The following is a 57,311-nucleotide window of genomic DNA, read 5'->3' as shown; positions in this document are numbered from 1 at the left end:
CATCGAGGAGATCGGCCAGTACCACCCGAAGAACGACCCCTCGGTCATCGAGATCGACTCCGAGCGCGTCCAGTACTGGCTCGGCGTCGGCGCCCAGCCGACCGAGGCCGTCGTCGCCCTGCTCAAGCGCACCGGTGACTGGCAGAAGTTCACTGGTGACACCTCGGCCTCTGGTGTGACCCCGCAGGCTGAGCGTTCCAACAAGGATGACCTGTTCAACGCCGCTCTGGCCGAGGCTGATGAGGCCCCGCGCGAGGCCATCACTAAGAAGGCTGAGGAGCCCGCTGCCGAGGATGCTGCTGAGTCGGCCGCCGAGGAGAAGTCCGACGAGAAGGCTGAGGCCTGATCGTGCTCGCCGACGCCCTGGAACACCTCGTTTCCGGCATCGTCGCCAATCCCGACGATGTCCGGGTTCGGGAGAAGGACCTGCGACGCGGCCGGATGCTCGAGGTGCGTGTCAACCCCTCCGACATCGGCAAGGTCATCGGTCGTCAGGGCCGTACGGCCTCCTCGCTGCGCACGGTCATCGATGCCCTGGCCGGTGATGAGCAGATCAGGATCGACTTCGTCGACGTCGATCGCCGTGGTTCGGGACGCCGTTCCGAGCACCGTGGCCGTCGTCACTGAGCCGCCAATTCTCTGATACGCCAATCAATTGGCAATATGGGCCGTGGTCCCGCTTAGGTGGGGCTGCGGCCCATTTGTCGTGTTCGACACTTTTGTCCAGCCGCAGACGCGGCAGCACCCATGAGCTTCAGGAGTCACAGTGGAACAGCAGGCAACAGTGGAGGTTGTCGTCGGTCGGGTGGGACGTGCCCATGGTCTGCGGGGAGACGTCGTCATCGAGGTTCGTACCGACGAGCCCGACGAGAGGTTCGACGTTGGTGCGACAGTTTGCATCGAAGGCACGCGGCGGGAGTTGACAGTTGCCAGATCACGATGGGCCAAGGGCAGCCTGATCGCCGCCTTCAAGGAGGTCGCCGATCGGAATGGCGCCGAGGAGCTGCGAGGTTCGGTGTTGGTGGCTGACGTCGAGGCCGATGAGAAGCCAGCTGATCCAGAAGAGTTCTGGGACCGTCAGTTGCGGGGACTAGCAGTGGTTGACGAGTCGGGTCAGGCACGGGGAACCGTCAAGGACATTCTCCACCTGCCGGCCCAGGATGTGCTCGCCATCGATGTCGACGGCGACGAACATCTGGTGCCGTTCGTTCGCCAGCTCGTTCCCACCGTTGACGTCGCTGCCGGTCAGATCGTTGTCGCCAGTATCCCTGGACTTCTTGACGACGATGCCGAGGAGGCGAGGTAACGATGAGGCTGGACTATCTGTCGATCTTCCCCGGATACTTCGACGTTCTCGACATCTCCCTGTTAGGAAAGGCTGTCGACAATGGTTTGGTCGAGGTCCACGCCCATGACCTGCGCGACTGGACCCACGATCGTCATCGCACTGTCGATGACACCCCGTGCGGCGGTGGCGCCGGCATGGTCATGAAGCCTGATCCCTGGGGCGAGGCCTTCGACGGGATCATTGGTATTGAACCCGATCCGTCGGTCCACGTGATCTTCCCGACTCCCTCCGGAATTCCGTTCACACAGTCCGCTGCCCAGGAGCTGTCGACGGTTGAGCGGGTCGTCTTCTGTTGCGGACGCTACGAGGGCATCGATCACCGGGTCATCGACTACGCGCGAACCATGTGGACCGTCCATGAACTGAGTCTGGGCGACTACGTCCTCAACGGGGGAGAGGTCGCTGCCCTGGCCATCACCGAAGCTGTCGTCCGTCTGATCCCCGGATTCATGGGTAACCCGGAGTCCCTCGCGGAGGAGTCGTTCTCGCCGGGACAGGAACGACTGTTGGAGTACCCGCTGTTCACTCGACCAGTGTCATGGCGAGGGATGGATGTCCCTGAGGTCCTCATGAGTGGGCACCACGGCCGTATCGCCGAATGGAGACGAGAGGAGTCGTTGTTGCTCACTCGTGATCGTCGTCCGGACTTGACTGATTAAGACTCAGGGAGACAACGTATTCGAAGTCGCCAATACCCTAAATTCGAACCAAAAATGTTGCGTTAATATTGACTAAAACACGTACTCAGAGTGCAGTTGTAAGGAGATTTTGAAAACACTGGGGGTCGTGCGGCAAAGGGGCTGTTGATTGGATAGTCTTTGCTCCGTGGCGACTACAACACTTACTACTCATCAGAGAGCAGTGCGATCAACTGTCGCGGCGAAGGCCCTCATGGCCGTCACCGGCATCATCTTGGTCCTCTTCCTGCTCATGCACATGTTCGGCAACTTGAAGTTGCTCGGTAGCAACGAGGAGTTCAACGACTACGCCAGCTACCTCCGTACGATTCTCAACCCGATCCTTCCGGGTGAGTCGTTCCTGTGGATCTTCCGAATCTTCATGTTGCTGGCGATTGTGCTGCACATTTGGTCGGCGATCCGCGTCACGAAGCAGCGTCGCATCGGTACTGGTGGCGCTGGTCGTTACTCCGTGAAGAAGAACCTCTCCCCGGAGAACACCTACGCGGCCCGCACGATGTACTGGGGCGGTTGGATCATCTTCGCGTTCCTCATCCTTCACCTGCTGCAGTTCACCATCAGCCCTGATCTGTTCAACAACCCGCCGACCGACGCGGCTGGGCGTGCAGGCATGGTGCTCACAGCCTTCAGTCACTGGTGGTTCGTGCTCATCTACCTCATCGCCATCATCGCGGTGTGCATGCACGTTTCCCATGGTTTCTGGAGCGCCTTCGCGACCCTCGGTGTCAACGTCTCTGGTACCGCTCGCGCTGTGCTGCGCGTGTGCTCCTGGATCGTCGCCATCGTGATCCTCGTGGGCTTCATGGTTCCTCCCTTCCTGATCCTGTTCGGGGTGATCTCCTGATGACTGCAACAGCTACGTCAAACAACAACGCCGCTCTGGCCGACCAGTACTGGACGACCGGCGACGAGATTCATGACACGAAGGCCAACCACGACCTTCCGATCGAGAAGATCTGGACTGATCGTCAGTTCACCTCTCGTCTGGTCAACCCGGCCAACCGCCGCAAGATGACCGTCATCATCGTCGGCACCGGCCTGGCCGGTGGCTCCGCTGCTGCCACCCTTGGTGAGGCTGGTTACCGCGTCGAGAACTTCTGTTACCAGGACTCTCCGCGTCGTGCCCATTCCATCGCCGCTCAGGGTGGCATCAACGCTGCGAAGAACTACAAGAACGACGGTGACTCCATCTACCGCCTGTTCTACGACACCGTGAAGGGCGGCGACTACCGCTCCCGCGAGACGAACGTCTACCGTCTGGCCGCGGTCAGCGCGAACATCATCGACCAGTGCGTCGCCCAGGGTGTTCCGTTCGCCCGTGAGTACGGTGGCCTGCTCGACAACCGTTCCTTCGGTGGCGTCCAGGTGCAGCGCACCTTCTACGCTCGTGGACAGACGGGTCAGCAGCTGCTGATCGGCGCCTACCAGGCCCTCGAGCGTCAGGTCCATGCCGGAACCGTCCACATGCACACCCGTCACGAGATGGTCGAGCTCATCGTTGCCGATGGTCGTGCCCGCGGCATCGTGACCCGTGACATGGTCACCGGCAAGATCGAGGAGTGGTTCGGCGACGCCGTCGTCCTGGCCACCGGTGGTTACGGCAACGTCTTCTTCCTGTCGACGAACGCCATGGGCTGCAACGTCACCGCTTCGTGGCGTGCCCATCGCAAGGGTGCCTACTTCGGCAACCCGTGCTACACGCAGATCCACCCGACCTGCATCCCGGTGCACGGCGAGAACCAGTCGAAGCTGACCCTGATGTCGGAGTCGCTGCGCAATGACGGTCGTATCTGGGTGCCGAAGCGCGCGGAGGACTGCGAGAAGGATCCGCGTGACATCCCCGAAGAAGATCGCGACTACTACTTGGAGCGCATCTACCCGTCCTTCGGCAACCTGGTTCCTCGTGACATCGCCTCCCGTCAGGCCAAGTACCGCTGTGACGAGGGTCGCGGCGTTGGCCCGAAGGTCCGTGAGGTCGATGCCGACGGCACCGAGCACATGCGCTCCCGTGGTGTCTACCTCGACTTCTCCGAGGCCATTGAGCGCATGGGCAAGGATGCTGTCGAGAAGAAGTACGGCAACCTCTTCGACATGTATCAGCGGATCACCGATGAGAACCCGTACGAGGTTCCGATGCGGATCTACCCCGCTGTGCACTACACCATGGGTGGCCTGTGGGTCGACTACGACCTGCAGTCGACCATCCCGGGCCTGTTCGTCTGTGGCGAGGCCAACTTCTCCGATCACGGTGCCAACCGACTCGGGGCTTCGGCCCTGATGCAGGGTCTGGCTGATGGTTACTGGGTGCTGCCCAACACCATCACCGACTACCTGGCTGACTCCCCGAAGTTCGGCAAGGTGGACGAGAAGCACCCGGCCGCCGTCGAGGCCCGTCAGGCCGTCGAGAGCCGCATCAACAAGCTCTTGACGATCAACGGAACCCGCACCGTCGACTCGATCCACAAGGAACTCGGCCACATCATGTGGGAGTACTGCGGCATGGAGCGCAACGAGGCCGGCCTCGTCAAGGCCATCGGTCTCATCCGCAACTTGCGCAACGAGTTCTGGACCAACGTCAAGGTCACCGGTGTCAACGAGGAGCTCAACCAGACCCTCGAGCGTGCCGGACGTCTCGTTGACTTCCTGGAGCTCGGTGAGCTGATGTGCATCGATGCTCTGCATCGTCGCGAGTCCTGTGGCGGTCACTTCCGCGCCGAGTCTCAGACCGAGGAGGGCGAGGCCCTGCGTCACGACGATCAGTACCAGTACGTCGCTGCCTGGGAGTGGACCGGTGAGGGCCACAAGCCGACCCTGCACAAGGAGCCGCTGGTCTACAAGTCCATCCAGGTCAAGCAGAGGAGCTACAAGTGAAGATCAACCTGCGAATCTGGCGCCAGCGCAACACCCAGGATCAGGGCCGTCTCGTCGAGTACACCCTGGACGGTGTCTCCGGTGACATGTCCTTCCTCGAGATGCTGGACATGCTCAACGAGAACCTCACCGCTCAAGGTGAGGAGCCCGTGGCCTTCGACTCGGACTGCCGCGAGGGCATCTGTGGCCAGTGTGGCGTCGTCATCAACGGCGTGCCGCACGGTGGCATGGGCGTCGCCCAGCCGGTGCGTACCACCACCTGTCAGCTGCACATGCGCTCCTTCGCTGATGGCTCGACCATCACGATTGAGCCCTGGAAGTCCGGTGCCTTCCCAATCCTGCGGGACCTCATCGTGGACCGCTCGGCCCTCGACCGCGTCATCCAGGCTGGCGGCTACATCTCCGTGAACACCGGTGCTGCCCCGGATGCCCATGCTGTCCAGGTCAACAAGAAGCGCTCTGACCGCTCCTTCGATGCCGCTACCTGCATCGGCTGTGGTGCTTGTGTGGCTGCCTGCCCGAACGGCTCCTCGATGTTGTTCACCTCGGCGAAGATCACCCACCTTGCCATGCTTCCGCAGGGACAGCCGGAGCGGATGCGTCGTGTCAAGGCCATGGCTGCCCAGAACGACGCCGAGGGATTCGGTGGCTGCACCAACATTGGTGAGTGCGCCTCGGTGTGCCCGAAGGGCATCCCGCTGGAGTCCATCAGCCAGCTCAACCGCGACCTCATCGCCTCGCTGTTCAAGCATGACGGCAAGGATGACTGAGTTCTGACCTATGTGGTCGACCACACGGGCCCCGACACCATCTGGTGCCGGGGCCCCGTCGGTTCCATGGAGCTGACGGGGCCAGCCTCGTGGTATGCAATTTGGTGTCAGCCCTTTGAGTGTGGAAAAATATCCTGCTGTTGTCCGTGTCCGGCTCCTGCCACAGGGGGATCGTCCGGAGTGCGGGGACCACATCTTTTGAACACGAGCACCAGGTGACCTGTGGCACCGGCGAGGAAACACCATGAGCAACATCATCGACGAGATCGACAAGGCCTCGATGCGCGACGACATTCCCGAGTTCCGCCCTGGCGACTCGGTGAAGGTCCACGTAAAGGTCGTCGAGGGCAGCCGCACCCGTGTGCAGGTCTTCGCCGGAACCGTCATCTCGCGTACCGGTGGTGGCGTCCAGGAGTCCTTCACCGTCCGCAAGCTGAGCTTCGGAACGGGTGTCGAGCGTACCTTCCCACTGCACTCCCCGATCATTGAGAAGATCGAGGTTGATCGCCACGGTGCCGTCCGTCGCGCCAAGCTGTACTACCTGCGCGGTCTGCGCGGCAAGGCTGCGAAGATCAAGGAGAAGGGCGCAGCTCGCTGACGTCGTCCTCACAGTAACGGGGTTTCGCTTGTGCGGGGCCCCGTTTTCGTGTGTCTTATGAGGTCCGGGTCGATCGACGCTCGACGAGGTGACCAGAGTGTGTTCTGGACGTTGGTTACACTGCAGGTTGGCACCTGCCGGGACGTTCCCGGGAGGTAAGAGGGAGAGGTATCGCCGTGGCGTATGACTACGAGGCGCGAAGGACTGCCGATGGCGACACCGATGGCCCGCAGGCTGCAGGAACGACTGGGTCGCAACGACCGAGCGGATGGCAGCGGTTCCGATCCGGAATGATGGAAATCGTCCTCATCATCGTCGGAGCTCTCGTCATCTCGGCAATCCTGCGAGCTTTCGTGGGACAGATGTTCGTCATTCCCTCCAGATCCATGCAGAACACCCTGCAGGTTGGTGATCGCGTGGTGGCCGTCAAGGCAGCGGACTTCCATCGTGGTGACGTCGTCGTGTTCAAGGACACCGAGCACTGGCTTCCCGCAGCCCAAGATCGTCGCTCTGTCGCGGGCAAAGTGCTGGAGTTCGTGGGTCTGCTGCCCAACACGAGCTCCAACTACCTCATCAAACGCGTTATCGGAATGCCCGGCGACACCGTTGCCTGCTGCAACGTCAAGGGTCAGGTGACCGTCAACGGGAAAGCCCTTGACGAGCGTTCCTACCTGTACTCGGAGAACGGTCAGATGGTCGAGCCGTCGACGATGAAGTTCCGGGTCACCGTTCCCAAGGACCGGATGTTCGTGATGGGGGATCACCGCAATGCGTCGGGAGATTCTCGCTACCACATCCAGGACCTCGATCCTGACGGGTACACGGGTGCTCCCGGGTTCGTTCCTCTCGACAACGTCGTCGGGCCTGCAAAGGCCATTCTCATGCCTCTCAACCGTATTGACGGGCTGGGGACCCCTGACACATTCAAGGGCATTCCCGACCGGTCTGGCTCAGCCCCTGACAAAGCGCGCATCTGCGTCGGCGACGAGTGCTCGCCCCGATGACGACGCCATGGCCGTGACGGTGCGCGTCGGGCCTGGTCCGATGGGCCATGAAAGGGCCCTGACGAGAGCAGGTCTGGGTCCGGTCGCCGGGTGTGACGAGGCCGGCAGGGGAGCCTGTGCCGGGCCTTTGGTGGCCGCTGCCGTGATCCTCGATGATCGCAGGTCATCACGGATCGAGGGGCTCGCCGATTCCAAGACCTTGTCTGTCGTCAAACGAGAGCGGCTGTTCGACATCATCATGGACAAAGCGTTGGCCGTGTCATGGGTCCGTGTGGAGGCCGACGAGTGCGACCGGTTGGGTATGCAAGAAGCCGACATCAGCGGGCTGAGACGCGCCGTCGCACGGTTGGATGTCGAGCCAGGGTACGTGCTGTCAGACGGGTTCCCCGTGGATGGACTGACCGTTCCGGGCCTGGGAATGTGGAAGGCCGACGCAGTGTGCGCCTGCGTGGCAGCGGCGTCGATCGTGGCGAAAGTGGCCAGGGACCGCATCATGATTGCCATGGACGAGGAGATTCCTGGTTATGACTTCGCGGTGCACAAGGGATATTCGACGGCCTTGCACCAACGACGGCTGGAGGAGCTGGGGCCGTCACCCCAGCATCGGATGAGCTACGGCAATGTGCAACGAGCGGCTAGGCTGCATTCATCATGAGTGCCGAGGATCTGGAACAGTACGAGAACCGCATGGAGCTTGAGCTCTACCGCGAGTACAAGGACGTCGTCGGCATCTTCAAATATGCCGTGGAGACCGAGAGACGGTTCTACCTGTGCAACGTCGTTGACCTCAAGGTACGTACCGAGGGCGGTGACGTCTACTACGAGGTGTCCATGGCGGACGCTTGGGTGTGGGACATGTATCGGCCGTCCAGGTTCGTCAAGAGCGCCAAGATCCTCACCTTCCGCGATGTGTCGATCGAGGAGATCGTGCATCCCGACTTCGATGAGGTTCCCTCCACGTAAGTGGCTGCATCGTCTGGGGACAACTCGTGGTGTTCATGGCAGGCCAGATTGGTCTGTGGATAACTGAATGATCAGCATTCCTGCGACGACAACTGTTGTCGGAGGTGGTGCATGATGACACCCAAGCCGTTGTCGGCAGAACTGACGACCCCTCGCGGAGCAGCCTTGCGTGGGCGTCGTGGCGGCAGACCCGCGTTCGGTGCGTGGGGCGAGGACATTGCCGCCCAGTACGTGGATTCCCTCGGGTGGACGATCGTCGCCCGAAACTGGGCGTGCCAAGTGGGGGAGATCGACCTCATTGCGCAAGATGACCGGACGATCGTCTTCATCGAGGTCAAGACGCGGTCCGGCACTGGATTCGGTGATCCCCTGGAATCCATCACGACGACGAAGATCCGTAAGCTTCACGAGCTCGCGTTGGCCTGGTTGGTCGACCAGGAGAAAGGAATGCACTCGGTACGGATCGACGCCATCGGGGTCATGGTGCGCCCCGGCGAACAGCCGACGATTACGCATGTGCGGGGCATCCAGTGACCGGGGCGAGCGCATGGTCGGTTGCCCTGATGGGGTTGGAAGGCTGCTTGGTCGAGGTGGAGACGGCCATATCGTCGGGGCTGCCGCGTACGGTACTCGTCGGCCTTCCGGACATGGCCCTGCACGAGGCTCGGGATCGGTGTCGGGCTGCGGTTGGTGCCACCGGCATGTCCTGGCCGAGCAACGTCCTGACGATCAACCTCACCCCGGCCGGCCTGCCGAAGGCCGGGACTCACTTCGATCTCGCCATTGCCGCTGCGACCCTGGCTGCGGACGGAAAGATCCCGCAGACCCTGCTCGGGTCGACGGTTCTCATGGGGGAACTGGGGCTAGACGGGCGGGTACGACCAGTGCGTGGGGTACTTCCGGCATTGTTGGCGGCTCGCGAGGCCGGGTTCGAGTGTGCCGTGGTGCCGTCCGGCCAGTATGCCGAGGCCCGGTTGGTGCAGGGGGTGACGATCTGGCCGGTCGGTCATCTCCGTGAGGTCGTCGAGGTTCTGCACGGCCGTCCGGTACTGGCGACTGAGGAACCCGTGACTGACGCCGCCGATGCTGATCCAGGTCTGGTAGATCTGGCAGAGGTGATCGGCCAACATGAAGCACGCCGCGCCCTCGAAGTGGCGGCAGCCGGACGTCACCACATCCTCCTTCGCGGCGCACCTGGCTGTGGGAAGTCGATGCTGGCACGACGGCTGCCCGGGATCCTTCCCGGCCTGGATCACCGGGACGCCCTCGAGGTGACGGCTCTGCACTCCTTGGCAGGCCGGGGGAGCGGGCGTCTCATGACCAGGCCGCCGTTGGCACAGCCACACCATTCCGTGTCGATGGCTGCCATGGTCGGCGGAGGAGCACGGATTGCCCAGCCAGGTGCCATCTCCCTGGCGCACCGCGGCGTTCTCTTTCTCGACGAGGCCCCGGAATTTGCCCCCAAGGTCCTCGATTCGCTGCGTGGGCCTTTGGAGACGGGGGAGATCATCATCGGCCGTTCTCAGGCCCACACGACGTTCCCAGCTCGGTTTCAGCTCGTTATGGCACTCAACCCGTGCCCGTGTGGGATGGCTGACGACCCGTCCGGGCGGTGTACCTGCACTCCACAACAGGTCCAACGATATTCGGGTCGGCTCTCCGGCCCGATCCTCGACCGAGTCGACGTGACGGTACGCATGCGCCCGCTGACCTCGGCGCACCTGCTTGACGCCTCAACGTTGCCCGCAGGGGAGTCCAGCGCCGTCGTGCACGACCGGGTGGCAGAAGCCCGGCTGAGGGCTGCGCGTCGCTGGGAAGGGAGGCCATGGAAATGCAATGCCGAGGTGCCGGGGAAGGTGCTTCGCCAGAAGCTCCCGGCCAATGATGCCACTCGCATCATCGAAGACGCCCTGACGACCGGTCGGCTGACAGCCCGAGGCGTGGATAAGGTGCTGCGAATCGCATGGACCGTGGCCGATTTGGAGGGCAAGGACGAGGTGGACAAGGCATGTGTTGCTGAGGCCATGGGGATGAGACGAGGACGATTGCTATGACATGGGACAACGAGAGGGTGGCGCGAGCTGCCCTGACAACAGTTGTCCAGCCTGGGGACAGCGTCACGGCGCGGCGATTGCTGGACATGACGGCCGAAGAGATCTGGCACCGCCTGCTGACCGATGTGGACGAGAGATGGTACGAGCGAGCCAGAGGGACGGATGTCGACCAGGTGATGGCCCGGTCGGAGAAAGCCATGATGAGGTTCCTCATCCCCGGAGATGAGGAGTGGCCCGTTGGGCTCGATGACCTCTCGTGGGTGGGGAAGTCAGGAATGGGTGGGGTTCCCATCGGGTTGTGGGTTCTTGGCCCGACACGCGTCAATGAGGCGTCTGAGCGGTCGGTTGCCATCGTCGGCTGCCGAGCTGCGACGAGCTATGGCCAGGATGTCGCGATGGAGATGGCCCACCATCTTGCTCAGGGACACAGCGACGGGACCGGTCGTCAGGTCATAGTCTCCGGTGGCGCATTCGGGATCGACGTCGCTGCACATCGAGGCGCCTTGTGCGTCGACGAGACGACGATCGGAGTCCTGGCATGTGGGCTTGACGTCTTGTACCCGAGGGGAAATGCCGCGGTGCTGGAACGCATTGCCGAAACGGGCGCCCTGGTCTCGGAAATGCCACCAGGCCGGCATCCAACGCGTCCGGGGTTCTTGGCCAGAAATCGTCTCATTGCTGCGCTGACGACAGGGACCGTCATTGTCGAGGCAGGGTGGCGATCGGGAGCGATCAACACCGTCTCATGGGCGAATGCTCTGGGCCGGGCAGTCATGGCTGTCCCCGGTCCCGTGACCTCGAGCAGGTCAACCGGTACGAACAAGCTCATCCGTGACGGTGAGGCGATCTTGGTGCGCGATGCCGAGGATGTCCGCGGGATCGTCGGAGAACTTGCTCCTGAACCCGAAAGACCGGAAGGTCGCAGTCTTCCCACGGATGTCCTGGATGCCACGGAACTGGCCGTGCACGAGGCGCTCCCGGCTCATGGATCTTGTGGGATGGACGAGTTGTCTGCGTCGGCGGGAGTGTCTGTGGCTCAGTGCTCAGCCGCATTGACGGTACTCGAGCAGCTGGGCATGGCGGCATGTTGCCTGGATGGTACGTGGTCGGTCACATTGGCCGGCAACCGGAGGTGATGGCACCATGACGGATTTCCATGTCCAACAGGAAACGCTTGATGGTTCGGCCGCCAAGGTAACCCCCGAGCTTGCGATCACTACGCAGGATCCGGTGACAAGGGATGACGATCGGCAATGGATTCGTGGCACAGGCGTTGCCGACCGCTCGGGAGGCCTGTGGACGCCCGATGAGGGTGGCTAAGTCGCGATAGCTGATGGTCTGGGCGTAGGGAATCGTGAGTAGCCCGTTGATGACGGCTCGTTGGAAGGCTGTCGCTCCTGATAGGTCGAGGGGGAGACTGAAAGCAGTTCGGGAGCCGGAGAGGTACTCGCTGAACTGGTGGGCGGCGTCGTCGAGGATTCCCTCGCAGATGTGGTGTTGCTCGGACGATTCGCGGACGGTCGATGGCGCTGGTGCCTCGCCGAACGTGACCTGGGCCAGTCCTTGCGGGGTCGCGGCGAGCGTCAACACCCCGATGGAGTTGTCGAAATAACGCCGCGCCGTGATCGTCATGAGGACATGGTAAAGGGCCGGGCACTTCATGTGCCCGGCCCGTCAGTTGTCAGTCCTTCAGCTTGTCGGTAGCAGCCTGGACGTCGTGCTTGAGGTCAGTCGCCTTGTCCTTGGCGTCATCCACCTTCTGGTCCACCTTGCCGCTGGCCTTCTGATCGGCGCCCTCGCCCTGGAGATCGGCGTTGTCAGTCACATCTCCGATCTTCTCCTTGGCAGCACCGACGAGCTCGTCGCTCTTGCTCTTGATCTTGTCGCTGAGGCCCACGAGTGGCTCCTTTCGTCAGTCCCAGGACCGCTGATCAGTCCGGGGCGTATTTGTATTTTATCGGGTGACCCAAGTCTGACCAGTGGTTCGTGTTGCACGGGTGATCTGGGCTCACGAACACGGTTGTTCATGATCCAGAACAGGGCGGAGAGGTGCCTGAGAACTGAAGCATGCGAACTGGTGTGAGTTCGTGTCGCATGCCGGTACAATGAGGGCTGCGTCTCCCGCGATGTGTGGGAGACGCAGCCCTCATCAGAAAGTAGGCCGGATCAAGTTCACTTGTTGTGGGCGTCAATCCAGTCGACAGCAGTCTTGATGACCTGGTCCTTGGTGGGCTCGTTGAAGATCTCGTGCATGAGGCCATGCCACTGGATGATCTTCTTGTCCTTCGAATTAATGGCGTTGTACCAGTTCACGTCGAAGTAGCTCGGCACGAGGCCATCGTTCTCACCGTGCATGATGAGGGTGGGGGAGTCGAACTCATGGGCATTCATGATGTTGTAGACCTCGCCGACACCGAGCTGCTCGACCAGACCGAGACGCATGTAGTGGTTGTACAGCGGGTCACGTTGCCAGTGGTCGATGCGGACATCGGGATCGGAGCACAGACCGTAAGCCGGGTAGCCAGGGAGGATGACGCCGGCAGAGAGCGGACCAGATGGCATCCGGATGCTCTTGGGATCCTTGACGGCAGCCTTGGCGAGCTGGCCGTTGAACGCCGTCAGGTGAGACATCGGGAGAATCTGGCTGATCTGTGGGAGGGCATGGCGGGCGAAGAAGTTGAGATTGTCGGGGGTCACGGTGGTGACGCCCTCGGTGTTCGGCCCGTCAACGCTGGCGAACGTACCGCCACCGGAGGAGACGATGCCGTCGACAGTGCCCGGGTACATGATTCCGTAGGACTGAACGGCGATGCCGCCCATCGAGTGGCCGAGGAGGAAGACCTTCTGGTCGGCGTTCTCCTCGTGTGCGGTCTGGACGACTTGGTGAATGTCGGACTCGATGTTCCACCAGTCATCGAACTGGCCACGCGGAATGGCGTTGTTGACGTACGGGGCGGCGCTACGGCCGTGACCACGATTGTCGAAACGGTAGACGCTGTAGCCGGCCTTGGTGAGGCTCTTGGTCAGGTACTCGTAGTTGGAGGAATTCTCCATGAGACCGTGGACCAGAACGACGGCGCCCTTGGCGTTGGGGACGATGTCCTTGCGGTAGAAGAGCTTGGTCCCAAGCTTGTCAGTAGTCTTGAAGTAGCCGGTCTCCTTCTTCACCTGGTCGGTCGCCGGGGCGGCGGCAGGCTGAGAACCACCTTCAGGAGCAGCCATGGCTGGGGTCGCAATGGTGACGCCAGTCACTGCCATGGTGCCGGCAATCGTCAGTGCGCTGAGTTTGCGTGGGAATGACATTAAGATGCTCCTTTGCGTCGTGCGTGCCCGTCTCACCCTTGAGCGACGGCCACCTCGGATGTACAGGACAATATGAGCCGAGGGTTCGTGATGGTGGTCTGAACGGCAGAGTTGGTCTTTCGTGCACAGGCGGAAACTCGGCTGAAGGAATCTGTCCACATCCACGAAAGGTGGACTGAAGTGAACCTTTCATATGTATTCACGGCGAAAAATATCACAGATGGCGATGCGAGGGCCGGTTGCTCCTCAAGGGGGGCGGGCACGCGAATGGGGTGAAAAATGAACCCCGCCTGACTCGTTCAGTCAGACGGGGCTTGTTGTGTCCGAGAGAGGACTTGAACCTCCACAGCCTTAATCGGCCACTAGCACCTCAAGCTAGCGCGTCTACCAATTCCGCCACCCGGACTCGGGTCTCCGGTTCTTCGCTCATGCGTCGTACCGGACAGTCACGGGACTTTAGTAGAAGTTCGCGCCACGATGCAAATCGGCGTCCATCGAGTGTCCCTGATGACGGTGGAAACCCCGGTCGGTGACACAATCGCTGCATGTCAGATCTCTTCAGCATGCCTCTCGAAGACCTTGTCGACGGGCCGAACAGTCCGCAGACCGAGGTGGTCGACATCTGCTCGCGCATGATTCAGATCGACTCGCAGAACTTTGGTCCACAAGACGCTCGTGGCGAGGTCGACATGTGTCGCTACGTCTCCGAGCTCCTGGAAGAGATCGGGGTGGACGTCTCGATCTACGAATCCGAGCCCAGCCGAGCCACCCTGGTCGCTGAGTGGGCACCCGAAGGCACCGACATGAGTCGTCCCGCCTTGTTGCTTCACGGCCACAGCGACACCGTGCCCTTCGAAGCCGAGGACTGGGCCCATCACCCGTTGTCCGGCGAGGTTCACGACAACTGCATGTGGGGCAGGGGAGCCATCGACATGAAAGGTTTCCTCGCGATGGTGCTCTCAGCCATCCGAGCCCGTCATCGTCGCGGTGAGGTGCCGTCGCGTCCGATTCGCTTCATTATGTTCGCTGACGAGGAGGCATCCGGCACGCTCGGATCCACCTGGCTGGGTGCCAACCATCCGGAGATCTTCGACGGCGTCACCGAGGCCATCAGCGAGGTGGGTGGGTTCTCCCTGACGACCCCTGGGGGCAAGCGGGTCTACGTCGTCCAGTCGGCCGAGAAGGGCCTGTGGTGGTTCCGAATGAGTGCCACCGGCAGAGCCGGCCATGGCTCCATGCGCAACCCGGACAACGCGGTCAGCCACTTGTTGGAAGCCCTGTCGCGCATTGATTCCCATCAGTGGCCCGACCTGGGCCACCCCGTGCAGGAGGAGTTCCTCGCCAAGGTTTCCGAGATGTGGGGTCTGACGATCGACCGGGATGACCTTGAGTCGTGCCTCGCACCGATTGGGCCGCTGTCCCGCATGGTTGCCGCGTGCTGCTCCCACAACGTCACCACGACGGTGCTGTCGGCCGGGTACAAGGTCAACGTCGTGCCGACTCGGGCCAGCGCCGAGATTGACGCCCGCTTCATTCCCGGGTCTGAGGAGGAGATGATCTCGACGATCAAGTCCTTGGCTGGTCCCGGGATCGATTTCGAGACGATCTCCCTCAAACCTGCTGCGGCAGCACCCTTCGAAGGGTCAGCTGTCGACGCCATCCGGCATGCCATTGACGCCGAGGATCCGGGAGCGGTCGTGCTGCCCTACCTCAACTCGGCAGGAACCGACGCCAAGGGGTTTGCCGTCCTCCCGGACGGCCGTCGCATCAACTGCTACGGCTGCACCCCATTGCGGCTTCCTGCTGACTTCGACTTCATCAGTCTGTTCCACGGTGTCGACGAGAGAGTCCCGGTGGGCTCCCTCGTCTTCGGCGCCAAAGTCGTCGATCACATCCTGCAGGAGGCCTGACGATGAGTCAGAAACCAAGCCAGCGCGGCACCGCAACCCTCATTCTCGACGGCCAGGAGTACTCCCTCCCCGTCCTCATCGGCACCACCGGCGACAGGGTCATCGACATCTCGGATCTTCGTCAGATGACCGGCGACGTGACGACTTTCGACCCTGCATTCGCCAACACCGCCTCGTGCCGGTCGGCCATCTCCTGGATCGACGGTGAGGAGGGAGTGCTCACCTATCGGGGTCTGCCAATCGAGACCTTTGCCGAGGAGAAGGTCTCCTTCGTGGAGACGGCATGGTTGCTCATTTTCGGCGAGCTGCCGACTGAGGCGCAGCGTGACGACTTCCGGAACCGGTTGACCGAGTACTCTGCTTTGCACCGGTCGATGGATCTGCACTTCAATGCCTTCCCTCCCAACGGCCACCCCATGGCGATCATGTCGTCGATGATCAATGCGATGAGTACCCATGACCGCCCGCGCATCACTGATGAGGAATCCTTCACCGATGCCGCCGCCAAGCTGATGTCCAAGGTGAGGACAATCGCGGCAGCCTCGTACAAGGCGTCGATCGGGGAGCCGGCGATCTACCCGCGCTACGACCTCAAGTACGTCGAGAACTTCATGCACATGATGTTCTCCCTGCCGTACCGCGACTACGAGCCTGACCCGATTGCCGCGAGGGCCCTCAACCTCTTCTTCGTCCTCCACGCCGAACATGGCCAGAACTGTTCGACATCGACGGTGCGGATGGTGGGGTCATCCGGTGCCAACCTCTTCACCTCGTGTTCGGCAGGGGTGTGTGCACTGTGGGGGGACCGTCACGGTGGTGCCAACGTCAACGCGGTACGGGCTCTGCAGCGTATCCATGACTCGGGACTCTCCTCGCGCCAGTACCTGGCAAAGGCCAAGGACTCGGGGGAGAGGATTTCTGGCTTCGGGCACCGCGTCTACCGCAACTGGGATCCCAGGGCGAAGATTCTCCGCGGTGTTGTCGGTCCGTTGCTGGATACCATGCACAAGCCGGACCCACTGCTCGACGTCGCCATGGAACTCGAGGAGGCCGTCCTGGCTGACGACTACTTCGTCGAGCGCAGGCTCTACCCGAACGTGGACTTCTACTCCGGAATCGTACTGAGGGCCCTGGGGATTCCGCTCAACATGTTCACCGCCATGTTCGCCATTGGCCGTATGGCCGGCTGGATTGCGCACTGGAAGGAGGTCGCCGAGGACCCAATGACGAGGATCTCCAGGCCGCGTGAGCTCTACGACGGTCCGGTCTCCACGCCGTGGGTTCCTCGTAGTGAGCGCTGAGATCAGGCGCGGTGCGACGACCCCTCAGGACTCTTCGGGACGGGCCAGGTTCGGCCCGCCCGTGATGTCGTCGAGGGCCGAGGTGATCTCCGGGGGCAGCACGACGTCGTCGACGCCGAGCAGTTCCTCGAGCTGTGTCGTCGTTCGTGGCCCGACGAGGGCTGATGACACCACGGGGGCGTCACGCACCCATGCCAGAGCCATCTGTGCAGTTGTCGCTCCCAGTCCGTCGGCCGCCTTCGAGATGGCATTGACGACAGCTTGGGACTTGGGCGTCAGATAGGGCTGCACGAACCAGGAGAGACGGTCAGAACCGCCACGAGAATCCTTGGGCGTACCGTTGCGGTAACGACCAGCCAGCACGCCACGTCCCAAGGATGACCACGCCAACAGTCCCATGCCGTGATGTTGGGCAGAGGGAACGACCTCGATTTCGGCGCGACGAGCCAACAGGGAGTACTCGACCTGATTGCTCACCAGCGGAGTTCGCGTTCCGGTCGTCTGCTGCCATGTGGCCGCCGTTGCCGCCTGCCAGCCGACGAAGTTGGACACGCCGACATAGCGGGCCATACCTGAATGCACAGCATGGTCGAGGGCGGCGCAGGTCTCCTCGACGGGGGCATCTCCCCAGGCATGCACCTGCCACAGGTCGACGTGGTCGGTGTGGAGGCGACGCAGAGATCCCTCCAGGTCGCGCAACAGAGCGGTTCTAGAGGTGTCGACAACCCGTTTCTTCCCCTCGACGACGAACCCAGCCTTCGTGGCGATGACGAGGTCATCTCGGCTGATGTCAGTGTGAATGAGCTTCCCGATGAGCTGTTCGGCGAAGCCACCACCGTATGCGGGGGCGGTATCGACCAGGTTTCCGCCGGCATCGACGAAGCGGCGCACCATGGAGCGAGCCTCACGAGCGTCGGTCTGGCCGCCCCAGGTCAGGGAACCCAGACCAATGGCAGACACCTTGAGGCCGCTGGCCCCGACGGTTCTTAAGCGCATGTGTGCGTCCTCCTCGTTCAGATCACCCTAACGGAGCACCCTCAAGCCGGCCTTGAGGCAAGGTGCCAGGACTGGGGCGCAATACAGTGACGCCATGGCGCGACTTTTGCTCATTCGACACGGGCGTACTGAGGCCAATGCGAAGGGAATCCTCGCTGGTCGTTCGAACCATCCCCTCGACGAGGTCGGTACCCGAGACGCGAAGGCCCTGGCATCTCAACTGACAGATGTGGAACCTGACCTCGTCGTCACCTCCCCCGTTACCCGAGCACGGCAAACAGCCGCAATCATCACCGAAGGCGCGGGGTGGACCTGCCCGATACGCGTGAACGACGCCATCGCCGAGTGCGATTACGGAGCGTGGGCGGGACAATCCTTGTCGAGTCTCAGCAGCGAGCCGGAATGGCACACGGTAGTCGACAATCCGCCCGCGGCTGCCTTCCCAGGCGGTGAAACCATGACTGACATGTTCCTGCGAACGGCTCAGGCAGCCCGCAGAATCGCTGACGAGGTGCGGGATGGCGAGGCGGTCGTGGTCAGTCACGGCGACCCGTTGCGCGCCATCGTCGCCGACCTGGTGGGCCTGCCACATCGGCTCTTCCAATCCTTGGTCATCAGCCCGGCCAGCATGACGGTACTCGTCCAGGACGGCACGACGTGGCGTCTCCAAACCCTCAATTGGCGCCCTGACAAACCTCTGGGTGCAGGATCGAGCGCGGGCCGCCATCTCGGCGGTGACACCCAGTGAGACGGTGCCCAGCCTGTGCGCATCGGAGTGGGCCGAGTGGCTAGGGTGGAGATATGACTCGTCGCACCTTCCGATTCGAACGGCCCGATCGGGTCGTGGTCGGCACCGTTGGTCGCCCGGGTGCACGGGTCTTCCACCTTCAGGTTCGGGAAGGCTCTCGCCTGGTGACGGTGCAATGCGAGAAGGCTCAGATCAGCCAGCTTGCCCTTCAGATGGACAGGATTCTGGACGGCTTGGCCGCCCATGCCGCCGACGTCCTTGTCCCACCGGCCATCGAGGCCCCTGATGACCTCGCCCCGCTGGACGCACCCCTTGATGGGGAATTTACGGTTGGCACCATGGCGATGGCCTTTGACGACCCGAGCAAGCGCATCGAAATCGAGATGTATGCCGTCAGCGATGACGAGTTGATGATCAACGATCCCGCGATGCTGTTGACCACACTTCCGGAAGCGGCACCAGATTCCCTCGAAATCCTCATGACGACCTCCCAGGCTCGCCAATTCGTCGCTCGGTGCAATGTCATTGTGGCGTCGGGACGCCAATACTGCCCGTACTGTGCCCAGCAAATCCTTTCGGCAGGGGGCCACCTGTGTCCCCGGTCAAATGGCTACCGCAGGCCGCTGGTGTGGTGAGTTCGACGAACCCCTGGGACCTGCCACAAGCACCTCGACCCCGAGCTCCATGGCGGATCGATGGCGCCCTGCCCGATTCCAGTAATGGCGCTCTCCTGGTACGCGATGCGGGCGACCGGTTGTGGGTGTACAAACCGGTTGCCCGCGAGCGACGTCTCCATGATTTCCCTGCCGGGACTCTTGCCGGACGTGAGGTTGCGTCCTACCTGCTGTCCCAACTCATGGGTATTGCGCTGGTGCCGTTGACCGTCTTCATCGAGGACGGCCCACGGGGGGCCGGTTCGATGCAGCGATGGATTGACGACGACCTGGAGAATCCGTTGGTGGTGGCAGACACCATCGAACGTCTCCCGGGACACTGGCACGGATTCATGCTGGGCATCGACGAAGACGACTACGAGATCGGGCTCGCCCACTCTCCGCATCCTGCGCTGCGTGCTCTGGCCCTCTTCGACGCCGTCGCCAACAACGCCGACCGCAAGGGCGGTCACATCCTGCTCGGCCCCGATCCGGACCTGGACGGGACGGCCCATGTCTGGGCGGTGGACAATGGCCTGGCCTTTCACACTGCGCCCAAGTTGCGCACGGTGTTGTGGGGATGGGCAGGCCAACCCCTGGAACCGGTCGAGGAGATGATGCTCGACCAGGTTGTCGCTGTGCCTGATGACATCTTCGATGAGTTCATCAACATGGCCGAGGTCGAGGCGTTACGGCAACGAGCCGCAGACCTCCTCGAGTTCGGTGCATTCCCGGGGCCGAGCGGACTGCGTCCAGCCCTGCCGTGGCCACCCATGTGACGGGGTGAAGTCCACCCGGGATCATCTGCGAGAATGAGCCGACCACCCTCCTGCAGTCGGAAAGGTGTAACTGTGTCCAATGTCCTCACGTCCCTGCTCAATGCTCAACTCGATGTGGGCCTGGGCAAGCCGATTCTGTGGCGCGAGGTCATCGGGAACCTGTTTGGACTGGCATCGGCCCTCGGAGGCGCCCGTCGTCGGGTCTGGGCCTGGCCGGTCGGCATCGTCGGGAACGTCATCCTGTTCACCGTCTTCCTGGGCGGGGTGTTCCACACTCCTCAGGACCTCAACCTGTGGGGTCAGGCTGGCCGCCAGATCTTCTTCCTCGCGACCAGCGCCTATGGCTGGGTGGTGTGGGCTGCCACCCGACGCAACAATGGCGCCTCCCAGGTGGCCGTCCATCCCAGGTGGGCCACTCGTCGGGAACGCATCCTCAGCCTGACAGCCTCTCTCGCCATGCTCATCGTCTTCTACTTCGTTCTCAAGGCCCTCGGTTCTTGGGGCCCATTGTCGGACTCCTGGATCCTCACCGGATCGATCCTTGCCACGTGGGGGATGGCACGCGGCTGGAATGAGTTCTGGTTCGTGTGGATCGCCGTGGACATCGTTGGCGTCCCGTTGCTGGCGACCGCGCAGTACTACCCGAGTGCCCTGATGTATGTCTTTTACGGAGCCTTCTGCCTCTGCGGCTTCCTGACGTGGTGGCGAGCTCAGCACGCAGGAGAGACTGCGACCTGATCGGATGCCGGGCCCGGTACCGTGCATGGTCCGTCACGTGGTCCCAAGCTTGGTCATGCCACCGCAGTCGGTAGCCTGGCCACTGTGAGCAAGACATTCGAGGAACTCTTCGCTGAGCTGTCCACCAAGGCACAGACCCGCCCTGTAGGGTCGGGAACCGTCGAGGAGCTTGACCGCGGAGTGCATGCCATCGGCAAGAAGATTGTGGAGGAAGCCTCTGAGGTCTGGATGGCCGCCGAGTACGAAGGTAACGAGAGGCTGGCCGAGGAAATCAGCCAGGAGATTTATCACTTGCAGGTCATGATGATCAAGCAGGGGCTGACCCTCGACGACGTCTACGAGCATCTGTGAATTCCCCCGGTCGGGTTGTGCCTGGCCAGCATCGTCACTTCCCCGATTTCTCAATCTCCCGAGGAGAGTTCATGTCAGACCTGCTGCGCGTAGCAGTACCGAACAAGGGTGCCCTGTCGGAAGCCACGTCCTCCCTGTTGACTGAGGCCGGTTACCGTCAACGTTCCGATCGTAAGGACCTCACCTTGGTCGACGAGGCCAACGGGGTGGAGTTTTTCTACCTGCGGCCGCGTGACATTGCGGTGTATGTCGGTGAGGGAACCCTCGACATCGGTATCACCGGCCGCGACCTGCTGCTGGATTCCGGTTCGGATGCTGCTGAGATCAAGGGTCTCGGTTTTGGTCACTCTAGGTTCCGTTTCGCGGCACCCAAGAGTCCTGAGAACACCGTGGAGGGGCTGGCCGGTAAGCGCATCGCGACGTCATACCCGGGCCTGCTCGGATCCTTCCTGACCACGCGCGGTATCGACGCTCACCTCATCCACCTGGACGGTGCCGTGGAGTCCTCGATCCGACTCGGGGTGGCTGACGCCATCGCTGATGTCGTCGAGACCGGAACCACCCTGCGCAAGGCTGGTCTTGAGGTCTTCGGAGACGTCATCCTGGAGTCCGAAGCGGTGCTCATCCAGCGGCGGGACTTCACCGGTAGCACGACCTTCGACCACTTCATGCGACGCATTGATGGTGTCCAGGTGGCCCGTGGCTACGTCATGGTTGACTACGACGTGCCGGCCGAGGCTCTCAGCGCCGTCACCGAGCTGACCCCTGGCCTGGAAGCCCCCACCGTCTCGCCGCTGGCGAAGAATGGCTGGTATGCCGTGCGCGCCATGGTTCCCCGTGGGGCCGTGCAGGGGCTCATGGACGAACTGTGGGACGCCGGTGCCCGTGCCATCCTGTCGACGGAGTTGTCCGCCTGCCGGCTGTGATCGCCACGATGACTTTCCACCGTCACTGAAAAATGCCGTGGGCACCGATCCGATGATCGGTGCCCACGGCATTGCTGTGTGTCTCGGGGAATGATCACTCGATCCCGCGCTTGCGCAGGATGGCCTCGAGCTCGGCGTCCTCGTCCTTCTCGGCGGCCGAGATCTTGGGGGCCGCCTTGTTGGAGCTGGAAGCTGGCTTGGAGGAGCTGGAAGGCGAGGTCGGAACCGGGGCATCGGCGGTTCGACCACGCGTCACCGGGGTCGTTCTCCGGGACGTATTCTGAGTGGATGCGGATTCCGGGGATGCATCCTTCGTTCGGGCCTGCTTGCGCGCGGCGTGGCCCTGACGACGCTGACGTCCGGTCTCGCGGTCAACCGGGGACATGAAACCGGCGACGAACCAGGTCACCAGGCCAATGGCAATGACGATGACGCCGATCCAGATGGTCGTCGTCATGACAGTACCGGCGAACCAGTCCACGACGAGGTGGATTGCTCGGACCAGCAGACGCATCAGTCCGGTCAGGACCAGTCCGGTCGGAATGAGGGCCAGACCCAATCCGCGCAGCAGGGCTCGGGAGGAGCGGCGCGAGAGCCACCCTGACAGGGCCCACAACAGCGGAAGGACAACCAGAAGGATGGTGACGACGGCAACGACGGTCGTTTCGCTCATACCTCAACTGTTCCACACGGTGGTGACATTTGTGCGTCGTGGCTATAGGCATGGTCGGCAGGCAAGAGTGTCATGGCGGTCAGCTAGTGTTCGGCAGGTGTCTGCTCCACTATCTCCTCCCAGCGGCGGCGACAGGGGAGACGCCGAGCCCCGGGTGCGCGCTGCCCTCGCTGCCTGCTTGGCCGACGATCCCGACACGTATCGCAACGCCTACCTCGAGGCGGTCTCCACCTTGTGCGCGGGAGTTCGTCTCTTCATGCCAGTCATGGCGGACGAGGCCGGTGAGATCGGCGCGGTCAAACTCACCAACGAGCAGGGGAGTACTGCCCTGCTGGCCTTCACCGGTATCGACTCCCTGACGGCATGGGACTCCCGAGCTCGACCGGTTCCCGGTCTATTACCGGATCTGGCCGCCACGGTCACCGAGGTCCAGGCTGGTGCCCTTCTCATCGACGCCGCGGGTCCGGCTCCACTCGTCCTGGGGCCAGATGTCCTCGGCCCGATCGAGCACGGCGGAAAACTCGTGAAGTTCGCGGACGGCTGGGGTTGGGTGCGCAGGGAGGACCTCTCCTGACGCAGGGTCCTGGTGTCTGGAGTTGCTTCGGAGGATGGTTCCTTCCCCCCGATTTGGGGTGTCGACGTCTGATGCCGTAACATCTCCAGAGCGATCAGTACAGAGCTGGTCACGTGGAAGAGGGGGCCTGACCTCCCCACCTGGGCGGATTCCGTTCGCCGGGTTGTCAACAACGAGCCTCAGGGTGCCATCCCAGGGGTTTGTTGGGGTGTTTCATGCACCCGTACGAGTCAGGCCTTCGCATGTCCGCGAGGGCCTTTTCTTGTACCCGGATCGCGGAGGCGTAGACACGTCCCCATAGTGAACAGACATCCGGGAGGACCCCATCAGTACTGAACCCCGCATCAACGAGCGGATCCGCGTTCCCGAGGTGCGCCTGGTCGGCCCCAATGGCGAACAGGTCGGAATCGTCAGGGTCGAGCAGGCCCTGCAGCTCGCCCGCGAGCAGGACCTCGACTTGGTTGAGGTGGCTCCGCAAGCCCGGCCCCCTGTCGTCAAGCTCATGGACTACGGCAAGTTCAAGTACGAGGCGGCCCAGAAGGCCCGGGAGTCGCGACGCAACCAGGCAAACTCCATCATCAAGGAGATGAAGCTTCGTCCCAAGATTGACGACCATGACTACGAGACCAAGAAGGGCCATGTTCTGCGGTTCCTCAAGGCCGGTGACAAGGTCAAGATCACGATCATGTTCCGTGGCCGTGAACAGTCCCGTCCGGAGCTCGGCGTCAACCTGCTGCGTCGTCTTGCTGACGATCTGACCGAGTACGCGACCGTCGAATCCCCTCCCAAGCAGGAGGGCCGCAACATGCTCATGATCCTTGCCCCGACTCGTAAGAAGAACGAGGCCAAGGCGGATCAGAAGGCTGAGCGTGACCGTCGAGCCGCTGAGCGCGCCGAGGCTGCTGAGGCCGACAAGGCTTACGAGGCTGCTCAGCGAGCTGCTGCCGGCACCGCCAAGAAAAAGAAGAAGAAGGGTCCCGCCGACAACATGGACCCCGACATCGACCTCTGAGCACTGCTCAGAACCAGGCGATCCGGTCTTCACCGGTGAGCCAGCCCGGGACCTTCCCCTCCGGTTCGCGGGACGACACACATGAACGAATGGAGCCATCCATGCCCAAGATGAAGAGCCACTCCGGGACGAAAAAGCGTTTCAAGGTGACCGGCTCGGGCAAGGTCACCGCTCGCAAGGCTGGCAAGCGCCACCTGAACGAGCACAAGTCTTCGCGCGTCACTCGCCGTCTGACCGGCGAGACCGTGCTGCCCAAGGGCGAGGCCGCCAAGGTCAAGAAGCTGCTCGCTGGCCACCCCGGCCGCTGACGACAGTCGACGTCGCCACTGACGACGTCCCCAAGACCACTGGGCGGCACACGCCCCGAACCAATCCGGGACTGACCCGGGAGATCCAAGGAGAATCACCATGGCACGCGTGAAGCGTTCTGTGAATGCCAAGAAGAAGCGTCGCGAGGTCCTCGACCAGGCCTCCGGTTACCGCGGGCAGCGTTCCCGCCTGTACCGCAAGGCCAAGGAGCAGACCCTCCACTCGGCCACCTACTCGTTCCGCGATCGTCGCGCCAAGAAGGGCGACTTCCGCTCGCTGTGGATCCAGCGCATCAATGCTGCCTCCCGTGCCCAGGGCATGACCTACAACCGTTTCATCAACGGTCTGAAGAACGCCGGCATCGAGGTCGACCGCAAGATGCTCGCCGAGCTGGCCGTCTCCGACATCGACGCCTTCAACAGCCTCGTCGAGGTCGCCAAGGCCAGCCAGCAGCAGAACGCTGCTGCCTGACGTGGGTATGAGTGACGGGCCGAACGACGACCATTCGAGGTGGGATCGCATCTCGAAGGGGTCGCTGCGTTCGGCCCGTCGTCTTTCATCGCGGCGCGGACGTGAGGAGTCCGGGCTCTTTCTCGTCGAGGGTGCTCAGGCGGTGCGCGAGGCACTGGCGTGGCCTGGCAAGGTGAATCTGCTGGCCACTTCGGATCCGGTGCGTGATGCCGAGCACGTCGGAGCCGCAGAACGTCGTGGGATCAGGGTGGCGTTACTGACTGACGAGGACGTCAGTGCCTTGTCCGACACTGTCACCAGTCAGGGGGTCTTCGCCGTCTGCCGACAGGTCACCCGCCACGAGTTGCCTGACGATGACGTGCACCTGGCCGTCATCTGTGCCCAGGTCCGTGACCCCGGTAACGCCGGAACGGTCATCCGCTGCGCCGATGCCTTTGGTGCCGATTGCGTGATCCTGACGCGCGGGTCGGTGGACCCGCACAACCCCAAGACGGTTCGGTCCTCGGTGGGATCGATCTTCCACCTGCCAGTCCTCGTCGGAGTCGACCTCGCCGATGCGGTGGAGTGGGCTCACAGGCACCAGATGACGGTGCTTGCCGCGGACGGGGGAGGTCACGGCCTCGACGCCGTTGCCCGGTCCGGACGTCTCAAGAGGCCCATCGCGTGGCTGATGGGCAACGAGGCGTGGGGACTTCCGGAGGCAGACCGAGCCCTGGCGGACGAGGTTGTCGGGGTTCCGATGTGGGGATCGGCTGAGTCCCTCAACCTCTCCACCGCCGCCGCCGTGGTGTTGTATGCCACGGCCAGTGAGCAGCGCGCCTGATTACCGTGAAGCGGCCATGATTCAGTACTGCTGGGCGGCCACCAACCATTGACGGCGTCGACACCACTAGACTTGTGGTGATCGACGCCAGTCGCACACTCGCGCCCCGGAGACGGGCGCTTTTCCAACGTCAACCCATCAGGGGGAAGGCCCATGAGTGGCCCCAACACGAATTATGACCCGGTCCAGGTGAGCACCCTGGACGCCGACCAGGTCGACGCCCGGGTGGCCGAGGCCCTGGAAGCGATCGCCGGGGCGTCCACCACTGCCGAGCTCAAGCAGGTGCGCATCGCCCACACCGGTGACAAGTCTCCGCTGGCTTTGGCCAACCGCGAGATTGGAGCTCTGCCTCCGGCTGCCCGCAAGGACGCCGGAAAGCGGATCGGTCAGGCGCGTGGCCGCGTCAACCAGGCTCTCAAGGCTCGTCAGGAGGAGCTTGCCGAGGCCGAGCTGGAGGCTCGTCTCGCCGCCGAGACGACCGATGTCACCTTGCCGGTCGTCACCTCACCTCAAGGCGCTCCACACCCGATCACTGCCCTCATTGACGACGTCTGTGACGTCTTCACCGCCATGGGCTGGGAGATCGCGGAGGGCCCGGAGGCCGAGTCCGAGTGGTTCAACTTCGACGCATTGAACCTTGACACCGACCATCCCGCTCGCGCCCTGCAGGACACCCTGTGGCTCGATCCGGTCAGCGATGGCAAGTGCATGCGCACCGCCACCAGCCCGGTGCAGATTCACACCTTGCTCAAGCAGCAGCCTCCGGTGCGCATCATCAGCCCAGGAAAGGTGTTCCGCGCTGATGAGTACGACGCCACCCACCTTCCGGTGTTCCACCAGGTTGAGGGCTTGTGCGTCGACAAGGGCATCACCATGGGCCATCTCAAGGGCACTGTCGACGCCTTCGCCCGCGCTATGTTCGGCGACGTGCGTACCCGTTTCCGCCCGCACTACTTCCCGTTCACCGAGCCCAGCGCCGAGGTCGACCTGGAGTGCTTCGTCTGTCACGGGGCCTCGGTCGGCAATCCCGACCGTCCGTGCCGTACGTGCCGCTCCGAGGGATGGATCGAGTGGGGCGGCTGCGGCATCGTCAACCCGCGCGTGCTCATCGCCTGCGGAATCGACACCGACGTCTACTCCGGGTTCGCCTTCGGAATGGGCATTGACCGCACGGTGATGTTCCGCAACAACGCCCCTGACCTGCGCGATTTCGTCGAGGGCGACGTCCGATTCAGCCGCTCACTCAGGGGAGGAGCACGATGAAGGTTCCCATGTCATGGCTGCAGGCCATGGTCAACCTACCTGACGGCACCACCACCGAGCAGGTGGCCCAGGCCCTCACCGATCACACCGCGACCGTCGAGAAGGTCGAGGTCGTCGGTGGCGAGCTGACCGGCCCGATCGTCATCGGTCACATCCTGTCCTCGATCCCCGAGCCGCAGAAGAACGGCAAGACCATCAACTGGTGCCGGGTCGACGTCGGTCCGCGGTACAACGCTGAGGGACATCCCAAGAACGTTGAGGATGGCGTCGAAGGACGCGGCATCATCTGTGGTGCTCCCAACGCCGTCGAGGGCGCCTGGGTGGTCGTCTCCCTGCCCGGAGCGGTGCTTCCCGGCGGATTCGCCATCAGTGCCCGCAAGACCTACGGCCACATGTCCGACGGCATGCTCTGCGCTGCCGACGAGTTGGGTATCGGCGTTGATCACTCCGGCATCATCACCCTGCCTCCGTCGGTTGAGGGACACCAGCTTGTTCCCGGCGAGGATGCCCTGCCGATTCTCGGTGTGCCCGAGGAGGTCCTCGACGTCGACGTCACTCCCGACATTGGCTACTGCATGTCGGTGCGTGGCATCGCCCGCGAGGTGGCCCATGCCATGTCGGTGCACTTCCCCGATCCCTATGACGAGCAGCCGATCAGCCCGGTTGAAGGGCCTGTGGCGGTCGACATTCAGTCGAATGCGTGCAGCCAGTTCGTCGCCCTGCCGGTGACCGGTCTGGATCCGCACGCACCGACCCCGCGGTTCATCGCCGATCGCATTACCCGTGCGGGAATGCGTCCGATCAGCCTGGCGGTCGACGTCACCAATTACGTCATGCTGGAGTCCGGTCAGCCGCTGCACGCCTATGACGCCGACAAGGTGAGCGGAACGATCGTGGTTCGCAAGGCGAACGAGGGAGAACACTTGGTCACCCTCGACGGCACTGAGCGCACCCTTGATCCTGACGACCTGGTCATCGCCGATGACTCGGGAGCCATCGGTCTGGCCGGTGTCATGGGTGGTGCCGCCACCGAGATGACTTCTGAGTCCACCTCGATCATCCTCGAGGGTGCTCACTTCGATCCCATGACGGTGGCTCGGGCCTACCGACGTCACAAGCTGGGTTCGGAGGCCTCCCGTCGCTTCGAGCGCGGAGTCGACCCGGTGTGCGCCCACACTGCCGCCGTTCGCGCCGCCGAGCTGCTGGCTCAGTACGGTGGAGCCACCATCGGTGAGCCGACGGTCGTCGGCGAGGTGCCGCAAATGCCGCACCAGACCATCAGCGCCGAGTTGCCGGGCCGTATCCTGGGCACGAAGGTGTCCACCGAGGAAGTTATCGAGATCCTCACCCGTTCGGGTGTCAAGGTTACCGCCCTGGGCGATTCCCTCAGCCTCGTCCCGCCGACCTGGCGTCCTGACCTGGTCGACGCATACGACTACGTCGAGGAGATCGGCCGCAAGATCGGTTTCGACCGCATTGAGCTGGCTCTCCCGCCAAGCCTGGGCGCCGCCGGTCTGACCAAGGCCCAGCAGGCCCGTCGTCGCGTGCTGCGTTCGGTCGTCGAGGCCGGATTCGTCGAGCTCATCACCTTGCCGTTCATGGGCGACAAGGATCTCGAAACCCTCGGGATCAGTGCCTATGACCCTCGTTATGCGACGGTGAAGCTGGCCAATCCGCTTGACGACACTCACCCCTATCTGCGCACCAGCCTGTTGCCGGGGCTCTTCCATGCTGTGACCACGAACATGTCGCGTTCCCAGGAGGATCTTGCGGTCTTCGAGAGTGGCACCGTCTTCCGTGCTGTTACCCCGGCTGCGGCTCCCCGTCCTGGTGTCGACGAGCGTCCCTCCGACGAGGTTCTCGCTGAAATCGACGCCGCTCTGCCAGCCCAGCCGCGCATGCTGGCCGCGGTCATCTGCGGAAATTGGCTGCCTGATCGCTGGGACGGCGAGCCCGTCAAGGCGGATTGGCGTCATGCGGTGCTGGTGGCTCAGAAGGCCGCTGACGCCGTCGGCGTCACGTTGGAGCGTACGGCGGACCGGCAGGCTCCGTGGCATCCCGGCCGGTGCGCCGCTCTCATCGTGGGCGGCAAGGTCATCGGTCACGCGGGCGAGCTGCACCCGACCGTGGCGTCGAGTGCTGGTCTGCCGCAGCGAACCTGTGCCGTTGAGTTCAACCTTGACGCCTTGGTGGCCGCTGCACCTCGTGGTGGCCAGGTCAAGGCGATCTCGAGCTTCCCGGTGGCCAAGGAGGACGTCGCTCTTGTCGTTGATGAGTCCGTCCCTAGCGAGGACGTCCTGCAGGCCCTCATCGAAGGTGCTGGACCGTTGCTGGAGGCGGCCGAGCTGTTCGACGTCTACGAGGGCGAGCAGGTCGGTGAGGGACACAAGTCCCTGGCCTTCAACCTTCGTCTGCGCGCTGTTGACCGGACTCTCACCGATGCCGAGGCTGCCGAGGCTCGCGACGCTGCGGTAGCCCGCGCCGAGGAGGCGTGTGGAGCCCAGCTGAGGTCCTGATATCTATTCGATACCTGCCATGGGGGGCCGACATGACGTCGGCCCCCCATGCTGTGTTCAGGCGTGTGCTGAGATCTGGATGGGTGTGGCTCAGGCGTTTGCCGGAACCTCACTGCCAACGCCACGGTGACGGATCGGAACCGCGTTGATGGGCAGGTCAGCTGACTGGTACGAATCGACGGTGGTGTGAACCATGGGCTGTCCGTCGGCCCCCTCAGGGACGAAGCCGCCATCCTGAATCATCTGCAGGTCGGCAGCGCCGGCAGCGCCCTCACTGGTGAGGTAGTCGCCCAGGAAGATGGAGTTGACGACCTCGAGGGCCAGTGGCTGCATGGTACGGATGTGCTGCTCGCGTCCGGCGGCAGCACGCACCTCGGAGTCCGGATGGACGAAGCGGACCATGGCCAGACGCTTGAGGCACCACTGCGGGGTGATGTGCTGGGCGCCACCGGCGAGCGGAGTTCCCTCGAAGGGCAGCAGGAAATTGACGGGCACCGAGTCGACGCCGTGCTCACGCAGGTCGAAGATGACGTCGACGAATTCCTCGTCGGTCTCGCCCATGCCAGCGATGACGCCCGAGCAGGGGGAGAGGCCGTTGCGCTTGAGGACCTCGACGGTGTCCATGCGGTCCTCGTAGGAGTGGGTGGTGCAGATCTCGTCGTAGTGGGAGCGAGCGGTGTTTGCGTTGTGGTTGTAGGCGTCGGCGCCGGCCTCCTTGATGGAGGCGGCCTTCTCGTCGTCCACGAAGCCCAGACAGACGCAGACCTCGACGTCGGGATGGTCTGCCTTGAGGGAGCGCACCATGCCGTTGACGCGCTCGACGTCTCGCGTGGAGGGGCCATGTCCGGAGGCCACCATGCAGACGCGACGGGCCCCGCCGGCGATACCAGCCTCGACGGCCTCGTGCACCTTCTCGGGGTCGGCCCAGGAGTACTTCATGATCTCGGCACGAGACCCCAGGCGCTGCGAGCAGTATGAGCAGTCCTCGGGGCACAGTCCCGACTTGAGGTTGACCAGGTAATTGAGGCGCACCCGGTTGTCGAAGAAGTGGCGACGAATCTTTCCGGCAGCGGCGATGATCGACATGAGTTCTTCATCACTGCTGCGAAGGATCTCGAGAGCCTCCTCGCGGGTGATCGACTCCCCTCTCAGGCCGCGCTCGGTCATGTCGGCTAGATTCAGCAATGTTCTGGTCCTTCCGAGACTGGAGACGTCCTGAACACCGTTCAGGATTGAACGGGGTTCAATGTAGTCCATGAGGTTCGGTCGACGTGGGCCACCCCCGACAAAAAGTGTCATCGAGTTCGAGGAGTCACCGTGAGCCTGACCAAGGCGGACGTCGTCCGGGCGGGAGTTGAGATCCTCGACACCTACGGGCTCGGTGACCTCTCCATGCGCCGGTTGGCTGAACGGCTTGGCGTCAAGGCTGGCGCTCTGTACTGGCACGTCGCGAACAAGCAGAGCCTGTTGGCAGCGGTGAGTGACGAGATCCTGTCAGTTGGGGGAGGGCCTACGTCGGTTCCGGCTGCAGAGTCAGACTTGGCTGATGGGGTTGACGAGTGGGCGAGGTGCTTCCGAAAGACCTTGCTGGCTCACCGCGACGGGGCGGAACTGGTTGCCTCCACGATCTCGGTGGGGCTGGGGGAGGTCGATCCCACCGTGATGTTGCGCCAGTTCCTGGCGGCTCACGGCTTCGGTGCTGATCGTGCCGGGGGAGTTTCGCGGGCCATCGTGCATCTCGTTCTGGGCCACACCATGGAGGAGCAGACCCGCACCCAGTTGCACGACCTGGGCGTCATGGGGGAGACCGATCTCGCCCGGCAAGAGGCGGATTTCGACCTCGCGCTGGCAATCTTCATTGCGGGTATGGAGAGCGTCCTCTGAGTCGTGGTTGGACTCGGGCCGCTGTATTGATGCATACTTATGTGGTCTGTCGAAAATTTAGCAGTCGGTCCAATGGTGCGTGATCTAAGGAGGTTCCATGGGCGAGGGGCACTTGGCGCCGACCTCACGCGCAGCGCGGCACGCCCGCATCCGCGCCTTGATTCAGGAGGGAAGGATTTCCTCCCAAGCTGAGTTGGGCGAGATTCTGGCCTCGGAAGGCTTCGTCGCCTCTCAAGGTACCCTTTCCCGTGACCTTGTCGAGATCGGAGCCGTCCGAGGGCGTGATCATGTCGGAAACCCGTGTTATTCAATTCCTGAGGGAGAGCACCCCTCGGATGTGACCACGGGCTCGCCGGCATGGATCAAGCTGGCACGAATGACCAAGGAGCTGTGCACCGGGGTGCAAAACAATGAGTACCTCGTGGTGCTCAAGACCCCGCCGGGTGCTGCCCAGTACTACGGATCTGCCATCGACAAGGCGGGCCTGGACATCATCCTGGGAACGATTGCCGGGGACGACACCATCGCTCTGATGTGCGCCACCGGGGTCGACGCCGGAGAGCTCGCGGGCGCCTTCTCACAGATGGCCGTCAGTGGTGTTCCCGCCGAGATACTCTCGCGCCCGGTGCAAGCCTGAGCGAACGTGGGGGCAGTGCAGAGAGCTGTGTCGGTAGACTGACGTCCGGTCGACTCCACGTGGGGTCGCAGACGAGAGGAATATGACGTGTCGGATCTGTTGGACGACCTGGAGTGGAGAGGGCTGGTAGCCGATTCCACCGACCGCGAGGCATTGGAGGCCCACCTCGCCCAAGGACCCGTCACCTTCTATGTGGGTTTCGACCCAACTGCCAAGAGCCTTCACATTGGTCACCTCGTTCAGTTGATGCTGGTGCGGGCCCTGCAGGAACGCGGTCACAAGCCGTTGCTTCTCGTTGGTGGGGCGACTGGTCTCATCGGTGATCCGAAGATGACGGGTGAGCGTCAGATGAACGACCATGCGGTCGTCGCCGAGTGGGTCGAGTCCATCAAGGAGCAGGTGAGCAAGTACGTTGACACCGAGGGCCCGAACGCCGCTCGGATCGTCAACAACTACGACTGGACGGTCGAGTACACCGCGTTGGACTTCCTGCGTGACGTCGGCAAGTACTTCTCCATCAACCGGATGCTTGCCCGCGACGTCGTGGCCCGACGTCTCGAGAGCGGCATCTCGTACACCGAGTTCAGCTACGTCCTGCTTCAGGCGCTCGACTTCTACGAGCTGCACAGGCGCTATGGCTGCACCTTGCAGACCGGTGCTCAGGATCAATGGGGGAACATCACAGCGGGTGCAGAATTCATCCGCAGGACGACCGGTGACGTCGTGCACGGTCTGGTGACCCCGCTGTTGACCAAGGCTGATGGCACCAAGTACGGCAAGACTGAGTCCGGAACGGTCTGGGTCGATCCGGAATTGACGAGCGCCTACGCCTTCCACCAGTTCTTCCTCAATGCAGAGGACGCGAAGGTCATCGAGTACCTCAAGATCTTCAGCCCGCGCTCCCGTGAGGAGATCGAGGAGCTGGCTCGCAAGACCGAGGAGGAGCCGTGGCGTCGTGCTGCTCAGCACTGCTTGGCCGACGACCTCACTGATCTTGTCCATGGTGTGGAGCAGCGCAAGGCTGCGCAGGCTGCTGCTCAGGCCATCTTCGGACGCGGTGAGTTGCGTGACCTCGACGAGAAAACGGTGGTTTCCCTGGCTGACGAGCTGGGTGCTGCCCATCATGAGGGTGGCGAGTACCCGACAATCGTTGACGCCATGGTTGCGGCTGGAATCGTCGACACCAAGTCTGCCGGCAAGCGGGCCGTGACAGAGGGCGGCGCATACCTCAACAACGTCAAGGTGACTGATCCGGATCAGCGTCTGAGTGACGATGACTTCCTATGTGGTCGAGTGGCGTTGGTGCGTCGAGGCAAGAAGACGGTGGGTGCGTTGACCCGCTGAGCACCTCCATGTCGGATCCGTCCGGGGATCACCGTGTCTGCGGTGGTCCCCGGACGGTTGTATTTACCCACCAAACGCAACCGTGACGCGGCCGGACGGTGGGGCGGTTCGAGTCCTGAATCAGCCCGACTTGCGTTGAGGGTGTGGTTGTGGCAGTGTTATCTCTCGGCCCGGCGCCCGGTGGGTGTGGGCTGGTGGAAGTGCTGATGGTCCTGTTGTGGGATTGTTGGTGACACGATTTGACGATTGTTTGAAGAGTGTTTAGGCTTCTGCGGGTTCCCTTGTTGGAGGGGGCTGGGAATGACTGGATGGTTTTCTTGATGGTGATTTCCCTGGTGAATTCCTGGATTTGACATTCAGGGTTGATCCGGTAAAGTTGGTCGGGTCGCTGCTTTTCGGGGTGGTGGCACGGTTTGGCTGGTTTTGCTGGCTGATCTTGATACCGCGGGTTTTGCGGGGTTGGGGTTGGTGTGGTAGGGTCGGTCGGGTCGCCTCGGGGTGGTCCTGCTTGTTGGTGGGGTTGTTCTGGTGGGTGTGATGCTTGAGAACTCAACAGTGTGTCTTTGATAGTCAATGATTTTTTGATGCATCTATCGATGTGTCGGATTTGTTTATGAATTCCTTTGTGATTCTGGACATGGACTGATTTTTTTGGTCAGTGTTTGGGGTTAGTGTTTTGGATTCTCTTGTGACACCGTTGCCTGCATTGTGTGTGTGGGTGGGTGATATTTTTTCATTGGAGAGTTTGATCCTGGCTCAGGACGAACGCTGGCGGCGTGCTTAACACATGCAAGTCGAACGGAAAGGCCCCTTTGGGGGTACTCGAGTGGCGAACGGGTGAGTAACACGTGAGTAACCTGCCCTTGACTTCGGGATAACTTCAGGAAACTGGGGCTAATACCGGATAGGAATCCTTGCTGCATGGTGGGGGTTGGAAAGCTTCGGCGGTTTTGGATGGACTCGCGGCTTATCAGCTTGTTGGTGGGGTAGTGGCTTACCAAGGCTTTGACGGGTAGCCGGCCTGAGAGGGCGACCGGCCACATTGGGACTGAGATACGGCCCAGACTCCTACGGGAGGCAGCAGTGGGGAATATTGCACAATGGGCGGAAGCCTGATGCAGCAACGCCGCGTGCGGGATGACGGCCTTCGGGTTGTAAACCGCTTTCAGCAGGGGCGAAGCTTTTGTGACGGTACCTGCAGAAGAAGCACCGGCTAACTACGTGCCAGCAGCCGCGGTGATACGTAGGGTGCGAGCGTTGTCCGGATTTATTGGGCGTAAAGAGCTCGTAGGTGGTTGATTGCGTCGGAAGTGAAAACTTGGGGCTTAACCCTGAGCGTGCTTTCGATACGGGTTGACTTGAGGAAGGTAGGGGAGAATGGAATTCCTGGTGGAGCGGTGGAATGCGCAGATATCAGGAGGAACACCAGTGGCGAAGGCGGTTCTCTGGACCTTTCCTGACGCTGAGGAGCGAAAGCGTGGGGAGCGAACAGGCTTAGATACCCTGGTAGTCCACGCTGTAAACGGTGGGTACTAGGTGTGGGGTCCATTCCACGGATTCCGTGCCGTAGCTAACGCATTAAGTACCCCGCCTGGGGAGTACGGCCGCAAGGCTAAAACTCAAAGGAATTGACGGGGCCCCGCACAAGCGGCGGAGCATGCGGATTAATTCGATGCAACGCGAAGAACCTTACCTGGGTTTGACATGGACTGGGAGTGCTCAGAGATGGGTACGCCTCCTTGTGGGGCTGGTTCACAGGTGGTGCATGGCTGTCGTCAGCTCGTGTCGTGAGATGTTGGGTTAAGTCCCGCAACGAGCGCAACCCTCGTTCACTGTTGCCAGCACGTTATGGTGGGGACTCAGTGGAGACCGCCGGGGTCAACTCGGAGGAAGGTGGGGATGACGTCAAGTCATCATGCCCCTTATGTCCAGGGCTTCACGCATGCTACAATGGCCGGTACAAAGAGTTGCGAGCCTGTGAGGGTGAGCGAATCTCGGAAAGCCGGTCTCAGTTCGGATTGGGGTCTGCAACTCGACCCTATGAAGTCGGAGTCGCTAGTAATCGCAGATCAGCAACGCTGCGGTGAATACGTTCCCGGGGCTTGTACACACCGCCCGTCAAGTCATGAAAGTCGGTAACACCCGAAGCCGGTGGCCTAACCTGTGTGGGGGAGCCGTCGAAGGTGGGACTGGTAATTAGGACTAAGTCGTAACAAGGTAGCCGTACCGGAAGGTGCGGCTGGATCACCTCCTTTCTAAGGAGCACTTCATTGTAAGGACTCATCATTGCTGTGTGGCTCGTCGTGAGTCGTTGGTGGATGGGTTAGCTTCTTGTGGAACATTGGCGTGTTCATCTTGTGGTGGACGGTCTGAGGCATGCTGTTGGGGTTCTGGGGTATCACACGTGTGTGTGGTGGCCTGGTGCGGTGATGCTGCGTCTGCTGTGTGGTGGGTGTGGTGTTGATTCGTGTGGTGGTTGAGAACTGTATAGTGGATGCGAGCATCTTAATTTTTTGTGTCTTGTGTTGTTGTGCAAGTTGTTAAGTGCGATCGGTGGATGCCTTGGCACCAAGAGCCGATGAAGGACGTTGTAACCTGCGATAAGCCCTGGGGAGTTGGTAAACGAGCTGTGATCCGGGGGTGTCCGAATGGGGAAACCTGGAATGTCCGGAGTAGTGTCCGGTGACCCTGCCCTGAATGTATAGGGGTGTGGGAGGTAACGCGGGGAAGTGAAACATCTTAGTACCCGTAGGAAGAGAAAACAACCGTGATTCCGTGAGTAGTGGCGAGCGAAAGTGGATGAGGCTAAACCGTGTGTGTGTTCAAGCCGGCAGGTGTTGCATGTGCGGGGTTGTGGGGGCCTTTGGGTTCTGCTGCCGCAGGATTGGCCAGTGATAAATGTTGCGTGAAGGTGAAGCGTCTGGGAAGGCGTACCGGAGTGGGTGAGAGTCCCGTAACTGTAAGCGTGGCACTGGTGAGGGTTACCCCAAGTAGCGTGGAACTCGTGGAATTTCGCGTGAATCTGGCGGGACCACCCGTCAAGCCTAAATACTCCTTGGTGACCGATAGTGGATCAGTACCGTGAGGGAATGGTGAAAAGTACCCCGGGAGGGGAGTGAAATAGTACCTGAAACCGGTCGCATACAAGCCGTCAGAGCCTTGTGGGGTGATGGCGTGCCTTTTGAAGAATGAGCCTGCGAGTTAGTGATGCGTGGCGAGGTTAACCTGTGTGGGGGAGTCGTAGCGAAAGCGAGTCCGATAAGGGCGTGAGTCGCGTGTTCTAGACCCGAAGCGGTGTGATCTATCCATGGCCAGGATGAAGCGTCGGTAAGACGTCGTGGAGGTCCGAACCCACTTCAGTTGAAAATGGAGGGGATGAGCTGTGGATAGGGGTGAAAGGCCAATCAAACACCGTGATAGCTGGTTCTCCCCGAAATGCATTTAGGTGCAGCGTTGCGTGGTTCTTGTCGGAGGTAGAGCACTGGATGGTCTAGGGGGCCTATCAGCTTACCGAAATCAGCCAAACTCCGAATGCCGGCAAGTGGAGCGTAGCAGTGAGACGGCGGGGGATAAGCTTCGTCGTCGAGAGGGAAACAGCCCAGATCATCAGCTAAGGCCCCTAAGTGGTAACTCAGTGGAAAAGGATGTGGAGTTGCGCAGACAGCCAGGAGGTTGGCTTGGAAGCAGCCATCCTTGAAAGAGTGCGTAATAGCTCACTGGTCAAGTGATTCCGCGCCGACAATGTAGCGGGGCTTAAGTTATCCGCCGAAGCTGTGGCAAGCCCGTGAGGGTTTGGGTAGGGGAGCGTCCTGTGCGAGGTGAAGCTGCCGGGTGACCGTGTGGTGGATTGTGCGGGAGTGAGAATGCAGGCATGAGTAGCGAATGACGGGTGGAAAACCCGTCCGCCGATTATCCAAGGGTTCCAGGGTCAAGTTAATCTGCCCTGGGTGAGTCGGGACCTAAGGCGAGGCCGACAGGCGTAGTCGATGGATAACCAGTTGATATTCTGGTACCGGCTTGTCACCGTCCGTGTCGAGGTGTGTGATGCTAAGCGTGCGAGCCTGCCTCCGCGACATCGTTGATGTGGTGGTGGTGTGGTGAGTGTGTGAACCGATCATGTAGTAGGCAAGCTGCGGAGGGACGCAGGGAGGTAGCTCATCCCCGGCGATGGTTGTCCGGGGCTAAATGTGTGGACCGTCTGGTAGGTAAATCCGCCAGGGTTGTGGTTGAGGCATGATGGCGAGCCCACAGGAAGTGGGTGAGTGAGTGATCCTGTACTGTCGAGAAAATCTTCGTGAGCGAGGTGGCTGGTCCGCCCGTACCCTAAACCGACACTGGTGGATAGGTAGAGTATACCGAGGCGATCGAGATCATCATGGTGAAGGAACTCGGCAAAATGCCCCCGTAACTTCGGGATAAGGGGGACCTGAACCGTCAAGGCTTTTACAGTTGGTAGCGGTGAGGGGCGCAGAGACCAGGGGGAAACGACTGTTTACCAAAAACACAGGTCCGTGCGAAGTCGTAAGACGATGTATACGGACTGACTCCTGCCCGGTGCTGGAAGGTTAAGGGGAACTGTTAGCGTTGGCGAAGCGGTGAACTTAAGCCCCAGTAAACGGCGGTGGTAACTATAACCATCCTAAGGTAGCGAAATTCCTTGTCGGGTAAGTTCCGACCTGCACGAATGGAGTAACGATTTCCCTACTGTCTCCACCATGAACTCGGTGAAATTGCATTACGAGTAAAGATGCTCGTTACGCGCAGCAGGACGGAAAGACCCCGGGACCTTTACTATAGTTTGGTATTGGTGATTGGGACGACTTGTGTAGGATAGGTGGGAGACTGTGAAACGGCCACGCCAGTGGTTGTGGAGTCATTGTTGAAATACCACTCTGGTCGTTCTGGTTATCTAACTTTGGGCCGTGATCCGGTTCAGGGACAGTGCCTGATGGGTAGTTTGACTGGGGCGGTCGCCTCCTAAAAGGTAACGGAGGCGCCCAAAGGTTCCCTCATCCTGGTTGGTAATCAGGTGTTGAGTGTAAGTGCACAAGGGGGCTTGACTGTGAGACTGACAGGTCGAGCAGGGACGAAAGTCGGGACTAGTGATCTGACGGTGGCTTGTGGACGCGCCGTCACTCAACGGATAAAAGGTACCCCGGGGATAACAGGCTGATCTTGCCCGAGCGCTCATAGCGACGGCATGGTTTGGCACCTCGATGTCGGCTCGTCGCATCCTGGGGCTGGAGTCGGTCCCAAGGGTTGGGCTGTTCGCCCATTAAAGCGGCACGCGAGCTGGGTTCAGAACGTCGTGAGACAGTTCGGTCCCTATCCGCTGCGCGCGGAGGAATCTTGAGAAGGGCTGTCCTTAGTACGAGAGGACCGGGACGGACTGACCTCTGGTGTGCCAGTTGTTCTGCCAAGAGCATGGCTGGTTGGCTACGTCGGGTTGTGATAACCGCTGAAAGCATCTAAGCGGGAAGCACGCTTCAAGATGAGGGTTCCTGCAGATGAATCTGGTAAGGTCTCCGGTAGACGACCGGGTTGATAGGCCAGGCGTGGACGCATCGTAAGGTGTGGAGCTGACTGGTACTAATAGACCGAGGACTTACAAACACACACTTTCACGTCCAATAAGAATTTTGATGATCGCATCCACTGTACGGCTCCCAGCCCCCACGCGGGGGGTTGCGCCAAGCCTGACTGGCCCCATAGTTTTTCCGGTGGCCTTGGCGGAAGGGAAACACCCGGTCCCATACCGAACCCGGTAGTTAAGCCTTCCAGCGCCGATGGTACTGCACGAGGGATCGTGTGGGAGAGTAGGACGCCGCCGGAATTTATTTTTCAATAGCTCCGGGCGGAACATTTTCGAGTGTTCCGCCCGGAGCTTTTCTGTATTCCTACACAACCGCCAACCTATGCCGAGCGTGCTGGCTTCCCGTATTCGGGCGTCATTGTTCAGCGTTGTTCCTCGTCATGTCTGATGGCGAAGAAAACCAAAAACGATGACCGCGCCGGCATGTTGACGCGGTCATGGGGACGAATTCGAATTCATCGACTCGGGCGCCGTCAGCGCTGAGCTTTGGCCAGAAAAAGTGGGAACTCCTTGATTTGTCCGTCGCGTTCGCGCTTGATGGTCAACGGCACTGACCACGTCATCTCGCTGAACCCTGCATGTGAACACAGTCGGTTCATTGTTTCTTCGGTGAAGCCGTCGTGGTAATAGCGTGGGTCGTCGTCACCATCGGAGTGATGGACGTGAAATGCCCGTCCCTCCTTCTCGGTGAGGTCGATGGCGATGAAGGTTCCGTTCGGTTTCAACATCTTGTGCACGGATGAAAACAATGTCGCCAGGTCCTTGACGTGGTGCAGGACCATCTGGGCGATGACGAGGTCATAGTTGCCGTCGTCCAGCTTCGTCGAAGGACATGAGTAGTCCCGATCGAGGACCTTCCATCCCCGGTCCGAGGTCCGTTCGGTGGCAACCCTGCGCATTCCCTCACTGGTGTCGGTCAAGGTGAACGTCCAGGTGGCCGGCATCACCAAATCGGCAATCTCGATGGCAAGCTGGCCCGTTCCCGCTCCGATTTCCAAGACGTCGAGGTCGGGGATTCTGTGATTGTCGCCCGGACACATCGTCTCGACGATTGCGCGGGCGACGCGCTTTGCCTGCTTGTGCCTGTGAGGATTGGTCTCCCAGTCCTTGGCGCGGTTGTCGAATTGGCTCACGTCAGTTGATCCTAGATGGCTGGTGTGCGATCTGTGAGCGCTCATCGCCGACGGTGGCGATCATGGGGTCGCTGGCTGGCCGTCAAGCACATGGTGAACCGACTTCGATTTCGGTTCGCCATGATGGCCGGGTGTGCGGGACAATAGGAGACATGGCAGATTCTTCCTCCCCCAACAACGGTCGATCCGGCGGAGACCGACGAGGTCAGGGCCGCAATGGATGGTCCGGCAAGTCGGGCGGACGGAGCGGTTGGAACTCGAAGTCGAATGGTCGTGGTGGTGACCGCCGTGACCGTCGATCCTGGTCCGATGACGGAGGTCGTCGCGGGGATCGCTGGCAAGGACGCGGGGGAGATGGAGATCGTCGTTGGAATGACGATCACAAGTCTCGTCGCGACGGTGGACGTCGTTGGGATGACGATCGTAAGCCCCGTCGTGAGGGCGACTCGGATCGTCCTTGGCGAGACGACCGTGGGGCACGGCGTGGCGGTCAAGGACGCGATGGTCGCTGGAATGACCGCGACGACCGTCGGCGCGGTGACCGTCGCTGGGAAGATCATCGCGATGACCGTCGTGACGACGACCGCCGCCGCGAGGGCGACAACCGGCGTCGTGACGGCCAGGCACGTGGCGATCGTCGCTGGGACAAGGACCGTCAGGACGGCCGCAGGGAATTCCGCAAGTCGGATCGCAAGAACTTCCGGAGCGGCCCGCGGGATGACCGTCGCAATGAACACCGTGATGACCGTCGCAACGGTCGTCCTACTGGCGATGGCACTCTTGAGGAGAAGGTGACCCAGGCCACCGACGAGCCAATGGCACCGCTGGACTTCGATGAGAAGGCTCTGCCCGCCTCGGTGCGTGCCGAGCTTCGTGGTGTTCCTGCCGACACCGCCCACATCATCGAGGGGCACCTCGTCGCGGCTGCCGAACTCCTCGATGAGGATCCTGCCCAGGCCAACGCCCATGCCCAGGCGGCGCGAAGGCGTGCTCCGCGTCTGCCCGTGCTGCGTGAGGTGGCTGCCGAAGCCGCTTACCAGGCCGGCGAGTATGCCTCGGCACTCAACGACTACCGCGCCCTGCGGCGCATGACCGGTAATGACAACTTCCTTCCCGTGATGGCCGACTGCGAGCGCGCGCTGGGGCGTCCCCAGGCTGCCCTTCGCCTCATTCGTGAGGGGCAGGAAGCCGATCTCACCCCGGCTCAGCAGGTTGAGCTGGTGCTCGTCCAGGCCGGTGCCCGTCGAGACCTCGACCAGAAGGCCGAGGCCGTCCGCCTGCTGCGCGAGGCCGTCAAGAACCTCAAGGCACCAACCGAGGCCACAGCCCGTCTGCACTACGCCTACGCCGAGACCTTGCTCGAGGAAGGCGACACCGCCGGTGCGCGGAAGTGGTTCGTGTCGGCCCAGAGTCACGATCCGGCCAATTTCCTGGACTGCCAGGACCGCATCGACATCATTGATGGCAAGGAGCCGAGCGAGGACCTTGACGACGCGGACGACATGGTTTTCATCGAGATGGACGACGACGAGGAGACGAATCAGTGAGTGACGCCCTCATTGACGGTCATGACGCGGCCCTGTTCGACCTGGACGGAGTCGTCTACCTGGGGCCCCATCCAGTACCTGCTGCCCCGGACACGATTGCGGAACTGCGTCGCCGAGGGGTCAAGGTCGGGTTCGTCACCAACAATGCGGCCCGGTCCGCGGAGGTAGTTGCCCAGCATTTGACCGACATCGGTATCCCCACGGAGGCCAGTGACGTCGTCACCTCAGCTCAGGCCATCACCGATCTTGCCGCCGAACAGCTATCTGCAGGGGCCAAGGTGCTCATCATCGGTACCGAGTCGCTGCGTGTGGAGGCGCGATCTCGCGGGCTCGTGACAGTGGAATCGGCGCAGGATGATCCGGTGGCGGTCATCCAGGGCTACGACCCCCACATTGACTGGGCGTTGCTGGAGGAAGCCGGGTTCGCCCTGCAGGCCGGAGCCAAATGGTACGCGGCCAACCCGGACATCACCCGCCCCACCGATCGGGGCATCGTACCCGGCATCGGCGCCCAGCTCCAGGTCGTCGCGACGACGTGTGACGCCAAGCCGGTCATCGCTGGCAAGCCCTACCGTCCGCTGCTGGAGGCCACCGTTTCGCGTCTCGGGTGCAAGGCACCGATCTTCGTGGGGGACCGGCTGGACACCGACATTCGTGGTGCCAACGCCATGACGATGGACTCCTTGTTCGTCTTCACCGGGGCTCACGGCGTCGCTGATCTGCTGGTTGCAACACCTGAGGACCGACCGCAGAACATCGCTGTTGACCTGTCGGGTCTGCTGGAGCCTGCGCGGACGGTTGAGATGTCGGACGCCCACGCTCGTTGTGGTGAGGCGGAGGTCTCACTGACGACTGACCGCGAGATCCGCGCTGACATGGTTCCCGGCGACGTCTCCGGACAGCTCGATGCCGTGACCGCCATGATGACTCTCGTCCACGAGTCCGGTGCGACAGTTCCCGAAAAGCCTGCGGAGTCTTTCGACAAGCTCCACTGAACAGTGTTCAATTGGTTGTGACGGTCGCCCATCTCGTGCGGCCGCACGATCTCTTCATGGGAGGAACCCAATGTCATCACGCATAGGATTCCAGGCCACCGACCTGGCACTCGTCGCCGTCTTCGCTGCCCTCATCGCGGTGCTCGCGGTCATTCCGCCGATCTTCATGGTGGGGGCAGTGCCCTTTGCCCTGCAGATGATTGCCGTCATGCTGACGCCGATGGTGCTTGGCAGCGTCCGCGGCGGATGTGCCATTGGTCTGTACATCATCGTCGGCGCCTTGGGACTTCCGGTGTTCAGTGGTGGGGCCAGTGGACTTGGCGTACTCGTCGGCCCGACGGGTGGTTTCCTGTGGGGCTGGCTGCTGGGAGCCTTCGTGGCTGGGGCCGTGGCGACGGCCGTGCTGCGGCGACGCCCGCGTAAGTCGATGCTGCCGGTCTGGCTTTTTCTCGTCGCACTGGTCGACCTGGTGTGCGTGTACCTTGGCGGCATCCTCGGGCTGATGGCCTTCGCGAAGCTCAGCCTGAATGCAGCACTGGCTGCCAATATCGCCTTCGTCGGACTCGACCTGGTCAAGGGGATCTTGGCCTGTCTCATCGCCACAGCGGTGCTGACGGCCTTCCCGCGTCTCATGCCGTGATTGAGTTCAAGGACGTCGGTGTTGACGTCGACGAGTATGACGTCGAGGGACATCACCGACGAGTGACGATCCTCAGTGGGGTGGACCTCACCCTTCCTGAGCGTCGGGTGGCTGTGGTTGGCCCCAATGGCGCCGGCAAGTCGACCCTGCTCAAACTCGTCAACGGGCTCATGGAAGCCACCAGCGGCACCGTCACCGTCGACGGGATCGATCCCAAGATCGACGGCAAGGCGGCGCGGCGACGAGTGGGGTACATCTTCACCAACCCCATGAGCCAGCTCGTCATGTCGACCCCCGTCGCTGACGTCGAGCTGTCCTTGCGCCAGCGCATCCGCAATCGCACGGAGCGTCACGACGCTGCCTTGAAGATCCTTGCCGACCAGGGACTGGAGGCCATCGCTGGCCGTAGCGTCCACGCCCTGTCCGGGGGAGAGCGTCAGTTGGTCTCCCTGGCGAGCGTCCTCGCCGTGGAGCCGTCGGTCATCCTCGCCGACGAGCCGACGACCCTGCTCGACCTGCGTAACCGAGAAATGGTCCGGCACGCCTTTGAACGCCTGGGTCAGCAGATCCTGTGTTGCACCCACGACCTGGAGCTGGCGGCCTCCTTCGATCGGGTGTTGGCCGTCGAGGACGGCAGGGTCGTCGATGACGGGGACCCTGCCAAAGTCATTGCCGGGTACCGCCGACGGATGATGACCGAGGAGCTGTCCCGATGAAGGCTGACATCTCGGCCTTCCTCGGGGGTTACCGTCCTGGTCACAGCCTGGCCCACCGGATGCCGGTGTGGTCGAAGTACCTGCTCGTGCTGGTCGTAGGCGTCTCCCCGTTCTTCGTCAAGCAGTGGTGGTTCTCCCTCGGTTGCCTGGTCGTGGCCGTCATCATTGACCTGGTCGTGGCCAGGATGCCCGTCCGCACTGCGCTGTCCATCGGAGTGCCACTGTGGATCGCGAACGTCCTCATCCTGGCCTATCACTGCTTCTTCACCACCTGGCAGCGAGGAGTGATCTATGTGGCAGGGCTGCTTGCCTGCCTCTACATCGCTCGGCTCGTCACGTGCACCACGGATCCTGGCGCTCTCATGGACGCCATCGTCTCAATGGTGCGCCCCCTGCGACCACTCGGCGCCAAACCTGAGAAGTTCGCTCTCACCTTGGCCCTGATGTGGACCACGATTCCCTACCTCATCAACTCTGTCGGACAGGTGCGGGAGGCCGCCAGGGCGAGGGGGCTGAGACACTCCAGCTGGAGGTTCCTCATCCCGATGTTCGTCGGTGCGGTGGGCCATGCCCTGGAGATGGGAGAGGCTCTCAAGGCCCGTGGGCTCGGCGACGAGTGACCTCTTCAGCACGTCGCATGCTCAGGTTGTGAAACGAAAAGCTCACAAATTGGGAACAATCTGCTGAAGCTGTGGGGGGACTGCACATCCCTGATGCATAAGTGCGTCAATCATTCGGCCAGCAGTAGCCATTCGTCGCCTGTGAGAGCCCCAGCGACGACGCCTGCTGTGTCACCTCTGGTGCGCCAGGTCACCGAGAGGTGGCAGGCTGTCCCCGTGAGACTCGACCAAGCCCTCGTCGACGCCGAGCTGGCGCGTTCACGCACCCTGGCCACCCGATTGGTGCGCGAAGGACGGGTGACTGTCAACGGAGTGGTCGTCACCAAGCCCGCGGCGAAGGTTGGCCCCTCGGACGACCTGGTGGCAGAGGAAGAGGTGTGGGTCTCCCGGGCGTCCCACAAACTCATCGGGGCACTGGACATTCTCGATGTCGAGGTGCCCGCTCGGGTGCTTGACGCCGGAGCATCCACCGGTGGGTTCACCCAGGTGGTCCTCTCGCGAGGAGCCGAGCTCGTCCATGCCGTCGACGTCGGGCGCGACCAGCTCTCCCCGGTGCTGCGCGAAGACCCGAGGGTCGTCGTCCACGAGGGACTCAACCTGCGCGATCTCACCCCGGATGACCTGGCCATCGACGACCACTTCGAACCCGTTGATCTCGTCGTGGGGGACGTCTCCTTCATCTCCCTGACCATGATCATGGAACCGATCTCGGCCGTCATGAACCCGGACGGCCTCATGTTGTTACTGGTCAAGCCACAATTCGAGGTCGGGCGCAAGGCCCTTGGTGCCCACGGGGTCGTCACCGACCCGCAGCTGCGCGCTCAAGCCGTCGCGACAGTCATCGCCAAGGCTGAAGAACTGGGTTGGTCAGTGCGCGACGAGTGCGACAGCCCCTTGCCCGGACAGGACGGAAACGTTGAGCACTTCGTCCTGCTGGAACGGTCTGGTCGGTGAAAGCGGGCCGGACAGGTCACACTGGGCCGCTACTGTGGTGACGTGAACGACACGAGCCCTTCCAGATACGTTGTCGTCGTCACCCATGCCACTCGTGACGACGCCTTTGACGCGGCCGCCGAGTTCATCGCCGAGATGGATAGCAGGAACATTGGCTGCGCCGTTCCCGACGATCAGGTGGAACCGATGACGGAGAAGCTGCCCGGAATTCGGGTCCAGGCTCTCGGAGAGTTCACCCACGAGGCTGAGGTCGTCGTCGTCTTCGGCGGTGACGGTACGATCCTGAGGGCGGCGGAGTGGTCCCTCCCTCGGCACGTCCCCATGATCGGCGTCAACCTGGGACATGTCGGATTCCTGGCCGAATTGGAACGCTCCGACATGGCTGACCTGGTCAACAAGGTCTGTTCGCGCGAATACACCGTTGAGGACCGGCTGGTCCTCAAGATCGCCGTCACCGAGCATTCCGGTCAGCATCGCTGGAATTCGTTTGCCGTCAATGAGTTGTCCTTGGAGAAAGCAGCCCGACGCCGCATGCTCGACGTGTTGGCATCCGTCGACGAATTGCCCGTGCAGCGCTGGAGTTGTGATGGGATCCTCGTCTCCACTCCGACCGGCTCCACCGCCTATGCCTTCTCCGCCGGCGGCCCGGTCATGTGGCCCGATCTCGATGCCATGCTCATGGTGCCGCTCAGTGCCCATGCCCTCTTCGCTCGTCCCCTTGTCATGAGTCCAGCAGCTCGCGTCGACCTCGACATCCAGCCAGATGGTTCGGAATCCGCGGTGCTGTGGTGCGACGGACGCCGCTCCTGCACAGTGCGACCGGGGGAGAGGATCACCGTCGTGCGTCACCCCGATCGTTTGCGCATTGCCCGCCTGGCCGCACAACCCTTCACCTCCCGTCTGGTCAAGAAATTTGAGCTTCCGGTCAGTGGGTGGCGCCAGGGGCGCGGACGTAATCATCCGGGGGAGAGCTCGTGATTCTCAGTGTCCGGATTTGCGGGCTGGGTGTCATTGACGAGACTGTCTTCGAGCCTTCTTCCGCGTTGACAGCGGTGACCGGCGAGACGGGCGCCGGCAAGACGATGGTGGTCACCGGCATCGGCCTGCTGCTGGGGGACAAGGCCGACACCGGACTGGTTCGCCATGGTCGCGACCGAGCCGTCGTCGAGGCCGTTCTCGATGTTCCTGACGCTGATCGCATCAATGACCTGGGCGGAACCGTCGAGGACGGTGAGGTCATCTGCGCCCGACACATCACGACGCGTCGTTCCCGGGCTCTGCTGGGAGGGGCCCAGGTCGCCGCGAACCAGTTGGCGGAGGTCGTCGGGGAGCAGGTGACGATCCACGGACAGTCCGAGCAGGTTCGCCTCGTGGATGCATCGCGTCAGCTCGACGTCGTGGACCGTGCCGCTGGTAAGGAACTAGCCGCGCAGTTGGAGCGTCACTCCCAGTTATGGACGCAATTTCGCACCGCTTCCCAGCGTCTTCACCGCCTCAATGAGGATCGCGCCGGGGCCGAGATGGAGCGCGAGGTGCTGTCCCGACGGGTGGGAGAGGTCGACGCCGTCGATCCACAGCCCCATGAGGACGACGACCTCATCGCGGAGATGGCGGGGCTCCAAGCAGCTCAGTCGATTCGAGAATCGCTGCGCAGGGCCGATGTCCTCCTCAACGGTCTGGAGACGTCCACCGGGCCTCAACCGGGAACGCTGGCCCTCCTGGAACAGGCAGTTCACGAGCTCGACGGCACCGGGGACGTCGATCCGGAAGCTGCCGAACTGGCTGAGCGCGCTCGCCAGATGTCGTACGACCTGACAGACCTGGCCGCATCAGTGGCCGGCCATGCCGCCCGCGCCGAGTCCGATCCGCAGCGTCTCGAAGAACTGGGGGGACGGCTGGCGGCGATTCAGCGCTTGTTGAGGGCCCGCACGACGACCCTTGACGATCTGCTGGAGACCACCGCCGCGGATCGACAGCGTCTTGCCGAACTCGATCCCGCTGCCAATGATCTCGATGCCCTGGGACGTGAGGTGGAGAAGTTGCGCTCCCAGCTGCGGGAATCGGCCGACCGCATCAGTGCTGTGCGACGCCGGACCGCCGTCCGGTTGGCTGCCGAGGTGAAGCCGGAGTTGGCGGCCCTGGCCATGCCACACGCTCGGCTGGAGTTTCGCGTCGACCCTGCTCCCATGGGGCCGCGAGGTGCCGATGCCGTGACGATCATGCTGGCGTCCAACCCAGGTGCGGATCCGGCGCCGCTGTCCAAGGCGGCCTCAGGTGGTGAGTTGTCGCGAGTGAGGCTGGCCCTCGAGGTCGTCGCGGCACAGACCCAGTCCCCACAGACCTTCGTCTTCGACGAGATCGACTCCGGTGTCGGAGGTGCGGTCGGCATCGAGATTGGGCGGCGACTGCGTCAACTGGCACGTCGTCACCAAGTCGTCGTCGTCACCCACCTGGCCCAGGTCGCCGCCTTCGCCGACACCCATGTCGTCATCACGAAGGCTTCCGACGGAGCCGTCACCAGCTCTGGTCTGAGAGAGGTCGGCGGGTCCGAGCGCGAGATCGAGTTGTCCCGGATGATGAGCGGCATGGTCGACTCGGAGTCTGGTCTGGAGCACGCTCATGACCTGCTGCACGAGGTTGCGGGACAGGACTGACAAGGCCGTCGCCGACTGTCCGCCAGCCGGGCCGCTTTGGCCGAGACCTTGGGCCATCCGTTAGGCTGGAGGTCCGTGGGCACCGACAATCACTCCAGCAAGCACGTTTTCGTCACCGGAGGAGTCGTCTCCTCCTTGGGAAAGGGGCTCACGGCCTCCTCCCTCGGGTCTCTTCTCAAGGCTCGTGGCCTCAAGGTCACGATGCAGAAGCTGGACCCCTACCTCAACGTCGATCCGGGAACGATGAACCCGTTCCAGCATGGTGAGGTCTTCGTCACCGAGGACGGTGCCGAGACCGACCTGGACATCGGCCACTACGAGCGATTCCTCAATGAGAACCTGTCTGGCCAGGCCAACGTCACCACCGGCAAGGTCTACTCCGCCGTGATCGCCAAGGAACGTCGTGGTGACTACTTGGGCGACACGGTTCAGGTCATTCCTCACATCACCAACGAGATCAAGGAACGCATGTTGGCGATGGAGGAGGGTAACCCCGACGTCGTCATCCATGAGATCGGCGGCACCGTGGGTGACATCGAGTCTCTGCCCTTCCTCGAGGCTGCCCGTCAGGTTCGGCACGAGATCGGCCGGGAGAACGTCTTTTTCCTGCACGTCTCCCTGGTTCCCTACATCAAGCCGTCCGGTGAGATGAAGACCAAGCCCACCCAGCACTCCGTGGCAGCCCTGCGGGAGGTTGGTATCCAGCCCGACGCCATCGTCTGCCGTTCCGAGCGCCCGCTGGGCAAGGGCATCAAGTCGAAGATCGCCCTCATGTGTGACGTCGAGGGCCCGGCCGTCGTGTCCTGTCCGGATGCCCCGTCGATCTACCTCATCCCCAAGGTCCTGCACCGCGAGGGCTTGGACGCCTACGTCGTGCAGAAACTCAGCCTGTTCTTCCGCGACGTCGACTGGACGACTTGGGAAGACCTGCTCGACCGAGTCCGCAAGCCGCGCAACGAGGTGACGGTGGCCCTGGTCGGCAAGTACATCGACCTGCCGGACGCCTACCTGTCGGTGACGGAGGCCCTGCGTGCCGGAGGATTTGCCAACAAGGCCAAGGCCAACGTGGTGTGGGTGGCCTCGGACTCCTGCGTGACCCCTGAGGGCGCTGCACAGCAGCTCAAGGACGCTGACGCCATCTGTGTCCCGGGCGGATTCGGCATCCGTGGGGTCGAGGGCAAGATCGGTGCCATTCGCTACGCCCGCGAGCACAAGGTGCCCTTCCTGGGCCTGTGCCTGGGCATGCAATGCGCGGTTATCGAGGTCGCCCGGGACCTGGCCGGTATCGAGAACGCTGCCTCCAGTGAGTTTGACCCACAGACCACCGACCCGGTCATCGCGACGATGGCCGAGCAGGTCGACGCCGTCTCCGGCAAGGGAGATCTGGGCGGCACTATGCGCCTGGGGGCCTACCCCGCCAAGCTCGCCAAGGATTCCCTGGTGGCCGAGCTCTATGGCACGACGACGGTCTCCGAGCGTCACCGGCACCGCTACGAGGTCAACAACGCTTACCGAGATTGCCTCGAGCAGGTAGGTCTGAGGATCAGCGGCACCTCTCCTGACGGCGGTCTGGCGGAGTTCGTGGAACTCGACCGCGAGGCTCATCCGTACTTCGTCGCCACCCAGGCCCATCCGGAGCTCAAGTCGCGCCCGACGCACGCCCACCCGCTGTTCCGTGGGCTCGTCGCCGCTGCTGTCGAGCATGCCAAGGCTACTGCCAAGGAAGCCCCCAAGGAGACAGCCAAGGACGTAGCCAAAAAGGAGGCCGACAAGTGAGCCAGGAGCGCTGGGACCGCGACAGGTGCTGGCAGGTCGTTGACCACCAGGTGAAGGCCACCGGTCGGGTGTGCAACTTCGTCGATGACGCTGTCGTCACCCCGTCCGGGGAGCACATCAATCGTCAGTACATGAGCCATCCCGGCGCGGTGGGCATCATCGCCCTCGATGACCAGGACCGCGTCGCGGTGGTGAGGCAGTACCGTCATCCGGTGCGCATGGTTCTCGTCGAGCCGCCTGCCGGTCTGCTCGACGTCGACGGCGAGGACTTCCTGGTGGCAGCTCAGCGGGAGCTGGCCGAGGAGGCCATGCTCGCTGCCGATGACTGGCGCATCCTCGTCGACATCGTCACCACCCCGGGCGGATGCCAGGAATCCTTGCGGATCTACCTGGCTCGTGGGCTTCACGAGGCGCCTCGTCCCGAAGGTTTCGTGTTGGAGGGTGAGGAAGTGTCGATGAAAGCTGGCTGGGAGCCGCTGGACGACCTCGTCGAGGCGATCTACGCCGGACAGTGCCAGTCACCGACCCTGGTGACCGGGGTCATGGCCCTTGAACTGGCTCGTCGCACTGGCCGGATCGACCAGCTGCGTCCTGCCGATTCGCCGTGGCCAATTCGTGAGCGCCCCGGTGGCATCAACGGAGCCCTTGCCGAGTGAGGTCGACCGTCGGTGAGCAGGTCGAGGACTACCTGCGTCACCTCGTCGTGGAGCGAGGGTTGTCCGACAACACGGTCCAGGCTTACCGACGCGACCTCGCGCGCTATCAGGACTTCCTCGACTCGCGCGGGATCCGATCCCTCCCGGAGGTCACCCGCGTCGACGTCGAGGAATTCCGCCGCCATCTCGACGACCTGGGACTGGCCCCGGCATCGGTCACCCGATCTGTGGTTGCGGTGCGCAATCTCCATCGGTTTGCCGCAGGTGCCGGGCAGACTCCGACAGATGTGACGGCTGGCATCTCTCCGGGAACTCGCTCTCGTCGACTTCCCAAGGCCCTGTCCATGGATCAGGTCGAGGCGCTACTGGCGGCACCTGACACGGAGACCGTGGAAGGCCTGCGCGATGTGGCGTTACTGGAATTGCTCTACGGCACAGGTGCGCGTGTCTCGGAGATCTGCGCCCTTGACGTCGACGACATTCGTCCCGTCCTGGACGATCCAGAACTCGGCTTGAGGCTTGTCGGCAAAGGAGACAAGGAACGCATCGTCCCGCTGGGGAACTATGCGGCGAAGGCGGTGAACGCATGGCTGGTGCGAGGACGTCCCTCCTGGGCCGGGGCCGGACATGGCGACCACGCCCTGCTCCTCAACACTCGTGGGCGGAGGTTGTCCCGGCAGTCAGCGTGGGCCGTCATTCGTCGCGCAGGCCAAGCCGCGGGTCTGGGTGTCGAGCACCTGTCACCGCACAGCTTGCGTCACTCCTACGCCACCCACCTGCTCGACGGTGGAGCCGATGTCCGAGTGGTGCAGGAACTCCTGGGGCATTCCTCGGTGACGACGACACAGATCTACACCCTGGTGACGGCCGACCATCTCAGGGAGGTGTACCGGTCCTCTCACCCCCGAGCCCTCTGAGGCCAGTCTCGAGGATGGGGTGAGGTTGTCAGGTTCGCCCACTATCGTTGGTGCGAGCATGGATTGTTGTCGTGACGTCGAGAGGAAGGCCACCACGTGTCCGAGACTGACCCCGAACCGCTGTTCCGTGTCCCCGGGCCGGGCCGAGAGGCCCAGGAGGCTGCCGAGAACTCCGTTGGTCCGACCGGACGCCCGCTTCCCGACCTTCCCGAGCCGACGCCGGTTCCCGACGGTCCGAAGCACGCCACCGTCATCTCGATGTGCAACCAGAAGGGTGGAGTCGGCAAGACGACGACAACCATCAACCTGGGTGCTGGACTGGCCGAATATGGCCGCAAGGTGTTGCTCGTCGACTTCGATCCGCAGGGATCCCTGTCGGTGGGGCTGGGAGTCAATCCACACACCCTGGAGAAATCGATCTACACCCTCCTGATGTCCCGGCGCGACGACGTTCATGACGTCATCCAGCCCACCGAGACCGAGGGTATGGATCTGCTACCGGCCAACATCGACCTTTCGGCGGCGGAGGTGCAGCTCGTCAGCGAGGTGGCCCGTGAGCAGACCCTCAAGCGGGTCATCGATCGTGTCCGTGGCGAGTACGACATGATCCTCATCGACTGCGCCCCGTCGCTGGGTCTGCTCACCATCAACGCCTTGACGGCTTCTGACTACGTCATCATGCCGCTGGAATGTGAGTTCTTCGCCCTGCGTGGTATCGCTCTGCTCACCGACACCATCGAGAAGGTGCAGGATCGCCTCAACCCGGATCTGGAAATCCTCGGCATCCTCGGCACGATGTTCGACCCGCGTACCCTGCATGCTCGGGAAGTCATGGAGCGCGTCGTCCAGGCCTTTGGCGAGGTCGTCTTCCACACCGTCATCAAGCGCACCATCAAGTTCCCCGAGACAACGGTGGCGGGGGAGCCGATCACCAGCTATGCCTCCTCGTCACCGGGCGCTCAGGCTTATCGTGATCTGGCCAAGGAGGTTCTGGCCCGATGCCGCGTCGAGTGAGCCTGCCGGGAGCCAACGAGCTCTTCCGGCCCACCGTCGGCAACCACGAACCGGAACGTGCGAAGGCCTCTAAGAACACGGAGACGAAAACTGCCAAGGCGTCCCCGCCGAGCGCATCGGGAGGGAAACGAGCTGGTAGCGGACGGATCCGCCACGATGAGAAGATCACCGTCTATGTCTCCACCGAGGAACTCATTGCTCTGGAGACCGCCAGGTTGGCCCTGCGATCCCAGGGAATCAACGCCGATCGTGGCCGTATCGTGCGCGCATCGGTAGCCATGGCCTTGGCCGATCTGGAGGAGAACGGCCAGGAATCCCGGCTAGCCCGTCTCCTCACCACTGACTGAACAACGCGAGGAAGAACATGAGCGACGAGCAAGGTATCCGGCTTCAGAAGGTGCTGGCCCAGGCGGGGCTGGCATCCCGCAGGGCTGCAGAAGAGATGATTGCGGCAGGACGAGTCGAGGTCAATGGTGAACTCATCATTGAGCAGGGACGACGTGTCGATCCGGAGCGCGACGAGATCCGCGTCGACGGGTCCCGTATACCTACTGCCCGACGTCACGTCTACTATGTGCTCAACAAGCCGCAGGGCGTCGTGTCCACGATGGACGATCCAGAAGGGCGCCCCTGTCTGTCAGACATCGAGGGAGTGCCACACGGCATTCGTCTGTTCCACGTCGGTCGTCTAGACACCGAGACCTCTGGACTCATACTGCTGACCAACGATGGTGAATTCTCCAACCGCATGACCCACCCGTCGTACAAGGTTCTCAAGACTTACCTGGCTGACGTCGAGGGTCGGGTCGATGACAAGGTCATTCGTCGCCTTACGAAAGGCATCACCCTGGAGGACGGTCCGGTCAAGCCCGATGCCGTGCGACTCGTGCAGGCCAACGATGAGCACTCCTTGGTCGAGGTGAGCCTTCACGAGGGCCGAAACCGCATCGTGCGCCGCATGATGGACTCGGTTGCCCACCCGGTGCGTCGGCTGTCCCGGACGGCGATCGGCCCGGTCAGACTAGGGCGTTTGGGACGTGGCGATATGCGCGAGCTCACGCGAGAGGAGCTGGGGCAGCTTCTCGACCTCGTCGAGTTGTGAGGCGCTTCAGTGGCAGGAATTGTGCTGAAGCATCCCTCGGGTAATCTCAGGCAGGTGAGTTCGAACAAGCATCGTCCGGTCAGCGCCGCGGCACTTGCCGCCGTACTGTGCGTGTCGTCACTGGCCCTCGCCTCCTGCAACAAGTCATCCTCCGACACCAAGCCGTCGCCGAGTGCCTCGGCAAGCGCCCCGGCCTCCGCCTCCGCGAGCGTGAAGGCCTCGGCTACTCCGACCAAGAAGCCGACCATGGTCACGAACCTTGATCGGATCAAGGTGTCCGGCGAGGACGGCAAGGCACCCAAGGTTGAGGGATCATGGCCGCTGGCCATCGCCAAGACCCAGTCCAAGGTGCTCAAGAAGGGCGACGGCGAGAAGGTCGACAAGAACGCCACTGTCAAGGTGAATTACCTTGGCGTCAACGGGCGTACCGGAAAGGTGTTCGACTCCTCCTACCAGCGTGGGTCAACCGTGGACTTCCCGCTGTCCCAGGTCGTCCCAGGATTTGCGAAGGGTCTCGCCGGCAAACATGAGGGCGATCGCGTCCTCATCATGATGCCGGGTTCTGACGCCTACGATTCCCAGGGTGGTGCCCCGCAGGCTGGCATCATGAAGGGTGATTCCCTCGTCTTCGTCGTCGACATCGTCGGTGTGCCGCTCACCAAGGCCAAGGGCGAGGCAGTGACCCCGGCGTCCGGCCTGCCAACCGTCAAGGAGGTTCATGGAGCCCCGGTCGTGACGATCGGCAACGCCAAGAAGCCGTCGAAGCTTGTCATCCAGCCCCTCACCAAGGGAGATGGCAAGAAGGTCACGGCCAAGGATGCGATTGACGTCAAGTACCGCACCTACGCCTGGTCCTCGAAGGAGCTCATCGAGGACGGGTTCTCCGGCGAGGCCGTCACCGGGTCCATGAACTCGGTCATCCCGGGGTGGAAGAAGGGCTTGGTGGGTCAGACGGTCGGTTCGCGCGTGATGCTCATCGTCCCGCCTGCCGATGCCTATCCGGAGGGCAACACCAATCCGCCCGTGAAGAAGGGCGAGACCTTGGTGTACGTCATCGATATTCTCTCGGCTCAGAAGGAGTCCTGAGGCACTGATTCGGCTGGTCCTGCCTGACAGGCCCGGCCGAATCAGTTGTCACAACTCGTCCACGGAGAGGACGGCGTCATTCCACCACCCCAACGGGCCATCGAGGGAAGCGGGATCCAGTGGGATGACCTCGGCCGGGGGTGAGGGCGGGGTCAGAGCCGCGGACCCGATGAGGTCATGCGGGTCGCTGACTTCTGGAAGCCCCAAGGACCGGCACAGCCACGCCATGATGCGGTTGCGGTCGATCCCCCCAGCCATGAGCCGGGTCAGTCCTGCTGCTCCCGCCGATTTGGAGAGACGCTCACCACCGGGGGCAGCGACGAGACCGGTGTGCGCATAGGTTGGGGCCTCGAAACCCAGCAGTGCGGCCAAGTGGGACTGACGCGGTGCCGATGACCACAGGTCCCGTGCCCGAACGACCTGGTCCACCCCCTGCAGTCCGTCGTCGACGACCACCGCGAGGTTGTATGCGGGGATGCCGTCGTTACGCACCAGAACGAGATCGTCGACTCGTCCTCGGCAATGTCCCCGAGCTAGGTCGGTGGCTTCGAAGGAGTCGACCTGGCTGGCCAGGCGGGTGGCGGGAGGACGTTTCGTCGCCCGTTCCTCGCGCTGTGGTGCAGTCACGGTTCGGCAGGTCCCCGGGTATGGACGCCAGTCGGCCTCGTTGGGGGCGGTGGCCGCTGCCGCGATCTCCTTGCGAGTGCAGAAGCAGGGGTAGGTGTCCAAGCCCGCGACGGCGTCGGCGTAGAGATCACGACGCTCCGACTGTCGGACCACTGGTCCGTCCCAGTCGATGCCAAGGATCTCCAGATCCCGTAACTGGGCCGCGGCGATGTTTCCGGCGGCCGCCACCCGTGCCTGATCCAGATCCTCGATGCGCACCACGAATCGCCGTCCCGAGGATCGAGCCAGCAACCAGGCCGCCAACGCGGTGCGGAGGTTCCCCAGGTGGAGGGTCGAGGTGGGGGACGGAGCGAATCGCCCCGCTGCCGCGGATGGCTGCGGAGAGGAATGGGTCGCGGCAAAATCGGTCACGAGCGGCAGTGTAGGCAAAAATTGTTGTGACGGAATGGGCATGCCCGCCCACATGGGTAGGCTGTGACGCTGGAAGGGAGGGTGCCGATGGCTGCGCAGCGTTCGGAGAGGTTGGTCAACCTCGTCATCGCTCTCCTGGTCACTGACCGTCCTCTCACTCGTGCCCAGCTGCGCGACATGATCGAGGACTACCGCAGGGTCTCCGAGGTCGCTTTCCAGCGCTCCTTCGAGCGCGACAAGGAGGAACTGCGTCGGATCGGCATCACCGTCGAGTCCGTGACCCTCGACACCTTCTTCGGCGACGAGGTCGGTTACCGCATCCCCCGTGCGGACGTCGAGCTACCTCCCGTGCAGTTCACCCAGGCCGAGGCCGACGCCCTGGCCACTGCGGCGAGGGTGTGGCGGGAGTCCGTTCTTGACGAGTCCTCCACCTCTGCGCTGGTGAAGCTGCGGGCTGCTGGTGTCGAGCCCGACACCGAGGCCGGTATTGCCACGCAGGTCGTCACGGGAGCTGACGCGCCGTCCTTCTCTGATCTGTGGCGGGCCACCATCGACCGGTCCCGGGTGAGGTTCGGGTACCGAGGTGGCAAACAGCGCACCGTCGATCCATGGCGAATGGCTCTGCGCCGGGGACGTTGGTACCTCGTTGGACGTGACGTGGACCGCGACGAGCCGCGACTGTTCCGTCTCTCGCGCATCAGTTCTGCGGTGACGACTGTGGGGGAGCCCGGTACCGTCACCAGTCCCGAACCTGAGGTCATTGAGGCCCACCTCAATCGCCTCGAACCGCCGGAGCCCGAGGAGGTCGACGTCACCATGGCCGTCGCTCCCGGTGTGCGTCTGGGAGTCATGACGACTCGTGCGGAGTGGGATGGACCCGTTCCTGAGGGGTACGAGGTCGTCACCGGCGGGTTTGGCGGATATGACGAGGCCGCCACCGCGGTGCTGCGCGCTGGTGGACGGATCATTCTGCTCGCCCCGGAGAAGGCCCGCACGGTGCTCGCCGATCGTATTCAGGCCGTCCTGCGGTTGGAGGAGGATGCCTCATGACCGCCCGTACTGACACCGCCAGACTGCTCGCGCTCATCCCGTATCTGCGTTCCCATCCCGGAGTCGCCGTCACCGAGGTCGCTAGGGTCTTCGGAGTGACCACCGACCGGGTGATCGCGGATCTCAAGATCCTGTGGATGGTCGGACTGCCCGGCGGCATGCCGGACGATCTCATCGACATCGACATGGATGCCGTCGACTCCGACGGCACCATTACGATCACCAATGCCGATGCCCTGCCACGCCCCATGCGTCTGACACCTGACGAGGCGTGGTCCCTGCTGGCCGCTCTGCAGGTCATCG

The 57,311-nt window shown here is 62.5% G+C and carries 57 protein-coding genes, 1 tRNA gene and 3 rRNA genes (2 of these 61 running past the window's edge); 52 read left to right on the top strand and 9 right to left on the bottom strand.

The window, feature by feature from the left end:
* The 14 genes from rpsP to dprA all read left to right on the top strand — a co-directional run.
* Nucleotides 1-346 carry the 3' portion of a 30S ribosomal protein S16 gene (rpsP, locus tag ACP8ML_RS07555; RefSeq protein WP_016665668.1) on the top strand. The gene continues 98 nt to the left of window position 1, outside the view, so the window shows 346 of its 444 coding nt (coding positions 99-444); its start codon lies off the left edge, out of view; it ends in the stop codon at nt 344-346.
* Between the two features lie 2 nt (nt 347-348).
* Complete coding sequence (locus ACP8ML_RS07550) at nt 349-627, top strand: RNA-binding protein (protein WP_004808588.1); 279 nt, start codon at nt 349-351, stop codon at nt 625-627.
* 139 nt (nt 628-766) lie between these two features.
* On the top strand, nt 767-1,306 hold the full coding sequence (gene rimM / locus ACP8ML_RS07545; RefSeq protein WP_117188494.1) for a ribosome maturation factor RimM: 540 nt from the start codon (nt 767-769) through the stop codon (nt 1,304-1,306).
* Between the two features lie 2 nt (nt 1,307-1,308).
* Nucleotides 1,309-2,007 carry a tRNA (guanosine(37)-N1)-methyltransferase TrmD gene (gene trmD, locus ACP8ML_RS07540; protein ID WP_016665666.1) on the top strand — a complete coding sequence of 233 codons (699 nt, stop codon included), beginning with the start codon at nt 1,309-1,311 and terminating at the stop codon, nt 2,005-2,007.
* 202 nt (nt 2,008-2,209) lie between these two features.
* Entirely contained in the window at nt 2,210-2,890 is a 681-nt protein-coding gene (locus ACP8ML_RS07535; RefSeq protein ID WP_081302734.1) for a succinate dehydrogenase cytochrome b subunit, read from the top strand.
* Nucleotides 2,890-4,917 carry a fumarate reductase/succinate dehydrogenase flavoprotein subunit gene (locus ACP8ML_RS07530; protein ID WP_004808575.1) on the top strand — a complete coding sequence of 676 codons (2,028 nt, stop codon included), beginning with the start codon at nt 2,890-2,892 and terminating at the stop codon, nt 4,915-4,917. The genes ACP8ML_RS07535 and ACP8ML_RS07530 overlap by 1 nt, the downstream gene beginning before the upstream one ends.
* Nucleotides 4,914-5,687, top strand: a complete 774-nt coding sequence (locus ACP8ML_RS07525) for a succinate dehydrogenase/fumarate reductase iron-sulfur subunit (protein WP_004808573.1) — start codon at nt 4,914-4,916, stop codon at nt 5,685-5,687. Before ACP8ML_RS07530 ends, ACP8ML_RS07525 begins: the two co-directional genes overlap by 4 nt.
* 244 nt (nt 5,688-5,931) lie before the next feature.
* The gene (gene rplS / locus ACP8ML_RS07520; protein ID WP_004808571.1) at nt 5,932-6,285 is read left to right on the top strand and encodes a 50S ribosomal protein L19; all 354 of its coding nucleotides are present in this window, start codon (nt 5,932-5,934) and stop codon (nt 6,283-6,285) included.
* Nucleotides 6,286-6,461: 176 nt separating this feature from the next.
* Nucleotides 6,462-7,289, top strand: a complete 828-nt coding sequence (gene lepB, locus ACP8ML_RS07515; RefSeq protein ID WP_065674193.1) for a signal peptidase I — start codon at nt 6,462-6,464, stop codon at nt 7,287-7,289.
* A 7-nt stretch (nt 7,290-7,296) separates the two neighbouring features.
* Nucleotides 7,297-7,944, top strand: a complete 648-nt coding sequence (locus tag ACP8ML_RS07510) for a ribonuclease HII (RefSeq protein WP_117188492.1) — start codon at nt 7,297-7,299, stop codon at nt 7,942-7,944.
* Complete coding sequence (locus ACP8ML_RS07505; protein ID WP_004808565.1) at nt 7,941-8,252, top strand: DUF2469 domain-containing protein; 312 nt, start codon at nt 7,941-7,943, stop codon at nt 8,250-8,252. Before ACP8ML_RS07510 ends, ACP8ML_RS07505 begins: the two co-directional genes overlap by 4 nt.
* A gap of 111 nt (nt 8,253-8,363) precedes the next feature.
* Entirely contained in the window at nt 8,364-8,786 is a 423-nt protein-coding gene (locus tag ACP8ML_RS07500) for a YraN family protein (RefSeq protein ID WP_016665660.1), read from the top strand.
* Nucleotides 8,783-10,306 (top strand): YifB family Mg chelatase-like AAA ATPase, encoded by a 1,524-nt coding sequence (locus ACP8ML_RS07495; protein ID WP_117188490.1) that lies wholly within the window; start codon nt 8,783-8,785, stop codon nt 10,304-10,306. The genes ACP8ML_RS07500 and ACP8ML_RS07495 overlap by 4 nt, the downstream gene beginning before the upstream one ends.
* Nucleotides 10,303-11,442: a DNA-processing protein DprA gene (dprA, locus tag ACP8ML_RS07490; protein ID WP_117188488.1), complete on the top strand. Its 1,140-nt coding sequence runs from the start codon at nt 10,303-10,305 to the stop codon at nt 11,440-11,442. The genes ACP8ML_RS07495 and dprA overlap by 4 nt, the downstream gene beginning before the upstream one ends.
* On the opposite strand, the gene ACP8ML_RS07485 is transcribed toward dprA, so the two are convergent.
* The 4 genes from ACP8ML_RS07485 to ACP8ML_RS07470 all read right to left on the bottom strand — a co-directional run bounded on the left by ACP8ML_RS07485 (nt 11,417) and on the right by ACP8ML_RS07470 (nt 14,015).
* Nucleotides 11,417-11,938: a methylated-DNA--[protein]-cysteine S-methyltransferase gene (locus tag ACP8ML_RS07485; RefSeq protein ID WP_249361179.1), complete on the bottom strand. Its 522-nt coding sequence runs from the start codon at nt 11,936-11,938 to the stop codon at nt 11,417-11,419. The genes dprA and ACP8ML_RS07485 overlap by 26 nt on opposite strands.
* A 49-nt stretch (nt 11,939-11,987) precedes the next feature.
* Nucleotides 11,988-12,203, bottom strand: coding sequence for a CsbD family protein (locus ACP8ML_RS07480; protein WP_004808547.1), 216 nt, complete (start codon nt 12,201-12,203; stop codon nt 11,988-11,990).
* A 275-nt stretch (nt 12,204-12,478) separates the two neighbouring features.
* Nucleotides 12,479-13,609, bottom strand: a complete 1,131-nt coding sequence (locus tag ACP8ML_RS07475) for an alpha/beta fold hydrolase (protein ID WP_063279752.1) — start codon at nt 13,607-13,609, stop codon at nt 12,479-12,481.
* Nucleotides 13,610-13,929: 320 nt separating this feature from the next.
* A tRNA-Leu gene (locus ACP8ML_RS07470) sits at nt 13,930-14,015 on the bottom strand.
* A 139-nt stretch (nt 14,016-14,154) separates the two neighbouring features.
* On the opposite strand from ACP8ML_RS07470, the gene ACP8ML_RS07465 reads away from it, so the two are divergent.
* Nucleotides 14,155-15,519, top strand: coding sequence for a M20/M25/M40 family metallo-hydrolase (locus tag ACP8ML_RS07465; protein ID WP_065674189.1), 1,365 nt, complete (start codon nt 14,155-14,157; stop codon nt 15,517-15,519).
* 2 nt (nt 15,520-15,521) lie between these two features.
* Nucleotides 15,522-16,820 carry a citrate synthase gene (locus ACP8ML_RS07460; RefSeq protein ID WP_117188484.1) on the top strand — a complete coding sequence of 433 codons (1,299 nt, stop codon included), beginning with the start codon at nt 15,522-15,524 and terminating at the stop codon, nt 16,818-16,820.
* Nucleotides 16,821-16,844: 24 nt separating this feature from the next.
* On the opposite strand, the gene ACP8ML_RS07455 is transcribed toward ACP8ML_RS07460, so the two are convergent.
* Nucleotides 16,845-17,816: an aldo/keto reductase gene (locus tag ACP8ML_RS07455; protein WP_016665653.1), complete on the bottom strand. Its 972-nt coding sequence runs from the start codon at nt 17,814-17,816 to the stop codon at nt 16,845-16,847.
* A 94-nt stretch (nt 17,817-17,910) separates the two neighbouring features.
* On the opposite strand from ACP8ML_RS07455, the gene ACP8ML_RS07450 reads away from it, so the two are divergent.
* From ACP8ML_RS07450 to hisG, 6 genes are all read left to right on the top strand, one after another.
* Nucleotides 17,911-18,564 (top strand): histidine phosphatase family protein, encoded by a 654-nt coding sequence (locus tag ACP8ML_RS07450; RefSeq protein WP_016665652.1) that lies wholly within the window; start codon nt 17,911-17,913, stop codon nt 18,562-18,564.
* Nucleotides 18,565-18,617: 53 nt separating this feature from the next.
* Nucleotides 18,618-19,199 carry a DUF3090 domain-containing protein gene (locus ACP8ML_RS07445; protein WP_016665651.1) on the top strand — a complete coding sequence of 194 codons (582 nt, stop codon included), beginning with the start codon at nt 18,618-18,620 and terminating at the stop codon, nt 19,197-19,199.
* A complete protein-coding gene (locus ACP8ML_RS07440) occupies nt 19,157-19,996 on the top strand; it encodes an SCO1664 family protein (protein ID WP_016665650.1) in 840 nt (279 codons plus the stop codon). Before ACP8ML_RS07445 ends, ACP8ML_RS07440 begins: the two co-directional genes overlap by 43 nt.
* Before the next feature lie 72 nt (nt 19,997-20,068).
* Nucleotides 20,069-20,734 (top strand): nicotinamide riboside transporter PnuC, encoded by a 666-nt coding sequence (gene pnuC, locus ACP8ML_RS07435; RefSeq protein WP_065674187.1) that lies wholly within the window; start codon nt 20,069-20,071, stop codon nt 20,732-20,734.
* 84 nt (nt 20,735-20,818) lie between these two features.
* Nucleotides 20,819-21,085: a phosphoribosyl-ATP diphosphatase gene (locus ACP8ML_RS07430; protein WP_065674225.1), complete on the top strand. Its 267-nt coding sequence runs from the start codon at nt 20,819-20,821 to the stop codon at nt 21,083-21,085.
* A 71-nt stretch (nt 21,086-21,156) separates the two neighbouring features.
* Nucleotides 21,157-22,011 (top strand): ATP phosphoribosyltransferase, encoded by an 855-nt coding sequence (gene hisG, locus ACP8ML_RS07425; protein WP_117188482.1) that lies wholly within the window; start codon nt 21,157-21,159, stop codon nt 22,009-22,011.
* A gap of 94 nt (nt 22,012-22,105) precedes the next feature.
* Here the strand turns inward: hisG and ACP8ML_RS07420 are convergent, their stop codons facing one another.
* Nucleotides 22,106-22,684: a hypothetical protein gene (locus ACP8ML_RS07420; RefSeq protein WP_065674185.1), complete on the bottom strand. Its 579-nt coding sequence runs from the start codon at nt 22,682-22,684 to the stop codon at nt 22,106-22,108.
* Between the two features lie 97 nt (nt 22,685-22,781).
* On the opposite strand from ACP8ML_RS07420, the gene ACP8ML_RS07415 reads away from it, so the two are divergent.
* The 7 genes from ACP8ML_RS07415 to pheT all read left to right on the top strand — a co-directional run bounded on the left by ACP8ML_RS07415 (nt 22,782) and on the right by pheT (nt 29,652).
* A complete protein-coding gene (locus tag ACP8ML_RS07415; RefSeq protein WP_117188480.1) occupies nt 22,782-23,258 on the top strand; it encodes an SseB family protein in 477 nt (158 codons plus the stop codon).
* A gap of 370 nt (nt 23,259-23,628) precedes the next feature.
* Nucleotides 23,629-24,270 carry a translation initiation factor IF-3 gene (infC, locus tag ACP8ML_RS07410; protein ID WP_004808524.1) on the top strand — a complete coding sequence of 214 codons (642 nt, stop codon included), beginning with the start codon at nt 23,629-23,631 and terminating at the stop codon, nt 24,268-24,270.
* Between the two features lie 101 nt (nt 24,271-24,371).
* Nucleotides 24,372-24,578, top strand: coding sequence for a 50S ribosomal protein L35 (rpmI, locus tag ACP8ML_RS07405; protein WP_015582520.1), 207 nt, complete (start codon nt 24,372-24,374; stop codon nt 24,576-24,578).
* A gap of 100 nt (nt 24,579-24,678) precedes the next feature.
* Entirely contained in the window at nt 24,679-25,050 is a 372-nt protein-coding gene (rplT, locus tag ACP8ML_RS07400) for a 50S ribosomal protein L20 (protein WP_004808521.1), read from the top strand.
* Nucleotide 25,051: 1 nt separating this feature from the next.
* Complete coding sequence (locus tag ACP8ML_RS07395; RefSeq protein WP_171048529.1) at nt 25,052-25,873, top strand: TrmH family RNA methyltransferase; 822 nt, start codon at nt 25,052-25,054, stop codon at nt 25,871-25,873.
* 153 nt (nt 25,874-26,026) lie between these two features.
* Complete coding sequence (gene pheS / locus ACP8ML_RS07390; RefSeq protein ID WP_065674183.1) at nt 26,027-27,136, top strand: phenylalanine--tRNA ligase subunit alpha; 1,110 nt, start codon at nt 26,027-26,029, stop codon at nt 27,134-27,136.
* A complete protein-coding gene (gene pheT / locus ACP8ML_RS07385) occupies nt 27,133-29,652 on the top strand; it encodes a phenylalanine--tRNA ligase subunit beta (protein ID WP_065674182.1) in 2,520 nt (839 codons plus the stop codon). The genes pheS and pheT overlap by 4 nt, the downstream gene beginning before the upstream one ends.
* 90 nt (nt 29,653-29,742) lie before the next feature.
* Here pheT and bioB read toward each other — a convergent pair whose 3' ends face one another.
* Nucleotides 29,743-30,909 (bottom strand): biotin synthase BioB, encoded by a 1,167-nt coding sequence (gene bioB, locus ACP8ML_RS07380; RefSeq protein ID WP_065674181.1) that lies wholly within the window; start codon nt 30,907-30,909, stop codon nt 29,743-29,745.
* Nucleotides 30,910-30,969: 60 nt separating this feature from the next.
* Between bioB and ACP8ML_RS07375 the strand changes: the two genes are divergently transcribed.
* From ACP8ML_RS07375 to rrf, 6 genes are all read left to right on the top strand, one after another.
* The gene (locus tag ACP8ML_RS07375; protein ID WP_117188477.1) at nt 30,970-31,536 is read left to right on the top strand and encodes a TetR/AcrR family transcriptional regulator C-terminal domain-containing protein; all 567 of its coding nucleotides are present in this window, start codon (nt 30,970-30,972) and stop codon (nt 31,534-31,536) included.
* 97 nt (nt 31,537-31,633) lie between these two features.
* A complete protein-coding gene (locus ACP8ML_RS07370) occupies nt 31,634-32,173 on the top strand; it encodes an arginine repressor (RefSeq protein WP_117188476.1) in 540 nt (179 codons plus the stop codon).
* Between the two features lie 87 nt (nt 32,174-32,260).
* Complete coding sequence (gene tyrS / locus ACP8ML_RS07365) at nt 32,261-33,517, top strand: tyrosine--tRNA ligase (RefSeq protein ID WP_117188475.1); 1,257 nt, start codon at nt 32,261-32,263, stop codon at nt 33,515-33,517.
* 733 nt (nt 33,518-34,250) lie between these two features.
* Nucleotides 34,251-35,772 (top strand): 16S ribosomal RNA (locus ACP8ML_RS07360).
* A 275-nt stretch (nt 35,773-36,047) separates the two neighbouring features.
* A 23S ribosomal RNA gene (locus ACP8ML_RS07355) occupies nt 36,048-39,130 on the top strand.
* A 103-nt stretch (nt 39,131-39,233) separates the two neighbouring features.
* A 5S ribosomal RNA gene (rrf, locus tag ACP8ML_RS07350) occupies nt 39,234-39,350 on the top strand.
* The 16S, 23S and 5S rRNA genes sit together here, the layout of an rRNA operon.
* Before the next feature lie 233 nt (nt 39,351-39,583).
* Here the strand turns inward: rrf and ACP8ML_RS07345 are convergent.
* Complete coding sequence (locus ACP8ML_RS07345) at nt 39,584-40,243, bottom strand: class I SAM-dependent methyltransferase (RefSeq protein WP_117189832.1); 660 nt, start codon at nt 40,241-40,243, stop codon at nt 39,584-39,586.
* A 152-nt stretch (nt 40,244-40,395) separates the two neighbouring features.
* On the opposite strand from ACP8ML_RS07345, the gene ACP8ML_RS07340 reads away from it, so the two are divergent.
* From ACP8ML_RS07340 to ACP8ML_RS07270, 15 genes are all read left to right on the top strand, one after another.
* On the top strand, nt 40,396-41,790 hold the full coding sequence (locus ACP8ML_RS07340; RefSeq protein WP_117189831.1) for a hypothetical protein: 1,395 nt from the start codon (nt 40,396-40,398) through the stop codon (nt 41,788-41,790).
* Nucleotides 41,787-42,785, top strand: a complete 999-nt coding sequence (locus ACP8ML_RS07335; protein WP_117189830.1) for an HAD-IIA family hydrolase — start codon at nt 41,787-41,789, stop codon at nt 42,783-42,785. The genes ACP8ML_RS07340 and ACP8ML_RS07335 overlap by 4 nt, the downstream gene beginning before the upstream one ends.
* Before the next feature lie 70 nt (nt 42,786-42,855).
* Entirely contained in the window at nt 42,856-43,425 is a 570-nt protein-coding gene (locus ACP8ML_RS07330) for a biotin transporter BioY (RefSeq protein ID WP_117189829.1), read from the top strand.
* The gene (locus ACP8ML_RS07325) at nt 43,422-44,141 is read left to right on the top strand and encodes an energy-coupling factor ABC transporter ATP-binding protein (RefSeq protein WP_117189828.1); all 720 of its coding nucleotides are present in this window, start codon (nt 43,422-43,424) and stop codon (nt 44,139-44,141) included. Before ACP8ML_RS07330 ends, ACP8ML_RS07325 begins: the two co-directional genes overlap by 4 nt.
* Nucleotides 44,138-44,761: an energy-coupling factor transporter transmembrane component T family protein gene (locus ACP8ML_RS07320; protein WP_117189827.1), complete on the top strand. Its 624-nt coding sequence runs from the start codon at nt 44,138-44,140 to the stop codon at nt 44,759-44,761. Before ACP8ML_RS07325 ends, ACP8ML_RS07320 begins: the two co-directional genes overlap by 4 nt.
* Before the next feature lie 216 nt (nt 44,762-44,977).
* Entirely contained in the window at nt 44,978-45,715 is a 738-nt protein-coding gene (locus ACP8ML_RS07315; protein WP_117189262.1) for a TlyA family RNA methyltransferase, read from the top strand.
* Nucleotides 45,716-45,736: 21 nt separating this feature from the next.
* The gene (locus ACP8ML_RS07310) at nt 45,737-46,693 is read left to right on the top strand and encodes an NAD kinase (protein WP_171048576.1); all 957 of its coding nucleotides are present in this window, start codon (nt 45,737-45,739) and stop codon (nt 46,691-46,693) included.
* Nucleotides 46,690-48,369, top strand: coding sequence for a DNA repair protein RecN (gene recN / locus ACP8ML_RS07305; RefSeq protein ID WP_065674024.1), 1,680 nt, complete (start codon nt 46,690-46,692; stop codon nt 48,367-48,369). Before ACP8ML_RS07310 ends, recN begins: the two co-directional genes overlap by 4 nt.
* A gap of 75 nt (nt 48,370-48,444) precedes the next feature.
* Nucleotides 48,445-50,145 carry a CTP synthase gene (gene pyrG, locus ACP8ML_RS07300; protein ID WP_117189232.1) on the top strand — a complete coding sequence of 567 codons (1,701 nt, stop codon included), beginning with the start codon at nt 48,445-48,447 and terminating at the stop codon, nt 50,143-50,145.
* Entirely contained in the window at nt 50,142-50,801 is a 660-nt protein-coding gene (locus tag ACP8ML_RS07295) for an NUDIX domain-containing protein (protein ID WP_117189230.1), read from the top strand. Before pyrG ends, ACP8ML_RS07295 begins: the two co-directional genes overlap by 4 nt.
* Nucleotides 50,798-51,718, top strand: coding sequence for a site-specific tyrosine recombinase XerD (locus ACP8ML_RS07290; RefSeq protein ID WP_065674027.1), 921 nt, complete (start codon nt 50,798-50,800; stop codon nt 51,716-51,718). The genes ACP8ML_RS07295 and ACP8ML_RS07290 overlap by 4 nt, the downstream gene beginning before the upstream one ends.
* Before the next feature lie 96 nt (nt 51,719-51,814).
* The gene (locus ACP8ML_RS07285) at nt 51,815-52,732 is read left to right on the top strand and encodes a ParA family protein (RefSeq protein ID WP_065674028.1); all 918 of its coding nucleotides are present in this window, start codon (nt 51,815-51,817) and stop codon (nt 52,730-52,732) included.
* On the top strand, nt 52,717-53,079 hold the full coding sequence (locus ACP8ML_RS07280) for a hypothetical protein (protein ID WP_065674029.1): 363 nt from the start codon (nt 52,717-52,719) through the stop codon (nt 53,077-53,079). Before ACP8ML_RS07285 ends, ACP8ML_RS07280 begins: the two co-directional genes overlap by 16 nt.
* Before the next feature lie 17 nt (nt 53,080-53,096).
* A complete protein-coding gene (locus ACP8ML_RS07275) occupies nt 53,097-53,834 on the top strand; it encodes a pseudouridine synthase (RefSeq protein WP_016667813.1) in 738 nt (245 codons plus the stop codon).
* Between the two features lie 9 nt (nt 53,835-53,843).
* The gene (locus ACP8ML_RS07270) at nt 53,844-54,920 is read left to right on the top strand and encodes an FKBP-type peptidyl-prolyl cis-trans isomerase (RefSeq protein ID WP_311734330.1); all 1,077 of its coding nucleotides are present in this window, start codon (nt 53,844-53,846) and stop codon (nt 54,918-54,920) included.
* A 48-nt stretch (nt 54,921-54,968) separates the two neighbouring features.
* On the opposite strand, the gene gluQRS is transcribed toward ACP8ML_RS07270, so the two are convergent.
* Entirely contained in the window at nt 54,969-56,000 is a 1,032-nt protein-coding gene (gluQRS, locus tag ACP8ML_RS07265) for a tRNA glutamyl-Q(34) synthetase GluQRS (RefSeq protein ID WP_117189228.1), read from the bottom strand.
* Between the two features lie 45 nt (nt 56,001-56,045).
* Here gluQRS and ACP8ML_RS07260 point away from each other — a divergent pair, with 45 nt between their 5' ends.
* Together ACP8ML_RS07260 and ACP8ML_RS07255 are read left to right on the top strand one after the other, a co-directional pair.
* The gene (locus tag ACP8ML_RS07260) at nt 56,046-57,008 is read left to right on the top strand and encodes a helix-turn-helix transcriptional regulator (protein WP_015582539.1); all 963 of its coding nucleotides are present in this window, start codon (nt 56,046-56,048) and stop codon (nt 57,006-57,008) included.
* Nucleotides 57,005-57,311, top strand: partial view of a WYL domain-containing protein gene (locus ACP8ML_RS07255; protein WP_065674031.1) — the start only. The gene runs 662 nt beyond the window's last position; 307 of the gene's 969 nt are visible here — the first part of the coding sequence; the start codon lies at nt 57,005-57,007; its stop codon lies off the right edge, out of view. Before ACP8ML_RS07260 ends, ACP8ML_RS07255 begins: the two co-directional genes overlap by 4 nt.

It is taken from the genome of Cutibacterium sp. LaCa_255 (genome assembly GCF_057458005.1).
The sequence above is the reverse complement of the archived record's forward strand: the minus strand, read 5'-3'. Positions and strand labels throughout refer to the sequence as shown.

What these genes read in the sequence shown, in the direction of transcription:
- gluQRS (WP_117189228.1), bottom strand. Translation starts at nt 56,000, where the DNA reads ATGCCCATTCCGTCACAACAATTTTTGCCTACACTGCCGCTCGTGACC.
- ACP8ML_RS07455 (WP_016665653.1), bottom strand. Translation starts at nt 17,816, where the DNA reads ATGCGCTTAAGAACCGTCGGGGCCAGCGGCCTCAAGGTGTCTGCCATT.
- ACP8ML_RS07500 (WP_016665660.1), top strand. Translation starts at nt 8,364, where the DNA reads ATGATGACACCCAAGCCGTTGTCGGCAGAACTGACGACCCCTCGCGGA.
- ACP8ML_RS07445 (WP_016665651.1), top strand. Translation starts at nt 18,618, where the DNA reads ATGACTCGTCGCACCTTCCGATTCGAACGGCCCGATCGGGTCGTGGTC.
- ACP8ML_RS07450 (WP_016665652.1), top strand. Translation starts at nt 17,911, where the DNA reads ATGGCGCGACTTTTGCTCATTCGACACGGGCGTACTGAGGCCAATGCG.
- ACP8ML_RS07260 (WP_015582539.1), top strand. Translation starts at nt 56,046, where the DNA reads ATGGCTGCGCAGCGTTCGGAGAGGTTGGTCAACCTCGTCATCGCTCTC.
- ACP8ML_RS07275 (WP_016667813.1), top strand. Translation starts at nt 53,097, where the DNA reads ATGAGCGACGAGCAAGGTATCCGGCTTCAGAAGGTGCTGGCCCAGGCG.
- ACP8ML_RS07320 (WP_117189827.1), top strand. Translation starts at nt 44,138, where the DNA reads ATGAAGGCTGACATCTCGGCCTTCCTCGGGGGTTACCGTCCTGGTCAC.
- hisG (WP_117188482.1), top strand. Translation starts at nt 21,157, where the DNA reads ATGTCAGACCTGCTGCGCGTAGCAGTACCGAACAAGGGTGCCCTGTCG.
- rpmI (WP_015582520.1), top strand. Translation starts at nt 24,372, where the DNA reads ATGCCCAAGATGAAGAGCCACTCCGGGACGAAAAAGCGTTTCAAGGTG.
- ACP8ML_RS07465 (WP_065674189.1), top strand. Translation starts at nt 14,155, where the DNA reads ATGTCAGATCTCTTCAGCATGCCTCTCGAAGACCTTGTCGACGGGCCG.
- ACP8ML_RS07485 (WP_249361179.1), bottom strand. Translation starts at nt 11,938, where the DNA reads ATGACGATCACGGCGCGGCGTTATTTCGACAACTCCATCGGGGTGTTG.
- trmD (WP_016665666.1), top strand. Translation starts at nt 1,309, where the DNA reads ATGAGGCTGGACTATCTGTCGATCTTCCCCGGATACTTCGACGTTCTC.
- ACP8ML_RS07330 (WP_117189829.1), top strand. Translation starts at nt 42,856, where the DNA reads ATGTCATCACGCATAGGATTCCAGGCCACCGACCTGGCACTCGTCGCC.
- ACP8ML_RS07420 (WP_065674185.1), bottom strand. Translation starts at nt 22,684, where the DNA reads ATGAGCGAAACGACCGTCGTTGCCGTCGTCACCATCCTTCTGGTTGTC.
- ACP8ML_RS07510 (WP_117188492.1), top strand. Translation starts at nt 7,297, where the DNA reads ATGGCCGTGACGGTGCGCGTCGGGCCTGGTCCGATGGGCCATGAAAGG.
- ACP8ML_RS07460 (WP_117188484.1), top strand. Translation starts at nt 15,522, where the DNA reads ATGAGTCAGAAACCAAGCCAGCGCGGCACCGCAACCCTCATTCTCGAC.
- pheT (WP_065674182.1), top strand. Translation starts at nt 27,133, where the DNA reads ATGAAGGTTCCCATGTCATGGCTGCAGGCCATGGTCAACCTACCTGAC.
- bioB (WP_065674181.1), bottom strand. Translation starts at nt 30,909, where the DNA reads ATGGACTACATTGAACCCCGTTCAATCCTGAACGGTGTTCAGGACGTC.
- ACP8ML_RS07475 (WP_063279752.1), bottom strand. Translation starts at nt 13,609, where the DNA reads ATGTCATTCCCACGCAAACTCAGCGCACTGACGATTGCCGGCACCATG.
- ACP8ML_RS07370 (WP_117188476.1), top strand. Translation starts at nt 31,634, where the DNA reads ATGGGCGAGGGGCACTTGGCGCCGACCTCACGCGCAGCGCGGCACGCC.
- ACP8ML_RS07340 (WP_117189831.1), top strand. Translation starts at nt 40,396, where the DNA reads ATGGCAGATTCTTCCTCCCCCAACAACGGTCGATCCGGCGGAGACCGA.
- rplT (WP_004808521.1), top strand. Translation starts at nt 24,679, where the DNA reads ATGGCACGCGTGAAGCGTTCTGTGAATGCCAAGAAGAAGCGTCGCGAG.
- ACP8ML_RS07530 (WP_004808575.1), top strand. Translation starts at nt 2,890, where the DNA reads ATGACTGCAACAGCTACGTCAAACAACAACGCCGCTCTGGCCGACCAG.
- dprA (WP_117188488.1), top strand. Translation starts at nt 10,303, where the DNA reads ATGACATGGGACAACGAGAGGGTGGCGCGAGCTGCCCTGACAACAGTT.
- ACP8ML_RS07280 (WP_065674029.1), top strand. Translation starts at nt 52,717, where the DNA reads ATGCCGCGTCGAGTGAGCCTGCCGGGAGCCAACGAGCTCTTCCGGCCC.
- pheS (WP_065674183.1), top strand. Translation starts at nt 26,027, where the DNA reads ATGAGTGGCCCCAACACGAATTATGACCCGGTCCAGGTGAGCACCCTG.
- rplS (WP_004808571.1), top strand. Translation starts at nt 5,932, where the DNA reads ATGAGCAACATCATCGACGAGATCGACAAGGCCTCGATGCGCGACGAC.
- ACP8ML_RS07505 (WP_004808565.1), top strand. Translation starts at nt 7,941, where the DNA reads ATGAGTGCCGAGGATCTGGAACAGTACGAGAACCGCATGGAGCTTGAG.